The sequence below is a fragment of the Phaeobacter sp. CECT 5382 genome (genome assembly GCF_001457775.1).
In the GTDB taxonomy this organism is placed as follows: domain Bacteria; phylum Pseudomonadota; class Alphaproteobacteria; order Rhodobacterales; family Rhodobacteraceae; genus Pseudophaeobacter.
Genome location: NZ_CYSG01000008.1, coordinates 55,747 through 112,941 on the forward strand (window position 1 = coordinate 55,747; position 57,195 = coordinate 112,941).

General features: G+C 58.2%; 53 protein-coding genes and 1 tRNA gene (1 of these 54 only partly in view). 28 read left to right on the forward strand and 26 right to left on the reverse strand.

Annotation, left to right across the window (positions count from 1 at the left end; genetic code table 11):
* Window positions 1–126: 126 nt before the first annotated feature.
* Window positions 127–756, reverse strand: coding sequence for a hypothetical protein (locus PH5382_RS10330; protein ID WP_058334303.1), 630 nt, complete (start codon window positions 754–756; stop codon window positions 127–129).
* Window positions 757–891: 135 nt separating this feature from the next.
* Window positions 892–1,965: a phenylalanine--tRNA ligase subunit alpha gene (pheS, locus tag PH5382_RS10335; RefSeq protein ID WP_058334304.1), complete on the reverse strand. Its 1,074-nt coding sequence runs from the start codon at window positions 1,963–1,965 to the stop codon at window positions 892–894.
* A 250-nt stretch (window positions 1,966–2,215) separates the two neighbouring features.
* On the opposite strand from pheS, the gene PH5382_RS10340 reads away from it, so the two are divergent.
* Both PH5382_RS10340 and PH5382_RS10345 read left to right on the forward strand, forming a co-directional pair.
* Window positions 2,216–3,313 carry a hypothetical protein gene (locus PH5382_RS10340; RefSeq protein WP_058334305.1) on the forward strand — a complete coding sequence of 366 codons (1,098 nt, stop codon included), beginning with the start codon at window positions 2,216–2,218 and terminating at the stop codon, window positions 3,311–3,313.
* A 1-nt stretch (window position 3,314) separates the two neighbouring features.
* A complete protein-coding gene (locus tag PH5382_RS10345; RefSeq protein ID WP_156414885.1) occupies window positions 3,315–3,824 on the forward strand; it encodes a hypothetical protein in 510 nt (169 codons plus the stop codon).
* 1,344 nt (window positions 3,825–5,168) lie between these two features.
* On the opposite strand, the gene rplT is transcribed toward PH5382_RS10345, so the two are convergent.
* From rplT to pyk, 4 genes are all read right to left on the reverse strand, one after another.
* The gene (rplT, locus tag PH5382_RS10355; RefSeq protein ID WP_058334308.1) at window positions 5,169–5,534 is read right to left on the reverse strand and encodes a 50S ribosomal protein L20; all 366 of its coding nucleotides are present in this window, start codon (window positions 5,532–5,534) and stop codon (window positions 5,169–5,171) included.
* A gap of 14 nt (window positions 5,535–5,548) precedes the next feature.
* Complete coding sequence (gene rpmI / locus PH5382_RS10360; RefSeq protein WP_009809912.1) at window positions 5,549–5,749, reverse strand: 50S ribosomal protein L35; 201 nt, start codon at window positions 5,747–5,749, stop codon at window positions 5,549–5,551.
* A 115-nt stretch (window positions 5,750–5,864) separates the two neighbouring features.
* A complete protein-coding gene (locus PH5382_RS10365; RefSeq protein ID WP_058334309.1) occupies window positions 5,865–6,086 on the reverse strand; it encodes a hypothetical protein in 222 nt (73 codons plus the stop codon).
* A 51-nt stretch (window positions 6,087–6,137) separates the two neighbouring features.
* On the reverse strand, window positions 6,138–7,583 hold the full coding sequence (gene pyk / locus PH5382_RS10370) for a pyruvate kinase (RefSeq protein ID WP_058334310.1): 1,446 nt from the start codon (window positions 7,581–7,583) through the stop codon (window positions 6,138–6,140).
* A gap of 195 nt (window positions 7,584–7,778) precedes the next feature.
* On the opposite strand from pyk, the gene PH5382_RS10380 reads away from it, so the two are divergent.
* From PH5382_RS10380 to PH5382_RS10395, 4 genes are all read left to right on the forward strand, one after another.
* Window positions 7,779–8,516 carry an N-formylglutamate amidohydrolase gene (locus PH5382_RS10380; protein ID WP_058334312.1) on the forward strand — a complete coding sequence of 246 codons (738 nt, stop codon included), beginning with the start codon at window positions 7,779–7,781 and terminating at the stop codon, window positions 8,514–8,516.
* A 121-nt stretch (window positions 8,517–8,637) separates the two neighbouring features.
* Window positions 8,638–8,877: a DUF6868 family protein gene (locus PH5382_RS10385; RefSeq protein WP_058334313.1), complete on the forward strand. Its 240-nt coding sequence runs from the start codon at window positions 8,638–8,640 to the stop codon at window positions 8,875–8,877.
* 92 nt (window positions 8,878–8,969) lie between these two features.
* Window positions 8,970–9,284, forward strand: a complete 315-nt coding sequence (locus PH5382_RS10390; RefSeq protein ID WP_058334314.1) for a DUF1244 domain-containing protein — start codon at window positions 8,970–8,972, stop codon at window positions 9,282–9,284.
* Between the two features lie 313 nt (window positions 9,285–9,597).
* Window positions 9,598–10,569, forward strand: coding sequence for a hypothetical protein (locus tag PH5382_RS10395; RefSeq protein WP_058334315.1), 972 nt, complete (start codon window positions 9,598–9,600; stop codon window positions 10,567–10,569).
* Between the two features lie 128 nt (window positions 10,570–10,697).
* On the opposite strand, the gene PH5382_RS10400 is transcribed toward PH5382_RS10395, so the two are convergent.
* Window positions 10,698–11,561 (reverse strand): D-amino-acid transaminase, encoded by an 864-nt coding sequence (locus tag PH5382_RS10400; RefSeq protein WP_058334316.1) that lies wholly within the window; start codon window positions 11,559–11,561, stop codon window positions 10,698–10,700.
* Between PH5382_RS10400 and PH5382_RS10405 the strand changes: the two genes are divergently transcribed.
* The gene (locus tag PH5382_RS10405; protein WP_231751844.1) at window positions 11,560–12,762 is read left to right on the forward strand and encodes a DUF5671 domain-containing protein; all 1,203 of its coding nucleotides are present in this window, start codon (window positions 11,560–11,562) and stop codon (window positions 12,760–12,762) included. The genes PH5382_RS10400 and PH5382_RS10405 overlap by 2 nt on opposite strands.
* A gap of 29 nt (window positions 12,763–12,791) precedes the next feature.
* On the opposite strand, the gene dgcA is transcribed toward PH5382_RS10405, so the two are convergent.
* The 3 genes from dgcA to PH5382_RS10420 all read right to left on the reverse strand — a co-directional run bounded on the left by dgcA (window position 12,792) and on the right by PH5382_RS10420 (window position 16,240).
* Window positions 12,792–13,757 carry an N-acetyl-D-Glu racemase DgcA gene (gene dgcA / locus PH5382_RS10410; protein ID WP_058334317.1) on the reverse strand — a complete coding sequence of 322 codons (966 nt, stop codon included), beginning with the start codon at window positions 13,755–13,757 and terminating at the stop codon, window positions 12,792–12,794.
* 99 nt (window positions 13,758–13,856) lie between these two features.
* Window positions 13,857–14,858 carry an N-acetyltransferase DgcN gene (gene dgcN, locus PH5382_RS10415; protein ID WP_058334318.1) on the reverse strand — a complete coding sequence of 334 codons (1,002 nt, stop codon included), beginning with the start codon at window positions 14,856–14,858 and terminating at the stop codon, window positions 13,857–13,859.
* 104 nt (window positions 14,859–14,962) lie between these two features.
* Entirely contained in the window at window positions 14,963–16,240 is a 1,278-nt protein-coding gene (locus tag PH5382_RS10420) for an MFS transporter (protein WP_058334319.1), read from the reverse strand.
* A gap of 179 nt (window positions 16,241–16,419) precedes the next feature.
* On the opposite strand from PH5382_RS10420, the gene PH5382_RS10425 reads away from it, so the two are divergent.
* The 3 genes from PH5382_RS10425 (at window position 16,420) to PH5382_RS10435 (ending at window position 18,767) form a co-directional block, all read left to right on the forward strand.
* Window positions 16,420–17,379, forward strand: a complete 960-nt coding sequence (locus PH5382_RS10425; protein WP_058334320.1) for an L-malyl-CoA/beta-methylmalyl-CoA lyase — start codon at window positions 16,420–16,422, stop codon at window positions 17,377–17,379.
* A 199-nt stretch (window positions 17,380–17,578) separates the two neighbouring features.
* The gene (locus PH5382_RS10430; RefSeq protein WP_058334321.1) at window positions 17,579–18,010 is read left to right on the forward strand and encodes a Spy/CpxP family protein refolding chaperone; all 432 of its coding nucleotides are present in this window, start codon (window positions 17,579–17,581) and stop codon (window positions 18,008–18,010) included.
* Between the two features lie 133 nt (window positions 18,011–18,143).
* Entirely contained in the window at window positions 18,144–18,767 is a 624-nt protein-coding gene (locus tag PH5382_RS10435; RefSeq protein WP_058334322.1) for a hypothetical protein, read from the forward strand.
* Here the strand turns inward: PH5382_RS10435 and PH5382_RS10440 are convergent.
* Complete coding sequence (locus tag PH5382_RS10440; RefSeq protein WP_058334323.1) at window positions 18,744–19,196, reverse strand: Lrp/AsnC family transcriptional regulator; 453 nt, start codon at window positions 19,194–19,196, stop codon at window positions 18,744–18,746. The genes PH5382_RS10435 and PH5382_RS10440 overlap by 24 nt on opposite strands.
* Window positions 19,197–19,268: 72 nt before the next feature.
* Here PH5382_RS10440 and PH5382_RS10445 point away from each other — a divergent pair, with 72 nt between their 5' ends.
* A complete protein-coding gene (locus PH5382_RS10445) occupies window positions 19,269–19,865 on the forward strand; it encodes a LysE family translocator (RefSeq protein ID WP_058334324.1) in 597 nt (198 codons plus the stop codon).
* A gap of 13 nt (window positions 19,866–19,878) precedes the next feature.
* Here PH5382_RS10445 and PH5382_RS10450 read toward each other — a convergent pair whose 3' ends face one another.
* Window positions 19,879–20,712, reverse strand: a complete 834-nt coding sequence (locus PH5382_RS10450; RefSeq protein ID WP_058334325.1) for an AraC family transcriptional regulator — start codon at window positions 20,710–20,712, stop codon at window positions 19,879–19,881.
* A 234-nt stretch (window positions 20,713–20,946) separates the two neighbouring features.
* Here PH5382_RS10450 and PH5382_RS10455 point away from each other — a divergent pair, with 234 nt between their 5' ends.
* Window positions 20,947–21,909, forward strand: coding sequence for an acetyl-CoA carboxylase carboxyltransferase subunit alpha (locus PH5382_RS10455; protein WP_058334326.1), 963 nt, complete (start codon window positions 20,947–20,949; stop codon window positions 21,907–21,909).
* A gap of 121 nt (window positions 21,910–22,030) precedes the next feature.
* On the opposite strand, the gene PH5382_RS10460 is transcribed toward PH5382_RS10455, so the two are convergent.
* Window positions 22,031–22,696, reverse strand: coding sequence for a GntR family transcriptional regulator (locus PH5382_RS10460; protein WP_058334327.1), 666 nt, complete (start codon window positions 22,694–22,696; stop codon window positions 22,031–22,033).
* Between the two features lie 80 nt (window positions 22,697–22,776).
* Window positions 22,777–23,457, reverse strand: a complete 681-nt coding sequence (locus tag PH5382_RS10465) for a M48 family metallopeptidase (protein WP_058334328.1) — start codon at window positions 23,455–23,457, stop codon at window positions 22,777–22,779.
* A gap of 100 nt (window positions 23,458–23,557) precedes the next feature.
* Here PH5382_RS10465 and PH5382_RS10470 point away from each other — a divergent pair, with 100 nt between their 5' ends.
* A complete protein-coding gene (locus PH5382_RS10470) occupies window positions 23,558–23,884 on the forward strand; it encodes a TIGR02300 family protein (RefSeq protein ID WP_058334329.1) in 327 nt (108 codons plus the stop codon).
* A gap of 213 nt (window positions 23,885–24,097) precedes the next feature.
* Window positions 24,098–24,173 (forward strand) — tRNA-Ala (locus tag PH5382_RS10475).
* Between the two features lie 259 nt (window positions 24,174–24,432).
* Here PH5382_RS10475 and PH5382_RS10480 read toward each other — a convergent pair.
* The 7 genes from PH5382_RS10480 to PH5382_RS10510 all read right to left on the reverse strand — a co-directional run bounded on the left by PH5382_RS10480 (window position 24,433) and on the right by PH5382_RS10510 (window position 31,023).
* Entirely contained in the window at window positions 24,433–25,962 is a 1,530-nt protein-coding gene (locus PH5382_RS10480; RefSeq protein WP_058334330.1) for a GumC domain-containing protein, read from the reverse strand.
* Window positions 25,959–26,720, reverse strand: a complete 762-nt coding sequence (locus PH5382_RS10485; protein ID WP_058334331.1) for a class I SAM-dependent methyltransferase — start codon at window positions 26,718–26,720, stop codon at window positions 25,959–25,961. Before PH5382_RS10485 ends, PH5382_RS10480 begins: the two co-directional genes overlap by 4 nt.
* Window positions 26,707–27,405: a glycosyltransferase gene (locus PH5382_RS10490; RefSeq protein WP_058334332.1), complete on the reverse strand. Its 699-nt coding sequence runs from the start codon at window positions 27,403–27,405 to the stop codon at window positions 26,707–26,709. Before PH5382_RS10490 ends, PH5382_RS10485 begins: the two co-directional genes overlap by 14 nt.
* On the reverse strand, window positions 27,395–28,318 hold the full coding sequence (locus PH5382_RS10495; protein ID WP_058334333.1) for an NAD-dependent epimerase/dehydratase family protein: 924 nt from the start codon (window positions 28,316–28,318) through the stop codon (window positions 27,395–27,397). Before PH5382_RS10495 ends, PH5382_RS10490 begins: the two co-directional genes overlap by 11 nt.
* On the reverse strand, window positions 28,308–29,117 hold the full coding sequence (locus PH5382_RS10500; RefSeq protein ID WP_197410035.1) for a hypothetical protein: 810 nt from the start codon (window positions 29,115–29,117) through the stop codon (window positions 28,308–28,310). Before PH5382_RS10500 ends, PH5382_RS10495 begins: the two co-directional genes overlap by 11 nt.
* Window positions 29,114–29,848 carry a class I SAM-dependent methyltransferase gene (locus PH5382_RS10505; RefSeq protein ID WP_197410036.1) on the reverse strand — a complete coding sequence of 245 codons (735 nt, stop codon included), beginning with the start codon at window positions 29,846–29,848 and terminating at the stop codon, window positions 29,114–29,116. The genes PH5382_RS10500 and PH5382_RS10505 overlap by 4 nt, the downstream gene beginning before the upstream one ends.
* Window positions 29,849–30,093: 245 nt before the next feature.
* The gene (locus PH5382_RS10510; protein ID WP_058334336.1) at window positions 30,094–31,023 is read right to left on the reverse strand and encodes a hypothetical protein; all 930 of its coding nucleotides are present in this window, start codon (window positions 31,021–31,023) and stop codon (window positions 30,094–30,096) included.
* Window positions 31,024–31,276: 253 nt separating this feature from the next.
* On the opposite strand from PH5382_RS10510, the gene PH5382_RS10515 reads away from it, so the two are divergent.
* The 3 genes from PH5382_RS10515 to PH5382_RS10525 all read left to right on the forward strand — a co-directional run bounded on the left by PH5382_RS10515 (window position 31,277) and on the right by PH5382_RS10525 (window position 37,933).
* A complete protein-coding gene (locus PH5382_RS10515) occupies window positions 31,277–32,887 on the forward strand; it encodes a hypothetical protein (RefSeq protein WP_058334337.1) in 1,611 nt (536 codons plus the stop codon).
* Between the two features lie 313 nt (window positions 32,888–33,200).
* Window positions 33,201–35,417, forward strand: a complete 2,217-nt coding sequence (gene katG / locus PH5382_RS10520; RefSeq protein ID WP_058334338.1) for a catalase/peroxidase HPI — start codon at window positions 33,201–33,203, stop codon at window positions 35,415–35,417.
* Window positions 35,418–35,776: 359 nt separating this feature from the next.
* Window positions 35,777–37,933: a methyl-accepting chemotaxis protein gene (locus tag PH5382_RS10525; RefSeq protein ID WP_058334339.1), complete on the forward strand. Its 2,157-nt coding sequence runs from the start codon at window positions 35,777–35,779 to the stop codon at window positions 37,931–37,933.
* Between the two features lie 148 nt (window positions 37,934–38,081).
* On the opposite strand, the gene PH5382_RS10530 is transcribed toward PH5382_RS10525, so the two are convergent.
* A complete protein-coding gene (locus PH5382_RS10530) occupies window positions 38,082–39,410 on the reverse strand; it encodes an aspartate aminotransferase family protein (RefSeq protein WP_058334340.1) in 1,329 nt (442 codons plus the stop codon).
* Window positions 39,411–39,413: 3 nt separating this feature from the next.
* Entirely contained in the window at window positions 39,414–40,190 is a 777-nt protein-coding gene (locus tag PH5382_RS10535; protein ID WP_231751845.1) for a beta-keto acid cleavage family enzyme, read from the reverse strand.
* Window positions 40,191–40,542: 352 nt separating this feature from the next.
* Here PH5382_RS10535 and PH5382_RS10540 point away from each other — a divergent pair, with 352 nt between their 5' ends.
* Both PH5382_RS10540 and PH5382_RS10545 read left to right on the forward strand, forming a co-directional pair.
* Window positions 40,543–41,940, forward strand: coding sequence for an aminotransferase family protein (locus PH5382_RS10540; RefSeq protein WP_058334341.1), 1,398 nt, complete (start codon window positions 40,543–40,545; stop codon window positions 41,938–41,940).
* Window positions 41,941–42,066: 126 nt separating this feature from the next.
* Window positions 42,067–42,657 carry a GNAT family N-acetyltransferase gene (locus PH5382_RS10545; RefSeq protein WP_058334342.1) on the forward strand — a complete coding sequence of 197 codons (591 nt, stop codon included), beginning with the start codon at window positions 42,067–42,069 and terminating at the stop codon, window positions 42,655–42,657.
* 134 nt (window positions 42,658–42,791) lie between these two features.
* Here PH5382_RS10545 and PH5382_RS10550 read toward each other — a convergent pair whose 3' ends face one another.
* Window positions 42,792–43,850, reverse strand: a complete 1,059-nt coding sequence (locus PH5382_RS10550; RefSeq protein WP_058334437.1) for a permease — start codon at window positions 43,848–43,850, stop codon at window positions 42,792–42,794.
* Window positions 43,843–44,169: an ArsR/SmtB family transcription factor gene (locus PH5382_RS10555; RefSeq protein WP_058334343.1), complete on the reverse strand. Its 327-nt coding sequence runs from the start codon at window positions 44,167–44,169 to the stop codon at window positions 43,843–43,845. Before PH5382_RS10555 ends, PH5382_RS10550 begins: the two co-directional genes overlap by 8 nt.
* Window positions 44,170–44,345: 176 nt before the next feature.
* Between PH5382_RS10555 and PH5382_RS10560 the strand changes: the two genes are divergently transcribed.
* From PH5382_RS10560 to PH5382_RS10600, 8 genes are all read left to right on the forward strand, one after another.
* Complete coding sequence (locus tag PH5382_RS10560) at window positions 44,346–45,806, forward strand: MocR-like pyridoxine biosynthesis transcription factor PdxR (protein ID WP_058334344.1); 1,461 nt, start codon at window positions 44,346–44,348, stop codon at window positions 45,804–45,806.
* Window positions 45,807–46,071: 265 nt separating this feature from the next.
* Complete coding sequence (gene xsc / locus PH5382_RS10565) at window positions 46,072–47,844, forward strand: sulfoacetaldehyde acetyltransferase (protein WP_058334345.1); 1,773 nt, start codon at window positions 46,072–46,074, stop codon at window positions 47,842–47,844.
* A 5-nt stretch (window positions 47,845–47,849) separates the two neighbouring features.
* Window positions 47,850–48,596 carry a TSUP family transporter gene (locus PH5382_RS10570; RefSeq protein ID WP_058334346.1) on the forward strand — a complete coding sequence of 249 codons (747 nt, stop codon included), beginning with the start codon at window positions 47,850–47,852 and terminating at the stop codon, window positions 48,594–48,596.
* Window positions 48,593–49,747, forward strand: coding sequence for an acetate/propionate family kinase (locus PH5382_RS10575; RefSeq protein ID WP_058334347.1), 1,155 nt, complete (start codon window positions 48,593–48,595; stop codon window positions 49,745–49,747). Before PH5382_RS10570 ends, PH5382_RS10575 begins: the two co-directional genes overlap by 4 nt.
* A 241-nt stretch (window positions 49,748–49,988) precedes the next feature.
* A complete protein-coding gene (locus tag PH5382_RS10585; protein WP_058334438.1) occupies window positions 49,989–50,966 on the forward strand; it encodes a YeiH family protein in 978 nt (325 codons plus the stop codon).
* 41 nt (window positions 50,967–51,007) lie between these two features.
* The gene (locus PH5382_RS10590; RefSeq protein WP_058334349.1) at window positions 51,008–53,848 is read left to right on the forward strand and encodes a molybdopterin oxidoreductase family protein; all 2,841 of its coding nucleotides are present in this window, start codon (window positions 51,008–51,010) and stop codon (window positions 53,846–53,848) included.
* Window positions 53,845–54,639 (forward strand): 4Fe-4S dicluster domain-containing protein, encoded by a 795-nt coding sequence (locus PH5382_RS10595; RefSeq protein ID WP_058334350.1) that lies wholly within the window; start codon window positions 53,845–53,847, stop codon window positions 54,637–54,639. The genes PH5382_RS10590 and PH5382_RS10595 overlap by 4 nt, the downstream gene beginning before the upstream one ends.
* A complete protein-coding gene (locus tag PH5382_RS10600) occupies window positions 54,639–55,526 on the forward strand; it encodes a dimethyl sulfoxide reductase anchor subunit family protein (protein ID WP_058334351.1) in 888 nt (295 codons plus the stop codon). Before PH5382_RS10595 ends, PH5382_RS10600 begins: the two co-directional genes overlap by 1 nt.
* Window positions 55,527–55,606: 80 nt before the next feature.
* On the opposite strand, the gene dapA is transcribed toward PH5382_RS10600, so the two are convergent.
* Complete coding sequence (dapA, locus tag PH5382_RS10605) at window positions 55,607–56,479, reverse strand: 4-hydroxy-tetrahydrodipicolinate synthase (protein ID WP_058334352.1); 873 nt, start codon at window positions 56,477–56,479, stop codon at window positions 55,607–55,609.
* A gap of 139 nt (window positions 56,480–56,618) precedes the next feature.
* On the opposite strand from dapA, the gene PH5382_RS10610 reads away from it, so the two are divergent.
* Window positions 56,619–57,195 carry the start of a lytic transglycosylase domain-containing protein gene (locus PH5382_RS10610; protein WP_058334353.1) on the forward strand. Its footprint extends 1,391 nt past the window's final position, so only the first 577 of its 1,968 coding nucleotides appear in the window; it begins with the start codon at window positions 56,619–56,621; its stop codon lies off the right edge, out of view.

Here is a 57,195-nt window from a genome sequence, read left to right on the forward strand (position 1 = left end):
GGGCGCATAGTGGAACTGTAGCGCAGATGCCCAACCCGAGGCACGCGCCTGCCCGGGTGGGCGCAACGCGCCCGCCGTGGGGCGGGCAGGCGCGTGCCGAGCCGCAAGCGGCCCGGCTTATTCAATTTATTGTTCTGGCTTCCTATTCTTTCTGCTTTGAAGCCGAATTTCTCCCTGAAGTCCGAAGGCACTTTCCCTTATACGATTAATGACACCCTCAGTGGCTGCGTCCAATTTCCTAATTCCACAGTCCAAAACGTCCTTGAAGACCCCTTTCACATCTTTCACTGGAGGCTCGGGAACCAAGCTGTCCTGGGTTGCCCGCAGTTGTTGTAGCTCATCTCCAATGTCAGACATGACCGAACGTGCCTCGCTGAAGTAGCGTTGGAATTCATTAGCAATCTTGGGGTCAATTAGTACCGTTGAGGCCAAAAATTGTCTTTCTCCGGCATTCAACCTCTCAAATACAGACGAAATACGTTTTTGCAGATCAGCGAAGTCTGAGAAACTTCCAAGATTTTCCAAAGCAAATCGAACGTCGTGTAGTGGGAATATCAAATCACGATATACACCGCGTTGTTCCAATTGAATTTGCAGTTTGCGGTCTCGTTCTTTTTGCCATGGGTACGCATAAAATGCGATGATCAGGGCGACAGAGCTTGCCAATAGTGCAGGCCCCCAATCGGAGAATTTACCTAGCCAAGAAAAATCTCGACAAACATTCTCGCAGGCCCTCATCACTTCAACAGAAGCCATTCGCTCAAATCCTCAGATCAATGCATTGCAATTTTGAGGAGAGCATAGCGCCCGAACCGGGGTGGGCGCAATCGCGCCCGCCCATGGGGCGGGTCGGGCGCGACGCGGGGCTGGCGCCCCACGGAACAGATAAACCTAGCGGCTCAAACCACCATGCAGCGTCGGTACATCCAGACACTGGAAGCCATAGTGGCGCAGCCAACGCAGGTCGGAGTCAAAGAAAGCGCGCAAATCGGGGATGCCGTATTTCAGCATTGCCAGACGGTCGATGCCGATACCAAAGGCAAAGCCCTGATAGATATCTGGGTCGATGCCACCGGCAGCGATCACCTTGGGGTGCACCATGCCAGAGCCGAGGATCTCCATCCAGTCGTCGCCTTCGCCAATCTTCAGCTGGCCATTGTCCCAGCTGCAGCGAATGTCGACTTCGGCAGATGGCTCGGTGAAAGGGAAGTGTGAAGCGCGGAAGCGCAGCTCAACATCGTCCACCTCGAAGAAGGATTTCACAAACTCTTCCAGCACCCACTTGAGGTTCGCCATGGAAATGTCTTTGTCCAGCGCCAGGCCTTCGACCTGGTGGAACATCGGCGTGTGGGTCTGGTCATAGTCGGCGCGGTAAACACCACCGGGACAGATGACCCGCAGTGGCGCGCCCATTTTTTCCATCGACTGGATCTGCACGGGCGAGGTATGGGTGCGCAGCACATGCGGCGGGCGCTCGTCGCCTTCGGCGCGGTGCATGTAGAACGTGTCCATCTCGGCCCGCGCGGGGTGGTGTCCGGGGATGTTCAGCGCGTCAAAATTATACCAGTCGGTCTCGATCCGCGCGCCTTCGGCGACAGAGAAACCCAGTTCGGCAAAGATCGCCGTCAGCTCTTCGCTGGCCTGGCTGATCGGATGCAGGCTGCCCTGCCGCCCGGGGCGCGTGGGGAGGGTTACATCCAGCCATTCGGTGCGCAGACGCTCATTCAGAGCCGCATCGGCCAGGCCCACTTTCTTAGCGGCAAGGGCAGAGTTGATCTCATCCTTGAGCGCATTTAGCGCCGGGCCTGCAACTTGGCGCTCTTCGGGCGTCATCTTGCCCAGCTCGCGCATCTTCAGCGCAACCTCGCCTTTTTTACCAACCGCGGCGACCCGGATAGTCTCCAGCGCGTTTTCATCCGAAGCATCGGCAATCTGCCCGAGATATTTTGCTTTAAGATCGTCCATGACGGTCCCCTGAGTTTGAGCTTAGGCTCTGCTATCATAAGAGCGGGCGAAAGCAAGGGGGCGGAGCCCCAGCAGGTACTTGAATACCAGGACTGGCAGCAAGGCCACAAAGCCCCCCAACAAGACAGGACCCCCTGTCGACCGTCGCACTCCCCCCCTACCCAAAGCGCTTGACTCAATCACCAGCGGAGGGGCAAAATTCAACTTCTCCAATTTAGATCATCAATTTTCCAATATTTAGGAAAGCGATATGAGTAATAATCTGGACGTTCAAATACTCTCCGCCTTTCGCGCAAGTCGTGAAGGCGTTCCAATCAACAAGACTGAATTCATACGCGCGGCCTTCTTTTTCGAAGACATGCAAGACGGTCTGACCCAGGCCTATACCCATGGATATGAGGCCGAAACTGCAGGGCCAAACCTGCCGGACTGGATCAACCCTTTAGCCTTTGACACAAATCTGGCCGGAGCGGTGGCTGCTTTGACCGAACTGGACGTGCTGTTGGCGGACTACAGCGATATCACCCACCTCCAGCAGCGCACCGCGTTTTACAAAAAGACGATACCCAGCGAGCAATGGGACGAATTCGAAAAAATCACTGAAACAATTGACTATGGCGGCCAGCGCGACGCGCTGGTGCTCAGGACCTCCAAAAAGATAGAGGAATTGCTGCACTACACCAAGGCGGCAAAACTCGGCGCCCACCTGCTCTATGGGTTTTCGCCCGCCAGCATGGAGTTCGACGACAACTCGGTTGGACTGGAGCGGATCAGGGAATCGCTCCGCATACTCAGCAACCGCTATCGCCGCGCCCTGACCAAGTATTCCCGCACAACCATCCGGGTCAGCCTGAAATACATGCGCAATTCGGATGGAACCCGTATTTCAGAGGCCTTCACAAGCGAGGGCGCCACCACGTTCATCGACCAGCTCACCCCGGTCTTTGACCTTAGCCACTGCCGGGATTTTTCTGGCTATTCCAAGATCTTCATAAACGACATCGCTGTACAGGTGGTGGACAAAGCCGCTTCCGAGGCCGGCAACCCCAGAACGCTTCCCGCCGCAGGCTGGCATCTTCGGCTGGAAAGTGAGGCCAACACGATCAGACTGGGCGAGGCCGACGATGCGCCGGAATATACGCTGCCCAAGCTCCTGTTTTCCTCAGTCCCTGGCGACTATGACGGCGATACCACAGTCGCCGCCCGCAATCCGCGCATCATCGGCATCGATCCGCGCCGCAAATGGCAACTGGAGGTGGCCAAACAGTCAAACCGGGACAATGCCGCCGATAGCGAAAACGGCATCTACGATATCATCCTGCACTTTGACGCATTGGTGAGGGTCTGAGATGGGTAAGAGTAGCCGTGGGCAACGACGCCAGGAAAGATTGCGGCGCGCGCATGACCTGCGCACGGGTGGCACTGTTGTTGCCGGAACCCTCAGCGGCATATCAGGCCTGGCCAGCGCGTTGTTTTATTTTAGCGGAACCGCCGCAGCTGTCAGCACACCGGCGGGCTGGATCCTGGGTGGGCTGGCTGCGCTTGGCGGTGGCGTCAAATTGCTGGCGAACCGCAAAGCCGATGAGATTGCGCTGTCCCGAGAAACCTACGCCACCCCGACGGCAGAGCCCGCATCCCAGAAACCACCAGCAGCCTCCGGCGGATCTGGAAACGAGTATCCGGGGTCACGCTCGCGCCCCAACCCTGGACAGGGTGGCTGGATTGATTTTGGCGGCATCCCGGCGCAAATTGACACCCGCCCGGTCCCGCGTCCAGGGCCAGTCAATTGGGACAATCCCGGCGGCGGAGCGGGCGGGGGCGGAAGCATTTTCGACCATAGTCCGACTGCCATCTGCTGAACGATTTCTGAACGCATCCGAGCCACGAACCAACGTGCGGCGCGCCACCTTCAGCCCGGCTGCCCCAGAGGACAGGAATACCGGCCTTAAGCGAGGCGTTGTTTGGATACAAAAAGGCCGCCCCCAATAGGTGGCGCATTTTGAACTTTGGGACACGCAGGGCTCCTCCAAGAAAAAGTTGGAGCCCTGCATTCCCGCCAGCAGTGATCCACGCAGATTGATCTCTTTGAAATACAATCGCAGTTCCGCAATGTGGGACATTGATCGGGCAAACCCCTGATAGTTTCTGGCCTATTCACAGCGTTCTATGGAAAATACCCGGTGTTTTGAGTTCGCCAGCACAGCCTCTTCATCCGGCATTTCACCGATGATGCCGATGACAGCTTCCCCGTCTCCCTGCACCTCTTGAAGCGAGACCAGATCACTTGAAGTGAAAACTGTTTCCCACCCAGCCGAGTTAAGGATGAAGGTCTCAAGCTTGGGGCTGTATGACAATTCTACGCATCTGTCGGCCGGTTACGGTAGCGGGATCGGGCGAACATCCAGACTATCGGTGATTTCGGCCAGCCAGTCCCAGGACCTCATGAAATAGCGTCCTGCCAACTTGCGCAAGAATGGCCTTCGACCACTTTCGGGCGCAAATTCTGCAAGATCTCGCAAAGTTCCCCGTCGAATGCTGTAAATTCGTTGGCTTGGCTAACGATTGTCGTTTGAGACGGAGCATTAAAGCTGGAGCTTTGAAGTGGTACAGTGCCAGAAAGACGAGGACGAGCCTAAAAGCTTGGAACACGCGTGGGTGCGCCTGCAGACATTTCCCAGAGGCCCACGCTACCGGCAATTTGGCTTGATGTATCGTTCCCTTAATCGGTGAGTGCCTCGCCCGACCACATCAGTATCCTTCCAGATGGCGGATGGGTGTTTCTGCCCACGAAAGAGTGGTTGAAAAGGTCGGGCGCTACGCCGTAGTTCCCGAATTCGGGGTTACCTTAGCAGTTGAGGTTGAGAATGCCCCGAATCTCGGGGTGAACTTGCGCAACAGAAATTTCTGCCGCGAACTTCACAGCGACACAGCCTTTCGTTCCGTTTCGTTGGTCAGATCGCCCTCCCTCAGACAATGCTCATGCTGGCCAAATCGTCCCAATCCGAAGACTTAACCGAATTTATTGAAAGGTGTGGCCCCGTGGCTTTTCTCCTAGGCAATAGTCAATCCACGACCGAAAGAGGGTGTTCAATGAAAAACGCCTGCCGAGTATTAACTCGGCAGGCGTTGCATTTGTTTCCTGAAGTCCGAAAGGCGCCAAGCCACTAGGGCAAGGCCTTCAATCTAGTCAGATCTGTGTCAGATCAGGCTGCCAGAGCGGACTGGGCCTGGCGCACGATGGCACCAAAAGCTTCGGGCTCGTGCACGGCCAGGTCGGCCAGAACTTTACGGTCAACTTCGATGCCGGCCAGGTTCAGGCCATTGATGAAGCGGCTGTATGTCAGGGCTTCGTCGTGGCTACGGACAGCGGCGTTGATACGCTGGATCCACAGAGCGCGGAAATTGCGCTTGCGCTGCTTCCGGTCACGGGTTGCGTATTGATTTGCCTTGTCGACGGCCTGGCGGGCGACCTTGAAGGTATTCTTACGGCGACCGTAATAACCTTTCGCTGCCTTGATGACCTTCTTGTGACGGGCGTGAGTTGTGGTACCACCTTTAACGCGGGACATATCTCTAACTCCTCTTAGCGGTCGTAGGGCATATAGCCCTTGACGATTTTAGCGTCGGGAGCCGACAGCTCCGAGGTGCCGCGGGCGTTGCGGATGAATTTCTTGGTGCGTTTGATCATGCCGTGCTGTTTGCCGGCCTGAGCAGCCAGGACCTTACCGGTCGCTGTCACCTTAAAGCGCTTTTTAGCGCTCGATTTGGTCTTCATTTTGGGCATTTCCGTCTCCTTCAATGCGGGTTCGGTCTATGCGCGACTCGGCATGCCACTTCCGGCCGGCCACGCGAACAGGTGCGCCGTGTACGAAAGCTACCCCCAAAGGGCAAGAGCTTTCTCAGATTATTCGCGCCAGAACCGAGAAAAACACATCCGGTATCTGTTCCAGGCGATACCCACCCGGCTGCGACAGCATCGCATAAGCGATGAGCCCGCTGCCGAGCAAGAGCATGACTGCAGAAATCCGGGGCGGTCTGTTCTCGCTGAAGGCGGACAGAATCGAAGGAACCGAAAGGCCGGCAAACAAAAGACCCAAAATCAGCGCCAGATCGCTATCCATCCACCCCTCACAAAAACACCCGTTACAAAAACACCCGTTACAAAGGTTAGTTTACTCGGGATCGAGGCTGTAAATCAAACGCTCATCGCAGGGCGCCACGCGTAGGATATTGGTGCTGCCCGGAACATTGAACGGAACCCCTGCGGTAACGACAATCTGGTCCGTCTCGCTGGCAAAGCCACCGGCGCGGGCCGCGCGGGCCGCACCAACGACAGCACCTTTGAAACGGCCCTGTTCGGGAGTCAGCACACAGTAGCACCCCCAGCTGAGGGCCAGTCTCCGGGCCGTGCGGGCCAAGGGCGTCAGCGCAATGATCGGCACACCAGGACGTTCGCGCGCCGTCAGCAGTGCGGTGGTGCCGCTGTGGGTGAAACAGCAGATCGCTTTGATTTCGGTCTTTTCAGCAATCTCACGCGCCGCCGCAACAATCGCATCGGCCACCGTATCACCCTTGGCAGAGCGCGAGGCGGCGATGATCTGCGCATAGGTCGGGTCGGCTTCGACCTCGATCGCCACCCGATCCATGGTCTGCACCGCCTCGATCGGGTAGCTGCCGGCAGCGGATTCCGCGCTCAGCATGATCGCATCGGTGCCTTCATAGATGGCTGTGGCCACATCCGAAACTTCGGCGCGGGTTGGCATCGGGCTTTCGATCATGCTTTCCAGCATCTGCGTCGCCACGATCACCGGCTTGGCAGCCGCGCGACACTTGCGCACCAGACGTTTCTGGATCGGTGGCACCGCCGCCACCGGCAACTCCACGCCAAGGTCGCCGCGCGCCACCATAATACCATCCGAAGCATCAAGAATTTCGTCAAACCGCTCTACTGCCGAAGGCTTTTCGATCTTGGACAGCACAGCCGCGCGCCCGTCGGCCAGCCCTTTGGCCTCAAAAACATCCTTGGCGCGCTGCACAAAGGACAGCGCCAGCCAGTCCACCCCCAGGCCACAGGCAAATTCCAGATCGGCCCGGTCTTTTTCCGACAAAGCCGCCAGCGGAAGTTCTACATCTGGGACATTCACGCCCTTGCGGTTGGAGATTGTGCCCCCGGTGACAACTTCGCAATCCGCAAAATCGGCGCCACAGGCGCTCACCTTGAGGCGTATTTTGCCGTCATTGACCAGAAGATGCGCGCCAGGCTCCAGCGCGGCAAAGATCTCGGGATGTGGCAGGCAGACACGCGTCAGGTTGCCTTCGGCTTCATCAAGATCCATCCGAAAAGACGCCCCTGCAACCAGCTCTTCGGCCCCATTGGCAAAGACACCGACCCGCAGCTTTGGCCCCTGAAGGTCAGCCAATATCCCGATCGAGCGGTCCAGATCCTGCTCAACCTGGCGAATAATCTGGTGCTTTTCGGCAATCTCGGCATGGGTCCCGTGGGACATGTTCAGGCGGAACACATCCGCCCCGGCCTCGAACAGCGCCCGGATGGTGTCGTATGTTTCCGATGCGGGCCCCAGAGTGGCGACAATCTTTACATTGCGCGAGCGTTTCATCAGGGGATCTCCTCAGGATCAAATATGTGGTCGCGGACTGGCACGGGCACCCTTTGTTTCGGGGCTGTCCGCACCATTAGGCGGATCGGGTCAAAAGCGGATATGTTACCGCAAACAATGCTTGAGCGCTTATCGCCCAATTCCCATTCTGCCGCAACTCCCCTAAAGGTATTCTCAACAACAAGCGACAGGTCCATGACATACACGCCTTTTTTTGTACACGGGGCCGACCGCCCTGCCCGCTGGCTGATCACCTGCGACCATGCCAGCAATCTGGTGCCGCCCTTTGTCGGCGGTGGCGACCTTGGCCTGCCAAGCGCGGACATGGAGCGCCACATCGCCTACGATCCGGGCGCCTATGCAGTCTCTCAGATGCTTGGCGAACGGCTTGATGCGCCAGTCATCGCCTCAAATTTCTCGCGGCTGGTGATTGACCCCAATCGCGGCGAGGATGACCCGACGCTGGTCATGCAACTCTATGATGGCACCATCATTCCCGCCAACCGCGCGGCAACTGCCGCTGATCGCGAAGCCCGGCTAGACGCCTGCTACCGTCCCTATCATGCGGCCCTGGCTGATCTGGCTGCACGCCCTGATACAGTGATCGTGTCGGTACATTCCTTCACACCACAACTGCGTGGCCGCCCCCGTCGCCCCTGGGAGATCGGCATCCTTCACCCCGACGGTGAGACGTTTTCTCCGCACCTGATTTCGGCACTGCTGTCCCCTGGCGATCTATGTGTTGGCGTGAACGAGCCCTATACCGGTTACCTGCCCGGCGATGCGATTGACACCCACGGAACCAAACCCGGTCGTCCCAATAGTTTGATCGAGTTGCGAAATGACCTGATTTCCGACACCGCCGGACAAGAGATCTGGGCGGAGCGCCTTGCCGAAGCTCTACCGCTGGCCCTGATGGCTTCCGGCCTTTGATGTCACCGCGGTGCACCTCGCCACTTTTGGCGGATTGCGGTCTCTCGATCTTCTGACACCCGCTGCCTGTGGCCATATTGGTGGGGAGATACCGAACACATTTTCGGGAAAGGAGCGTCCCATGTCTGTGGAACAACTCACCACTTTTTTTGGCTGGCTCACAGTGCTGCATTTTGGGTTTCTGGGCATAACCACCCTGCTGTTGCTGGGCTTTCGCGATATCTTCGCTGCCCTGCATGCAAAAATGCTGGGACTGGATCAGGCCGCAGTCAAGCAGGGATATTTCACCTATCTCGCCAACTATAAAATACTGATCTTTATCACAGCCCTGATGCCCTATCTGGCGCTCAAACTGATCTGATCGTGGTGTAGGTTGCAGCCTGGCCTGCATTGTGCGGCCCCTGCACGCTTGCTAGGACTAGTGCCGGACGCAATCAAAACAAGGGGCCCAACATGGATCCGCAAACCGAGATCGAGCTTCAGGCCGCCGCCTTTCGTCGCCTGCAAAAACACCTGATGGAAGATCGCACCGATGTGCAGAACATCGACATGATGAACCTGGCCGGGTTTTGCCGCAACTGTCTCAGCCGCTGGTATCAGGAGGCCGCCAATGAGCGCGGCATCGAGATGACCAAGACCGAAGCGCGCGAAAGCTACTACGGCATGACAATGGACGACTGGAAAGCCAACTACCAGACCGAGGCCCCCGCCGAAAAGCAGGCCCAGTTTGAAGTCGCTTTCAAAGAGAACGTCACAGACAAGCCGTAAAGGTAGCTCACTTCTGAGCCTACACATTTTCCTTCCGCGATAGTGGCGCCTTTCCTCTTGAGGCGCCACGCGCCTTTATTCACAGACAGGCTTCTTTTTCACCGGCCTGTTCCGGCACAACAGCCGTCAACGGTCTGGCCAATTCGTTCAGTCACTCACGCCAGCCACAGCCCTCCATCCCCCTAGCGTCAGTGAGCCGCAACTTCCTCGGTGAAACGAGGATCCACCCCATCAGCCCCAAATGGCGCTTGCCTTTTTGATTGAACACTTGATGATTACTCAATCATGAGTTGCTCAATGGAGAGGACGTACGATGGATAGATATTTTTCAGTACCATTTTATAAAGAGCTGACAACCCCAGAAAACTGGGAAAACACTTGTGGGAAAAATAGACGTTTTCAAGCAGTTAGAGCCATTTTTAAGATTGTCACATCTCAGCTACCAGGGCCCGGAAGAATTGGACGAAAGTTCTCAGTATTTGGAGCACCAGAAGGAATCAGCCAGGAAGTGTTTAAATCCGTAGAACTAGAAACAGAGGTCTTTCAAGAAGCCAGAACTATTGAGAAGTCCATTATCGACTCCAATTCCATGGCAAAAATCCTTTCGTCCCTATCAGCCTCCTATGGTGATGGGGCGTTTTTCAATATAGGTGCGAAGGTCGATCTGGAGGCCTCCGAAAATATAAAGAAAAGTTTCCAAAGCGAGTTTCACGTCACCAATGCGGAAAGAGAAAAAAGAAAGATCACCTACCACTTTAAAAACACTGTAGAAAAAGACAGTTCTGATCCGCTGTGCGGTGTTGCAGTCTATCAAGAGTGTCGCGCTGACCTGTACTTGCTGCAGGTCGATTTTTTGAAGGTAGAATACAAAAAGTCCTGGCTAGGTTTGCGCAAGAAGTTGACCAAGACCCCGTTTCCGGCTTCAAACAAAAGGTCAAAACACCCCAATATCATTCATATTGGAGCACCGGTTGCCGAACTTCGGTACTGGGAGTTGATGCCCGACAGTTCTCTCATAATTAGAGACTCCGACTACAAGCAAGAGGTAGAAAGTGACTCCGATGTCAGGGTCCTGCCACCCAGAGAAAATTTGCTGGATCGCCCTTACTGGCAGCCAAAAGGTTTCCCCAGCCTGTATCAGTTGTCGCGTGTTGCCTTCCCCTATAGATGGGTAGACATGCCCACTAATGAACTGAGCAAAAAGCAACTGATGGAGATAGAGCTGGGGGAAGCAGAAACGACTGGGTGGTGGTTCCATCACGGCCCGGGAAGAACAACGACTTAGGCTGAGCCAAGCAATGAGAAAATCCGCCGCGCGCAATTTTCTCAATAGTGCCGTCAGGCATTGCTGACAGAGTAAACAAGCAAGCCATCAAAAATGGCTTACTGTTTTTCAGTTGCTCTTCAGGCTGATCAGACTGCGGCCTTCAGGCTCTCGTCCAGATAGATCTCGCGCAGACGTGTGGCGATGGGGCCCGGCGTGCCATCGCCCAAGGCCACACCGTCGATCTCCACCACCGGCATCACAAAGGCGCTGGCAGAGGTAGTAAAGGCCTCATCCGCCTCTTTCGCCTCGTCGATTGTGAACAGGCGCTCTTCGACTTCCATCTGTGCCTCAGCCGCCATGCGCAGAACCGCCTTGCGGGTGATGCCATGAAGGATATCGCTGGACAGTGGCCGGGTGACGATCTTGCCGTTCTTAACGAAATAGGCGTTGTTCGACGTGCCCTCGGTGACATAGCCGTCCTCGATCAGCCAGGCATCATCAGCCCCGGCCTTTTTGGCCATCATCTTACCCATGGACGGGTAGAGCAGTTGCACGGTCTTGATGTCGCGGCGCCCCCAGCGGATATCCTCGATCGAGATGATCTTGGCGCCCTTCTTGGCCGCCGGATTGTCGGCCAGACCGGGCTTTTTCTGAGTGAACAGCACGATGGTCGGCTTGGTGGTCTCGGGGTCCGGGAAGACAAAATCACGATCGCCATCAGAGCCACGGGTGATCTGCAGATAGACCAGGCCTTCGGTGATATCGTTGCGCTTCACCAGCTCGCGGTGGATCTCCAGCAACTCTTCCTTGGAACAGGCGGCAGGCATATCCAGCTCGTTGAGGGACCGCTCCAGACGCACGGCATGGCCTTCAAAATCGATCAGCTTACCATCCAGAACCGATGTGACCTCATAGACGCCATCCGCCATCAGAAAGCCGCGGTCAAAAATCGAGACTGTGGCTTCGGTCTCGGGCAGGTATTCGCCATTTACATAAACGGTACGGGTCATGAGACAGGTCTTTCTTGGCAATGTGTTTCAATGGGTCGGCTTCATTCTTTGTCTTTTGAAACCGGGATATTCAAGTGGTTTCACCAACGGCGGGTCCGGCCACCGCCTGCTACGGCAAGGATCGGGGTTGACTTTGGCCACGGGCTACGTGAACATGAACGTCGTTCAAAAAGGATGTGTGATGCAGCTTCCACCCGAGCTTTCCGATTTTGTACGCGGCGCTCTGAACAAGGGTATGACCCGCGCGCAGATTTCCTCCTGCCTGGCCAGCTCTGACTGGACACCGCTGGAAATTGAAACCGCGCTTGAGGCCTGGGACTACAGTGCTACCGCCGGTGCGGTGCCGCGACCTCAGCGAGCAACCTCCGCTTGGGAAGCGCTTTTTTACGCCCTGCTCTTTGCTGCCCTGGGCATGGTGGTTGCCAACAGCCTGACCCTGCAGCACGGGTTGATCACCCTGTGGGTCCCGGAACACGGTGACAGCTACTCCAGCTATGGGCTGGGTCAATTGCGCTGGTCGATGGCCGCCCTGATCATTTTCGCACCCGTGTTTCACTGGCTGCACCACAAGGACGCCCGAGCCACCGGAACGAACCCGGCGCAAAAGCATGGCACCATCCGGCGCTGGCTTTCGGCACTGGCCGTCTTTGCCGCCGCCATGACACTTCTCTGCACCGCGATCTATGTAATCTACCGGTTTCTGGATGGTGACATGACCGCACGTTTCATCGCCAAATCCGGCAGCGTGACCCTGATGGCCTGTGTGGTGCTGCTGTATTTCCGTCAAGACCGCCTGACCGCGGGACATTGGGATACTCTTGCACCAAACTGGCTGGTCACGGGGATCGCAGCACTGACCCTGGCGCTGTCTTTCTGGTCTGTTGGTGGCCCTGCGCAGGGGCGCATGGAGCACCGCGACAGCCTGCGCCTTTCGGATTTGCAGCAGTTGCAGCGTGACGTCGCCGCCTGCATGGAACGTACAGATACGGCCCCCTCCGAACTGGATCTTCCAGAAGCGCTCGACCCGATGACCTGCGCCCGCAACCCACATCAATTGACCGGCTATGCCGCCGAAATCACCTACGAGCGCCTTGGGCCACGGCGTTTCCAGCTTTGCACCAAAGTCGAAGATCCGCAAAAACTGCGGCTCTACAATGGCACCTTGCAGGGCGACCGGCTTTGCATTGAGCGCAAGCTCTAGCGCTGCCTCTCGCGCCGCCTGCAGCACTGTCACCCCCAAAGCGCGGGCGCAGGCGGATGCACTCCGGCGGCGTCGAATTTCAATGGATCCTCCCGGTCTTCGGCCAGCAGCAGCGGCCCGTCGAGATCGGTCACCAGAACACCCTGCGCCAACAGTGTCGCGGGGGCCATCGCCAGGGATGATCCCACCATGCAGCCCACCATGACATCATAGCCCAGCGCCAGCGCTTCTTCGCGCAGTTTCAGCGCTTCGGTCAGCCCGCCTGTTTTGTCCAGCTTGATGTTGACCACGTCATATTTGCCTTTCAGCTTTGGCAGACTGGCGCGATCATGACAGCTTTCGTCGGCGCAGACCGGCACCGGGCGCTCCATGCCGATCAGGGCCTCATCCTCGCCTGCGGGCAGCGGCTGTTCGACCAGTTCGACGCCAAGGCGCACCAGATGCGGAGCCAGCTCTGCGTAGACCTCAGCCGACCAGCCCTCGTTGGCGTCGATGATGATCTTGGCATCCGGCGCCCCGGCGCGCACGGCCTCGAGCCGGGGCATGTCGTCCGGGGTGCCCAGTTTGATTTTCAGCAAAGGGCGGTGGGCATTTTCTGCCGCCTGTTTCTGCATCTCTTCGGGGCTGGCCAGCGACAGCGTATAAGCGGTGATTTCCGGGCCGGGGGCCGGTAGACCTGCCAGCTCCCAGACGCGCTTTCCGGCCTGTTTGGCCTCCAAATCCCAAAGCGCGCAATCCACCGCGTTGCGCGCGGCCCCGGCGGGCAGCAGATCCTGCAGCTCATCGCGGGTGAATTCCGCAGGCAGGCCTTCGATCTCGGCTGTGACGCTCTCCAGGGTCTCGTTGTAACGCGCATAGGGCACGCATTCGCCCCAGCCGGTGATACCATTCTTCTCCACCTTAACCGTTAGCACCTTGGCTTCGGTGCGCGAGCCGCGCGAGATGGTAAAGACCTGCGCCAGTTTAAAAACATCAGGCGTCACGGTGATTTGCATGTCGCATCCTTTCGACGGGTTGGGCGTGCCGGAGCAGGGCGTTGACCCCAAGCGGCGGGCAGAAAAAGGGCGCCTGTTTCCAGACGCCCTTCCTTAAAATCAGATCGCGGCGAGCGCGTCCACCAGACGACCGGCACCGTGGCGATAGGGGTCTACAGCGGGCAGACCCATACGCTCTTCAGTTTCGGCCAGGTACTTGACCGCTTCTTCTTCGGTCAGGTGCTGGGTGTTGACTGAAATGCCAACGATCTTGCAATCGGCATTGGCGCGCTGCGCCAGCGGCAGCGCCACATCGCGCAGCTCTTCCAGCGAGGGCACCGAATAGCCGGGCAGACCCCGCATATGCGAGCGCGTCGGCTCGTGGCACAGGATCAATGCGTCCGCCTGACCGCCATGCACCAGCGCCATGGTCACACCGGAATAGGAGACGTGGAACAGGGAGCCCTGCCCCTCGATCAGGTCCCAATGATCCTCTTCGTTATCGGGAGTGAGATATTCCACCGAACCCGCCATGAAATCAGCAATCACAGCGTCCAGTGGCACACCATGGCCGGTGATCAGGATGCCGGTTTGGCCGGTGGCGCGGAAGGTCGACTTCATGCCGCGCTCTTGCATTTCGGCATCCATCGCCAGGGCAGTGTACATCTTGCCAACAGAACAGTCGGTCCCCACGGCCAGACAGCGCTTGCCGGTACGGTTCACACCATTGGCAATTGGGTAGCCATCGGTTGGCACACGCACGTCATGCAGGGTGCCACCGTGGGTCTGCGCAGCCGCGACCAGATCGCCTTCGTCGCGCAGCAGGTTATGCAGACCGGAGGCCAGATCGTAGCCCATCTCAAGCGCCTCGATCAGCACTTCTTTCCAGGCAGCCGAGATCACCCCGCCCCGATTGGCAACGCCGATCACCAGGGTTTTTGCGCCCGCCGCCTTGGCCTCGGCCAGGGTCATTTCGGTCAGGCCGAGATCCGCGCCGCAACCGGGCAGGCGGATTTGTCCAACAGCATGGTCCGGACGCCAGTCGCGGATACCAATGGCAACCTTGGCGGCCAGCATGTCGGGCGCATCGCCCAGGAACAACAGATATGGTGTCTCGATCATGACGGGATTCCTCGTTTTTCTTAACGACGATTTTCTGAGTAATCCCATGCAAGTTCATACTCTTTTCGCCGACCGCCACCAGCGTGACGCAAGATTCTTCGCAATTACTCCCGTTCTGTCGCAGAATTCACCGGAACGTCAGAATTGCTGTCACTTTCTTCCTCTGCAATCCAGGATTCGGCCTGCAACACCCCGGATTGGGGAGCTCCAAGCACCGCAATGGCCTGTAAACTGCCGGTTTCTTCTGGCGCTTCCTCTTGCCCGCGACGCAGGACAGCCACCATTGCGACCAGTAAACACAGGGCTGCGAGCACGATGAGGAACCCCTTTCCGTCAGCAATGCTGACCGTATTTGGCGCCACCAGCGTGCCCACGAACTGACCAAGGTTCAAAAGGAACAGCATGGTGCCGCTGGCTGGAACGATCTGCGAAGGTTTCAACTGGTCATTGGCATGGGCCGTGCAGACCGCATACATCGGCAAACTTGCGCCGGCGAGCACCCCAAACCCAACCACCAAGGTCAGATGGGACGGGTACAGCAACATCCAGAAACTGGCGGCCGCCCCTAGTAGCGCAAGGCCAAGCAGCACCAGTCGCCGGTCCGTTTTATCACTTATCCAGCCAATCGGGTATTGCACCACCGCCCCCACGATCATCGCCACGACCAGCACCCCGGAAGCCTGCGCCGCACTCATCCCTAGCGACAGTGCATAAAGTGGTAGAGTGATGAACCAGCCGGCCACCGCTGTGGCGCTCAGCAGATTTCCCAGAACCGCCATCGGCGACACCCGGTACAGCTTTTTCACCGACATCCGATCCGGCACCTCATAGTCAGGCGCCTTGTTGCCGGACAGCAGCAGCGGCACGATCGAGAGCGAAATCAGGATCGAAACAACTCCGAACAACAGGTTCCCCGAGGGGTCCGGCAGCGCGACAAGGGCTGTACCAATCGCCGGGCCGGCCATCCAGATCATGAAGTAGATCGACAGGATCTGCGCCCGGTTGCGGTTTTCGGCCTTGGCCTGCAGCCAGCTTTCGGTGATCACATACATACCGGGATAACAGAACCCTGCGAGAAACCGCATCATCGACCAGGACACCGGATCCGACGTGAGCAGATGCAGGATCGCCGCGATCGACACCAGGGACGCCAGCGCCGAAAAGGCCCGGATATGGCCCACCTTTTCGACCATGCGGGGGGCGGCCGCAGTGCCAATCAAGGCCCCCGCAGGATAGGCCGCCTGCATGATCGAAATCGTAAAATCCGAAAACCCAAGGCCCGCGCCCCGGATTGTCAGCAGGGTCACCAAAAGACCATTGGCCACCATCAAAAGCATCATGCCCAGAAACAGGGCCCAGTTTTCTATAAATGCGCGTTTCATGCCCCTGAACTGACAAGCCCGGCCCCTTGATGCGCGTCTGTTTGCGGCATTGCGACCTGCGCCGCATCGCAGCGTCGCCTTTCTGCATCTGCAAAATTCCCTTGCAGGCGCCAGCGCAACTTAATAACACTCCAGTCAAGAGTGACGCAATTTCCTTTCCCTCAGGAGGATAGATCCAGATGAGCTTTCGCATCCAGCCCGCCGCCCCGGCCCGCCCCAACCGTTGTCAGTTGTTCGGCCCCGGCTCCAACACCAAACTGTTCCCCAAAATGGCCGCTTCTGCTGCGGATGTGATCAATCTCGACCTCGAAGATTCGGTTGCCCCCTCAGACAAGGATATCGCCCGCGCCAATGTCATCGAAGCCCTGAACACAGTGGATTGGGGCAACAAATACATGTCGGTGCGGATCAATGGTCTGGACACACCCTATTGGTATCGTGACGTAGTTGATCTGCTGGAACAGGCAGGCGACCGTCTGGATCAAATCATGATCCCCAAAGTGGGCTGCGCCGAAGACGTCTATGCTGTGGATGCGCTGGTTACAGCGATTGAACGCGCCAAGGGCCGCACCAAACCTGTATCCTTTGAAGTGATCATCGAATCGGCTGCGGGCATCGCCCATGTCGAAGAAATCGCCGCCTCATCGCCACGCATGCAGGCGATGTCGCTGGGCGCTGCGGATTTCGCCGCCTCGATGGGGATGCAGACCACTGGCATCGGCGGCACGCAGGAAAACTACTACATGCTGCGCGACGGCGAAAAGCACTGGTCCGATCCCTGGCACTGGGCCCAGACCGCCATCGTCGCCGCCTGCCGCACCCATGGCGTACTGCCTGTCGATGGTCCCTTTGGCGACTTCTCTGACGACGACGGCTATATCGCCCAGGCGAAGCGCTCAGCGACGTTGGGCATGGTCGGAAAATGGGCGATCCATCCCAAACAGATCGGCCTGGCGAATGAAGTCTTCACCCCCTCCGAAGAAGCCGTCTCCGAGGCGCGCGAAATCCTTGCGGCAATGGAAACAGCCAAGGCCAACGGCGAGGGCGCCACTGTCTACAAGGGCCGTCTGGTCGATATCGCCTCGATCAAACAGGCAGAGGTCATCGTGGCTCAGTCAGAACTGATCGCAAAGGGCTAAGCCTATCACTAAGGGCTGAACTGTCTCTGAATGTTTCACCAAAAGACTGGGCGCTCCTATTGGAGCGCCCTTCTTTGTTTTGGGAAGCGAAACTGCCCAAGGCTGCAGACCTGCATTCTGGATGTTGATTTGCATCAAGGAATGAATTCCAATTGCAGAATATTTGAGAGCAAAACCCACTCAAAGGAATACCCTGCACATGAAACGCTTCTTGCTTCTCGCCCTACTTGCCCTTGCGACTGCCACCTCTGTGCAGGCTGGTAGCCATGGCAAAAACCGCCAGCAGCCACGCGAGTTGTCGGCGCCTATCGTCCGCCTCACCCCCGTGATCAAGAAAAACGCTGATGCCTTGGAACTGACGACGGAACAGCGCGCCGACCTGCAGGCTTGGTTGTCCACCATGCCTGCCAAACGCAAAGCACTCGAAGCCGAAGCCCTGCAGGCCCGCGCCGCGCTGCGCAGCGCCATTCTGACAGGTGCCCCAGAAGCCGAACGTGCGGCCCTGGCCCAGCGCGTTGGCGACTATGAGGTCAAACTGGTGACAATGCGCGGCAAATGTGTGGACCACTGGCGCGCGGTGCTGAATGCCGATCAATTTGCCCAGGCCCTGTCGATCCTGCAGGGAAAATAACGCCGGTCAGACCAGCCTCAAGCCTCATTGGGGCTGGTTCTTTTTGCTGCTGTCCTATCTGTTGGTTTCAGAGCCGATCACCAGCGCTCCCTGTTGAAGGCGCCGGTTTGGCATAGCTACCTGGAGCACATAAATGGCAGATTTGACGCTGATACATACGGCAGAGGTCCATGTCGCCACATTCGCGGCCTTGGCCCCGGAGGCGGATCTTTGCCATGTTGTGCGCCCGGATTGGCTGGCCCGTGCGCAGACCGGCATAGGTGCCGACCTCACGGCGGAAATCTCCGCAGAATTCAAAGCCGTGACTGGCCCGGTGCTCTGTACCTGCACCACTCTGGGCCCCACCGTCGAAGCGATGGGCGCAACCCGCGTGGACTGGCCGATGATGCAGATTGCCGCGCAGCACGCAATTACCGCGCAAAAGCCCGTGTTGATGGCCTATTGCCTGGCCAGCACAGCTGAGCCTTCGTCCGCGCTTTTGCGGCGGGCCTTTGGCGAGCGACACGCGGATATCACAGAACTGGCGCTGCCACAGCACTGGCCCCTGTTCGAAGCCGGGAATTCCACCGCGTTCTGCGCCGCACTGGCCGAAAGTATCGCGATCGAGTTGGCGCAGAATGACTATGCCTGCGTGGTTCTGGCACAGGCCTCTATGGCGGGCACCGCGGCTATTCTGGCCCAGCAGGTCGCACTTCCGGTGCTAGCTTCGCCGCAGATTGCGATGCAGGCGCTGCTAGCTCCGCAGATCCTTGGGTGAACCCATGACCACATAGGTGGTGATCGCCGTGACATAGGGCGAGGTACCCAGAATATCTGTGTGAAACCTCTTGTAGCTGGGAAGGTCAGCGCATTCGACCCGCAGCAGGTATTCAATGGTGCCAGTGATATTATGACATTCGACCACCTCTGGGGCATCATTCATCGCCCGTTCAAAGGCCCGCTGCGCGTCCTTGGTATGCTCCCCCAGGCCAACCCCGATATAGGTGACAAATCCGGCGCCCATGGCATCGCGGTCCAGCACTGCCCGATAGCCGCTGATAACACCGGCTCGTTCAAGATCCTGCACCCGACGCAGGCAGGCCGAAGGCGACAGGCCGACCCGCTCGGCCAGCTCCAGATTGCTGATGCGCCCATCACGGGTCAGCTCCTGCAATATCTGTTGGTTTATACGATCACTTTTCACCATTGATTGCAGAAATAGACACGATCCGCACAAAAACGCAATTTCATTCGGGGTCTGACGCGCCAAATTCGCGTCATGACCTATGAACTCTTCCTCGCGCTTGCGCTTTTCGCCTTTGTCTCCTCGATCACGCCGGGGCCAAACAATCTGATGCTGATGGCCTCTGGGGCCAATTTCGGCTTTCGTCGCACCATCCCGCATATGTTAGGGGTGGCGCTTGGCTTTGTCTTTATGGTGGTGCTGGTGGGCGCAGGTCTGGTGCAGATCTTTGACGCCTTCCCGATCAGCTACACGGTGCTGAAGGTCGCGTCTGTCACCTATCTGCTGTATCTCGCCTGGAAGATTGCCCATGCAGGCCCCGTCGAGTCCTCCGACAGCACAGGCACGCCGATGACCTTTTTACAGGCCGCGGCCTTTCAATGGGTCAATCCAAAGGCCTGGGCCATGGCCCTGACTGCGATCAGCGCCTATGCTCCAAATCAGACCCTTTGGGCAATTTTTCTAGTAGCTGCCGTCTTTGGCCTCATCAACCTGCCTTCGGTCGGCTCCTGGACCATTCTCGGCCAGCAAATGGCGCGGTTTTTGACAAATCCGCGCCGCCTGACCCAATTCAACTGGCTCATGGCTGTCCTGCTGGTTGCCTCGCTCTATCCGGTGATCTGGCCGAACTGAGGAGGCACCCGGATCAGCGCAGAGGCAGGCAGATTTCAGTGATCAACTCCTCTGCGGGGACCTCACGAGGATTGTTGAGATAGATCTCATAGCAAGGCGCATCGGCTGGATCCTCTCCTGAATCCGGCAACCAGTTGCCAAACAGGCTGTGATAGGCCGCCGAGATGCCCGAATAGGGCCCCTTGTAGGTCAGCACGGCCGTTTTGCCCCCGGCAATCTGTCTTTCCTCCATGCCATTAGGCACCGCAGCGCCGTGAAACAGACCACCGGCAAAACTGCGCAGATCCCCCTCTGGCGTGTCATCAGGATTGTCATAGTATATGGCCGCCATGCCCGCCATCTGGGACCATAGGTTACGAGTTTGGCACAGGGCGCCAAAGGCTTCGAACTTTTTCCCGATGCTGTGGTAGCTGCCTGCATGGGACAGGCCAACAAGCCGAAGCGCGGGGTCTTGGCGCAGGGTTACAGGGTACATAGGATAGTCTCCGGTTCTGAAGTCAGGACGCGAGGGCAGATGGCGCCCGGCTTTGCGAAAAGCCGTTGGACTAGCGCCATAGCCCTCTGTGAAGGCCCGAGAAAAGGAGCCTGCGTTTGGATAGCCCACAGCCTGCGCGATACGGTCCACCGGTGTCTGCGTCATCACCAGCGCGCTGGCGGCACGATGCAGGCGAATACGACGCACTGCCTGGGCACAGGTTTCGCCGGTTATGGCCCGAAACACCCGATGCCAGTGGAACCGCGACATCGCCGCCACATCCGCCAGCTGGTCCAACGACAGATCCCCGTCAGGGTTGTCGTGGATGTAATCCAGAACGCGCAGAATACGGTCTTCGTAGGCGATGGACATTTTGCAGGCTTCCTTCTCTCTTGCATGATCAGAAGTGCCACATCGCAGGATCACAAATCTTGCTGAACCTTGATTGATGCGCAGAGCGCTGCCCAAAGCGGATGGCGATTACCTCGCTCCGGCACGAAAGAACCCTGAAGATTGAGCGGTTTTCTGTTGACCCAAGGCAAGGCGCACAGTTGCATCTGCGCGCGCAGAAGGCCATATACGGCAAAACCGCGTGAGCGAGGCGAGATGACACAGTATCTGGAATTTGAAAAACCGCTGGCCGAAATCGAAGGCAAAGCAGAAGAGCTGCGCGCCCTGGCCCGCGCCAACGAAGAAATGGATGTGGCCGATGAGGCTGCTGCGCTGGATGCCAAGGCAGAACAGCTGCTGAAAGATCTCTACAGTGATCTGACCCCCTGGCGCAAATGTCAGGTGGCGCGTCACCCGGACCGCCCCCATTGCAGCGACTATATCGACGCGCTTTTTACCGAATACACCCCACTTGCGGGTGATCGGAACTTTGCGGATGACCTTGCGGTTATGGGCGGGTTAGCCCGGTTTAATGACCAGCCGGTTATGGTGATCGGCCATGAAAAGGGCTCTGACACCAAGAGCCGTATTTTGCACAACTTTGGGATGGCACGCCCCGAAGGCTATCGCAAAGCCGTGCGTCTGATGGAAATGGCCGGCCGCTTTGGCCTGCCCGTGGTGACCATCGTTGACACCACCGGGGCCTATCCCGGCAAAGGTGCCGAAGAACGCGGTCAATCTGAGGCGATTGCGCGCTCCACGGAGATGAGCCTGAAAATCGGCGTGCCGGTAATTTCAGTGATCATTGGCGAAGGTGGCTCTGGTGGCGCCGTGGCCTTTGCCACCGCCAATCGCGTCGCCATGCTGGAGCATTCGGTTTATTCGGTTATCTCCCCTGAAGGCTGCGCCTCGATCCTGTGGAAAGACGCCGAGAAAATGCGCGAAGCCGCCGAAGCGCTGCGCCTGACCGCACAGAACCTACGCGAACTGGCCGTGATTGATCGCATCATCCCCGAGCCGATGGGCGGTGCCCATCGCGATGCCACATCCGCCATCACCTCTGTCGGCGGCGCCATTCAGGAAATGCTGGATGAGCTGAAGGGCAAGAACGGCGCTGACCTGATCAAGGATCGCCGCCAGAAATTCCTCGACATTGGCTCCAAGGGGCTCGCGGCCTGAGTAAGGTCTTTCCCGCCCTTTGGTAAGGGCTGTCACTGTTATGATAATCTGTACAAACGGCCTCCTATTAGGAGGTCGTTTTATTTGAGGCGAGTGCTGATTGTTGGCCCAAGGCCGACTGTCACACCACCAGCAACCGCAACCCCTGCGTCACGTCAGAGCGCACCGCAAGGCGCAATCCCGGCTCATCTCCCGCCTTCAGCGCCGCGATGATCAGCTTGTGGTTCTGTGGTGGCTCTGTCCGGCGCAGACGTCCATATAGGGCGCGCATGGTCGGCCCAAGCTGGAGCCAGACGGTTTCTGCCATGGCCAGCATCGCAGGCGCCTGTGCGCGCAGATAAAGCGTGCGGTGAAATTCAAGATTGGCCCGGATATAGCCCACCGCATCGCGCTTCGACACCATTTCAGCCACGGTGGCATTGATGCTTTGCAGCCGGTCAATCAGCGCCATGTGGGCCCGTGGCAGGGCACGGCTGGACAGTTCCACCTCCAAAAGGGCGCGCAGGGCCGCCAGCTCTTCGATCCGCTCATTGCTGAGCTCCGGCGTCGAGACCCGCCCGGAAGAAGACAGCGACAACGCCCCTTCGGCCACCAGCCGCCGCACAGATTCACGCGCGGGGGTCATCGAGACATTAAATTCACGCCCGATGCCTCGCAGGGTCAGCGCCTCCCCCGGGGCGATATCCCCATACATGATCCGCGCCCTGAGGGCACGATAGACGCGATCATGGGCAGAAGCAGAAGTATCAGCGGGGCTGGATGAGGCTGGTTTGGCAGAATTCGACATGCCCTAGTCTGTGATCACAAATCCACTTAGGGTCAACCACAGAATGCAGCCAGCGCGACCAAACCCGCACTGGTCTGATCTTAGAACCGGTAGCGGTGCAGCTGCCCTCCTTCGCGGCGCAGCCAATCGCGTTGCACCCTGCTATCACCATATAACCGGGCCACCACTGCCCAAAAATCAGCCGAGTGGTTCATCTCCTGCAGATGCGCAACCTCATGGGCGGCCACATAGCCAAGCACCTCGGGTGGGGCCAGGATCAGACGCCAAGAATACATCAGAACGCCCGCCGACGAACACGACCCCCAGCGAGACCGGGTGTCGCGCAGGCTCAGCTTGGCATAGGGGAGCCCCAACTCTGCCGCATAGTGATCCGAGGCCGCCGCCAGCCGATCTCGCGCCAGTTCTTTCAGGTAGCGTTCCAGTGATCGGGCCGGGCTGCTGCCTCCCACTGCGATCTGCTGTTTCGAGATTTGCACACCGCGTTTCTGCCCCGCCACGATCAGGCGCGGCTGCCCTTCGACCGGGATCTCGGCCCCGAAATCCACCTCGACCGTTTGCGGATGTCGTGCCAAATGGGTGCGGATCCAATCTTCCTTCTCAGCGGCAAATTCCAGCGCCTCGCGTTCGTGCAGGCGGGCAGGTAGGGTCAGGGTCACCCGGCCATCCAGCGCCGAAATCCGCAGGCTGATCCGCTTGGCCCGCGCTGACCGGCGCAGGGTCAGCGGGACAGGCGGGTCTCCGGGCAGATGATATGCGCTCATGGCGGCGCCCCTTTGCGGCAAAGGCTTTGACAGTGCCCCCCTCATATGGCAAGGCAGCTGAATCGTCGATACGACTCACCAGTAAATCAAGGGGATCCACATGCCCAACGAAGAATGGGGCGTAAAGCGCGTCTGCCCAACCACCGGTAAACGGTTTTATGACCTGAACAAGGACCCGATCGTCAGCCCCTACACGGGCGAGGTCGTCGCATTGAACACCGGCAAAAGCCGGATGATCGAAGCCGATGCCGAAGACGCGGCCAGCGCAAAGGCCAAGGAAAACACTGACGGCGAGTCGGATGTTCTCGAAGATGACGCCGACGTCGATCTAGATCTGGGCGATGACGTCCTGGATGACGACGACGAGGAGGATACAGTGCCTCTGGAAGAGATCGCCGATGTGGCCTCGGAAGACGACGATTCCTAAAGGATATCGTGCCAGCTTCACCCTTTCCCGGGCGGTCGGAAGACCGTCTTGGGACGGCGGTGAGACCCACGTGAGATAGCTTTGGGACCTCTGGCAAAAAAACTCTGAGCGATGATGCACTTTCCTCTTGCGGCCCGCGTCATCGTCCCTTAAATCACCCTCACACCGCGAGACGGCCACCCCAAACGGCCTGACCTAAAAGCGGAGTGATTTGGGGCCTTAGCTCAGCTGGGAGAGCGCCTGCATGGCATGCAGGAGGTCAGCGGTTCGATCCCGCTAGGCTCCACCAATCACTTTTACCTCCACGACAATCGTAGAACACTACAACCAAGCCTTTTGACTTCGTGGTCAATGGCTTGAATTTCCTGAACATGTTGTCCGCCGTTGGAGCTGCCCGTTGTGGCATTGCTCACTGTGGTTTCATTCCCTCGGGACTTTTCTAACACGACCACTACCCTCTGCGCGGGTGCGTACATAGCCCGATGGCGCAGTGTGCTTCGGTCGCCCTCCCGATCCTAAACTGAAATGGATCAAGCAACACCTAGTGTTTACCGCGCAGGGTCACGGCGTCTAAAAATGTATTCACCTGGGGTCTCGCTGAGGCATTCGTACTGCTCTGCGAGATAGTCAAATACTAGCGAGTAGTTGTTCTCAAACCGCAAATCCTCACGCTGATCAATCATCCCCTTTGAAATGATGGCAAGTGGCGGCGCGGAGCACTCAAGCTCCCTGATCATACGTAACTGGGCCGAGACTGATGCCGGATAGACCGGAAATGTATCGTAGACTGCGGATTTCCTGTGAAACAGAGCCAGCAGCGCAGGCAAAGCAGGCGCAACAAAGAGGGCATCCTGCGGCCCGCTGCGTGCATGAACAACCTCTCGCTGCAAGATCAGTTTCCTTTGCAGGTCTTGGCGAATGAGGAACCGATCCCTGCCGTTGACGAACGGCGCCGCGCCTTCCGTATGGATCGCCCAGGTTCGGGAGAATTCCGAAGTTCTCCAGAGCAGCGCCCCACTGGCTATGCCAAACAAAAGCAATACCACCACTGCCAGAGGTGCAGGCAGCGTAGCTGCCATCCCGGCGGCAAGGGTGACGATAAAGGGCTGCATGACCTGATGGATATGGTTCAGGTCGGCCCGCGACGCCGCATGGTGGAAATAGACGAGTCCACAAAGACTCGCCGCGGAGGCTAGCAGCGTCGCCTGATCTTTGCCAAGCGACTCTTTGCCAAGCGTCTGCGCCGCTAGGACAAGTATTGCCAAGTAGAACACAGGCATCAGGGTGAACAGGGCCTGCACAGCCAGACGGCGCAGCCGAGGGAAACCGGCAATCTGCCGAGGCGGAGCTCGCCAGATCCAGGGTTTTGGCAGGGCCAGATTTGTCGTGCCACGCCGAAGCAGCGCAAGAACCTTGCGATCCAGATAGCTGCGCAGAAACCCAGGGACCAACGCGGCGATTAGGATAAGCACAGCCACTCCGACAAGCAGGCCCAGCACAAACCCTGGCAGCGCCTCCAGCCCCGCAGCCCCCCGCACAAGCCAAAGCAGTGCAAAACTCAGAACTGCGGATCCGATAAAATAGGTCAGAATATTGAGGCCGAATGCTGCGCCGACCGCGCCGATGACCCCCAGCCAGAATGGTTGACCAAGACCGCACAGCACCGCAAAGACCACCGAACAACACACAAGGCTGAAGAAATGCTCGATCTGTTTGTGGCGGGGATGCATCCAGAGCAGTGAAGCGAGCCCGGCCAAAGATCCCAGCACAGGGTTGCCGGTGGCCCACAGAACCAGCAGGGAGATCAGACAGACCGACAAAGCCGAAAAGACGGCCATGGCAATCCGGATTGCAATGAACTCTGATCCAATTAGCCGACACCACAGGGCGCACCAGTAATACCGCGCCGGATCATAGGCCCTGAAATCCCTGACTGGGACTTCGCCCCGCAGCACAGCCTGTGTACCGTAGACCAGATAGCCTTCATCGCCCAGATTTATGCCTTTGTGCAGGCTGAACCAGGTGGATCCAAGCAACACCAAAAGCGGCAGTGCCAGGCTGATCACGACATCCGTCATGCTGATCCAGCTGCGCCCCCAGGCAGCTCAGCACTGATCAGCTGAAAGGCCGCTACGCTGTTGAAGGGCGTGATGCGGTCAAAACCGCGTTCCAGTGTGGCCGCCCCAGGTCGGTTGCGCAGACCCGGGGGCAGAATGCCGAACCTGTGCAGCTGCGGGTTCACAAAGCCGACGCTTTGCAACCGTTGCGCCGTTTTTCGGGGCGTGAGATCCAGAATACCGCGCTCGGCCTTCCACGACATGGTTGGCGACAGGGTAATCTGCATATAAAACAAAGGGCAGAACGGGTTCGGCTCCAGAAAGATGACCCGCCCCTTTGGCTTCAGCAGCCGGGCACAGCTGGCAAAGGCCTGCTCCAGGTCGAACAGGTGATGCAGAACAAAGAACCCGATCACGTGATCATATTGACCGATCATCTCAGGCGGCGGCGCCAATAGGTCGGCCTGATGCGTGGTGACATCAGCCCGACCCTGCGCCTGGGCCTGCATCTCCTCCAGCAATTTGCCCGACAACTCCAGCCCTTCGACATCATAGCCACGTTCGGCCAGCGGGATGGTGTATTTGCCCATGCCACACCCCACATCCAAGATGCGATCGGTCGGGGTGATGCCACTGACCTGCAGCAGCTTTTCCAGCTGATTGGTGACATAGGGCGTCGAACGGACCATAATCCGGTGATTGGCCTTGCGTTCGCGGGTTTCATAGTATTGCCGCTGAAGATCATTGTGAGTGTCGCGAGCGGTCTCAGGATGCGCCATGGCGGAACCTTTCTTCCAGAATGCAGGCAAAATTCGACAGTGCAGTGGCCAGCCGCATACGCCCGGTATAGGCGGATTGCCCCACCGTGCGATAGTTCCGACGAACCTCGATAGCTTCGATCCGGGTGGCATGACAACCAATCAATCCGGCCAGATGAAACCGGGAATTGCCCGAGGCCACCAGACGCGCGGCAAGCTCTGCGCGCAGGACAACAAAGCCGCCGGCTCCGCGCGGCAAAGATGCAAGCCGAGACAGGCAGACCCGATATAGACGCGAGGCCACCATGCGAGCGCGCGACTGATAGGCCCCAACCCGAGTGGCAAAAACGGCATCCGCGCCGCTCTGCCAGAGCCTTTCAAGCAACATCGGGATGACTTCAGGAGGGTCCTGAAGGTCTGCATCCATCACAATTACGTCTTGCCCGCCAACATGGGCAAGGCCTCTTCGGATCGTTTCTTGCTGACCCAGGTTGCGCGGATTGACCACCAGCAGCACATCCGGATCCGACTGGGCCAATCCCCTGAGAATAAAAAGAGATTCATCGCCACCGGCATCCTCGACGAATACAAACTGCGCCGAGCCATCGACCTTGGCCACGGCCTCGCGAACCTGATGGTAAAGCGCCTGAAGCGTCTCGGCGTTGCGATACACCGGGACGAGGATCGTGATCTGCCTAGGGGACATGGGGTGCTCCTTCGCTGGCAACCAGATCACGCAACCCTTCGCGCAGGCAAATCCGGGACTCCCAGCCCAACAGCTCGCGGGCCCGTTTCAGATCTGTGTCCCAGCACTCCTTGTCCCAGGCGCGTATCATAGCTGTGTCCGGATGGGTCAAGATCGGCTTGCCTGTCAGCTGTTCCAGCAGGCAAACGACATCGCGGGCTGACCACTGCTGCCCGGTGGCAATATCCGCAACAGTGTAGTCTGGGCTATCCGTCAAAACAGCTGCTATACAGGCGCGAACAATATCGCGGACATGTACGAAATCCTTGCTCAGATTATCCGGGGCCAGCGGCAAAGAGGTTGCGGTTCCTGCGATCCGCAGCGCCTGCGGGATCAACTTGCCCGTCTGCTGTAGCGGTCCATAGACATAGTAGGTACGCAAATGAGTCAAAGGCACACCCAGCGTGTTGGCCTGCTGCTCTATTAGCTTGGCAGCACGGGCCCGGCTGTGCGCATAGGGCGTTGCAGACTTAGGATGTTTGAGCCCCAACGCCAGTTTTTCAAGCGAACTGCCAATGGTCACAAACCGGCGAAAGCTTGAATAGGTGCAGGCCTCCAGCAGGGAGAGCACGGCCGTAATATTTGTTTGCTCCAGCACATCCGGCGCATCATTCGCGCGACATACCGCAAGGTTGAAAACGCACTCCGGCCGCAGCTTGGCAACAAGCGCGGAAACAGCGCCCCCCTCTGTAACGTCGGCAAAGTGCATGACCGGATCCAGACCCAGCGTTGACAGGCGGGGAGCAGTTGACCCTGGCCGCAGAACAGCGTGCACCGTCGCGCCCTGTGCCAATAGGGCTGCGATGAGGTGACTTCCGATAAACCCGTCCGCCCCGGTCACCAGTACGGAAGATCTGCTCAGATCAGACAGCACATTTGTATCCTTCAAGCGCCTCTACTGCTCGAACGGTATCTGCTGCGTCACGCTGGCATTCGGCCTCGGAGCGGCTACGATACTTGCAAATTTGAGCCTGAATCGCGCCCAGCGCTTCAGCAAGTCCCAGATGCTGCGCATCGCGATAGAAAGACCGGCGCAAAAACGTAAAGCTGCAGCCAAGCCGCGCCATTTCAGCATAGAGATGGCGCCCGGGCAGAGGATCACCGTAGCCCGGCAAAGTCAGACCGCCAAAGCCAAAGGCGATATCTGTGCAGCTGTTGCGCAGCTCCTCCAGCAGCCCGTCAGCCAGCGGCTCAAAGATAGTGGGGCTGCCACGATCAATTTGCAAATCGTTCAGCCCGACATAGATGCGGTCCGCAGGCAAGGCGGCGATCTTCTGAATATCGGCAACTGCGCCGCAGGTCTCGACCATCAGCGTTACTTTGCAAGCCCCGTCAACCCGGCGCAAAATTCGCTCGGCCTGCCCCACGTTGGCCATCATAGGTACGATGATCTCATTTGCCCCCTCGCCGATCACGGTGGAAAGCTCCCGATCTTCCGGGTCCGGCTGGCTGATGCGGCACAGTATGGCCGCGTCGGTTTTGCCGCGTAAAGCCGTAAGATCGTGGATTCCGTGTGCGTTGATTTCGGTGTCGTAGCCCGCTTGGCGTTGCCGTTTGCCCCAGTTTTCCAAATCCACGATAATACCGGCAGCGCCCGCCTCCAGATGAGCGACCGAAGCGTCTAGCTCGCGGTGAAACACCAGAAGGTCAAAGGTCTCATTAGTTTTGGTCACGGGCGGCACAGTCCGTTTTTTGGGCAGTCATCCGGTTTTCTGGCAGTGACCAGGATAGAAGAGCCGAAAGGCATGCCAATGCCAAGGCTTGCCAGCCTCACCTCAAAAAGATTGATTCCCAGAAGCAACCTGTTGAACAAGCGCGGCGGATTGTCTTCCAGATCCCGTACACGTGGACCGCGCCTGCCCAGAAGCCGCGCCACTATCACCATGGGAAACAGCAGACATTGATACCACCGGATGCGCTCCACGGTCAGCCCGGCACTTTCGATCAGCTGACGCAAACCACGCTTGGAATACCTGCGCAGATGCCCGGCGTCCTCATCCCGGTAACTCCAGAGCCACTGATACGCCGGAACCGCGACCAGCAAGGTGCCTCCGGGGGAGAGGATCCGACAGGCTTCTTGCAGGGCCTGCCTGTCGGGAACATGTTCCAGCACATCGAGGGCCAGAACCAGATCAGCTGACTCATCGGCCAAAGGCAGGTCCGCAACATCCGCCGTCATGACCGATACTGTCGGATCCTCAAAATCGGCAGCGATCAGATCAGCATGCCCGTCGATCCCGATGACCTGCCAGGCATGTTTTTTCCATCCAGACAGAGACTCACCCGCGCCACAGCCCAGATCAACCGCGACATCTGCCTTTTCCTCAAGATCACGGGACAAAATAAGGTCAACCAGCCTGCGCCGCCCTTCGAACCAGAAATGAACGGGCGCAATTTGCTGCATCACCTCGAATCGCTCAACAGTAAAATCTTGCACGGCTTCCCCCGGAACTGGATGGCAATGTAATCTCATTAGAAGAAGCGGCCCAACACTCCAAGAGAAAGAGACAAAATCCGCCCCCCCATAAATAATGGTGACACACTATGCGAATGCAGCACTAATCGCCAGCCTCTCGCAAGATGTCCGGCAGGATTGAAACCGCCCTGTGCGAATGCGCCGGACCGGTTTCAAATACCCGTCAAAAGAGGTCAGGGAACGGCCGCGCGCGCCAGGATATCATGGGCCAGATCCTGCTCTTCCGCCGAAGGCGCCAGACTGGTCATCACCGCCCCCCGCATCTCGGGCGCGGACACGCCGCCATTGCCATAGCGTTCGAGAATACGAACCCTGCCCTGTCCGAATCGTGTCTCACAAAGACGAATTTCTTCGCCACTCAAAAGCAGAGGTGCTGGGTGAAAACGCGTGTCAATCATCCGGTCGCTCAAGACTTTATGACAGATTTCGACAACACGGACATGTGTTGCATCGTCGGTTTCGGAAATGCGTTTCTTGACCTCCAGCATCACGCGGATACCAAAGGCATCCAACGCCTTGTTGGGGCTTTGGTGCGATCCACTTTCCGTCTCTGGAAGTGAAGTCGCGACCCCCAGCCAGGTGGCGAACTCAGGAATGACGTCGGTCTGGGGATTAAAAGAGACTGCGCGGATCGCGGTGCGGCCCAGTAATTTTTCCCATCTTTCCAGATGTGCTTCAACTGTCAGGCCAACGGCAAGCCGCCCGTTTGCAGGCGTCAGGGCATGCCAATCGGAAATCCGCGTCCGATGCGCTTTCAACACCTGATTTTTGAGCGAATTTGCCCAAGCGACAGGCTCGCGGCAAAAAAGCAGGGCCTGTGCTGATCGACTATGAGACAGCAATCGTTCGATCGTCCGGTTCGGCGAGGCATAGGCCCGTTCGAAACTCAGCACCGCCCTTGGGCTGCGGCGCGCCAGCGCACTGATTTTCGTGTCGGTCACATCATCATAGCTGGTAAAAACCTTCTCGTGCCAGACTCCCGCACGCAGGTCCAGTGCACAATCCAGCCCCTGATTGGCCAGAGCTCCCGAACGCCTTGCGAGAAAACTCTGGATCGCCTTGGACCCGGTTTTCTGCATTCCGATATGAAAGAACAACTCCATGAAAGCCGACTTACCTCAGCCTGACCTCAAAGGGGAGCAATTTTGTGAGTGGTCATTTGTGAGTGGTCAGAGGGGCAGGAAATCAAGTCAATTTAAATCGGGCCAATGTCCAGACACCCACCGGCGCCCATACCGCATTTCCAGCCAAACTGCGTTGCCCCCCTGCCTTGCGAGCAAAATCACGCAGCACTCACAGTCCCCTTCTAACATGAGGCAGAACCACCAAGACGGTGGCAGAATACCGGAGGGAAAAATGCCTGTCAGGAACACCAAAACCATTCCACGTGCCGATCTTGAACGCGCCATGCGCAAGGCCCATCGCGCCTATGGCAATCGCGCAAATTTCCGCGGCATCGATATTGGCTATCGCTGGACCAATGGGGCCCAGAGCGATGAAATCTGCCTTCGCATCCATGTCGAGCAGAAACTGGGTCCAGAGCGAATTCCAGACAGTCAGATCCTACCCTCTGAAATCGACGGGGTGACGCTGGATGTCATTTCAGGTCCCTATGGGCCGACTTTGGGCAAAAGACCCGGAGCCTCTCAGAACGACAACAGCTCCGCCCGACCGCCCTATGCAATGGCTGGCTTGGCCTGCGGGCGAAGTGGCGAAAGTATCGGAAGCGTTGGCCTGATGGTCATCGACGAAACGACCGGAAAGCCGGGGCTGCTTTCGAACTGGCACGTTCTTGCGGGACCACGGGCACATTGCAATGACCCCGTTATGTTGCCCTGCGAGCAGGATGAGGGACACGACCCACGAGACCACGTCGCGCGGCTGAAACGCTGGGTTCTGGGACGGAGTGGTGATGCTGCTTTTGCCGAACTGTTGCCGGATCAGCCCTGGCTGCCGCTACAGTTTGGCAGTTTCAAATCAATCGACAGAGCCCGCCCGGTTCAGCTGGGTGAAATCCTGACCAAAACCAGCCAAACTGCGGGGACATCCCGGGCCCGCGTCGATGGTGAGGGCCTATACCGGCTGCGTTATGAGATACGCCCCGGCGTGTTCGAGTTTCGCGACATTGAAGGCTTCAAACTGGTCGCTCTCGACGCGGACACGGTTGACACGCCTACTGTTTCTTTGGCCGGGGAGAGCGGCGCGGCCTGGATTTCCGAAATTACAGGCGAAGCTATCGGCCTGCATTTTGGCGGTGACACCGGGCCAGACGCGGCATCAGATCACGCCATTGCCTGCAATGTCACCAGTGTTCTGGACCGGTTGCAATTACGACTGGCGACCTTTGAGGATTTGCTGGCACAGAACAGTCAGGGGGCTGTTCTTACCCAACAGCAAAAGATCAGCGCCAATCTGTCTGCAGGACAGCCGCCCGAAAGCACGCTGAAAGACTGGCCACATCCGGTCCATTGGGCGCAGGATTGGTCTGGTGAACCCTCGGTGACAGAGTTGCGCGCAGCACCGCAACCCGAGGCAGCGCCAGTGTTTCGCCGACATCGGCCGGACCATCGGCAAGATCGGGCCGGGCATCAGCAATACCCAGCTGATGTTCTGCCCCTGATCCGCATTCAGCCGCGCGGGCTCTTTCACTCCCCGCCGCAGGAATTTCACCAGTCGTCCTCTGCGCGGCATCAGATCATCTCGCAAGAGATTTGGCCGCTACACCTTTATCCGGCGTTGCTGGACTGCAACCCGAATTTCCAGGGCGTTTTGCTTGAAGAACGGCTGACGCACCGAATTCAGGCTATAAGCCCGGCAGGCATCGCTGCCTTTCTGGCGCAGCTCATCAACGGGTCGCTGCATTTTGACGGCATCGGCTTGCAGCGCCTGCGATCCGAGGATTTCATCGGCGTCGCGACCTATCGACAGGCCTGCGAGCGCATTCTGGCGGCCCTACAGCACCAATAGATCAGGCAGAGATGCTCCAAAAGGGGCACCGGTGGTGAAGCCAAACGGCAAGGCCCCGATCTCTTAGTTGAAGCCTGCACATCCACCGGGGAAGAGCCTTGTCTCTTCCCCGGTGGATCGGCGCAAAGCATTGCCAAGCCGACTGTTACCAACATCAAAAAATCCATAACTCAAAGCTATTACTTTCATACAAAAGTACAATTTAACTTATCAAAAAAGCCTTGCTAGTCTGATCCTGTCAGCGCCGAACCCGCCTGTGACAGGCTGTTTCAGTGCGCCAAGCCAACAAAAACATGCAAGCTCGGAGATTAAAATGGAAGGTAATGACGCCCCAAAAACAGGTGGTTGCCCTGTCATGCACAGCGGCGCGCAAAGTGCTTCTACCGGTGTGCGGTCGAACAAAGATTGGTGGCCAAATCAGCTGAACCTTAAAATTCTGCACCAGCATTCTGCAAAGTCTGACCCGATGGGAGCAGAGTTCAGCTATGCCGAGGCTTTCAAGTCCCTGGACCTGGACGCGCTGAAGCAGGACCTCTACGCCCTGATGACGGACAGTCAGGATTGGTGGCCAGCCGATTATGGCCACTACGGTGGCTTGTTCATTCGCATGGCCTGGCACAGTGCCGGCACCTATCGCACATCAGATGGTCGCGGCGGCGGCGGCACCGGCAACCAGCGCTTTGCGCCGCTGAACTCCTGGCCAGATAATGGCAATCTCGACAAGGCGCGGCGTCTGCTCTGGCCGATCAAACAGAAATACGGCAACAAGATCTCTTGGGCCGACCTGATGATCCTGGCCGGCAATTGCGCCATTGAATCCATGGGTGGCAAGACCTTTGGCTTTGCAGGCGGGCGTGCCGACATCTGGGAGCCCGAAGAAGACATCTACTGGGGCCGTGAGGACGAATGGCTGGCCGACAGCTCTGCGCAAAACAGCCGCTACTCGGGCGAGCGTGATTTGGAAAACCCGCTGGCTGCCGTGCAGATGGGTCTGATCTATGTAAATCCGGAAGGCCCGGATGGCGAACCCAATGTGCTGGCCTCTGGCCTTGATATTCGTGACACCTTTGCCCGCATGGCAATGAACGACGAAGAAACCGTGGCGCTGATTGCCGGCGGCCACACCTTTGGCAAGGCGCATGGCGCCGGCGACGCTGCCCTTGTTGGCCCCGAACCCGAAGCAGCCCCCGTTGAGGCGATGGGCCTGGGCTGGCTGTCTTCTTATGGCAGCGGCAAAGGCGGCGACACGATCACCTCTGGGATTGAGGGCGCCTGGACGGCCAATCCGATCCAAGGGGACAATGGCTTTTTCGCCCTGCTGTTTGGCTATGACTGGAACCTGACAAAAAGCCCGGCAGGCGCCTGGATCTGGGAGCCTGTGAACGTCACCGAAGAAGATATGGCTCCGGCGGCGCATGACGCAACCAAGAAGGTCAAGACCATGATGACCACCGCCGATATGGCGATGCGGATGGATCCGATTTACGGGCCGATCTCCAAACGGTTCCACGAGAACCCGGAAGAGTTCGCCGATGCCTTTGCGCGCGCCTGGTTCAAACTGACCCACCGCGATATGGGGCCCCGTGCTCTCTATCTCGGCGCCGAAATCCCCGCCGAAGAGCTGATCTGGCAGGACAATGTCCCCGCCGTCGACCATGCGCTGGTGGACGAGGCCGATATTGCTGGGCTCAAGGCCAAGATCCTCGCCTCAGACCTTTCGATCGCCGAACTGGTGTCAACCGCCTGGGCCTCGGCCTCCACCTTTAGAGGATCGGACAAGCGCGGTGGCGCCAACGGTGCGCGCATTCGTCTGGCACCGCAAAAAGACTGGCCTGCCAACCAACCTGATCAGCTGGCCAAAGTTCTGGCCGTGCTTGAAGGTATTCAGTCTGACTTCAATGCCGCTGCCAGAGGCAAACAAATATCTCTGGCCGATATGATTGTTCTGGCCGGTTCTGCTGCGGTGGAACAGGCCGCGCAGAACGCGGGCCAAACGGTCACGGTTCCCTTTGCGCCGGGGCGGACAGACGCCAGCCAGGATCAAACCGATATCGACAGTTTTGCGGTTCTGGAACCCGAGGCGGATGGATTCCGAAACTACCAGAAGAAGCAGTATAGTGTCTCGCCCGAAGAGATGCTGCTGGACAAGGCCCAGTTGCTGACCCTGACGGCTCCGGAAATGACGGCCCTTGTCGGTGGTCTGCGGGTTCTTGGTGCCAATCATCAGGGCTCCAAGCAGGGGGTATTTACGAAAACACCCGGCAACCTGACCACAGATTTCTTTGTCAATCTGCTGGACATGAGCACCAAATGGACTGTGGCAGAAGACGGGTCATATCAGGGACATGACCGTTCAAGCGGCGATCTGAAATGGGTTGCAAGCCGGGTCGATCTGGTATTCGGCTCCAATTCGCAATTGCGCGCCATTGCCGAAACCTATGCGCAGGATGATGCGCAGGCGCGGTTTGCCCAAGACTTCGCCGCTGCTTGGGGCAAGGTAATGAACGCGGATCGTTTTGACCTAACCTGAGGGCAGACATCATAAAAAGAACTGTGGGGTGCGGCACAGACTGTGCTGCACCCCTTTTTCCTCTTTCACAATTTCAATATTTTCCATTCCGAAAAGCTTCAAATCACAAGTCAGGATTTCACCAGACTGATTTGAAACAGGCCGGATACCACTTGATCTGATCCGATTCACCTCAGATTGAAAAGATCAAAAAATGCACGCGCTGTGATTTATTTTTGTTTTATTTCAACAGACTAAGTAAAATTCAAAAAGCGAAAAACCGGACACCGAGCATGGTTTAGAGCGCTCCATTCCACGGTTTATTAAACACTGTGCGCTATGCGTTTAATCCAATGTCTTTGTTATACGAGTTCCGCACCATGAAAACATCGGTCAATTTTGCTATCCTATCCATCATCTTCCTTGCAGGGCTCGTTATGTTTGGCCTGGCTGGAATTTCCTACTTCACCCACAATATGCGCGACACACAGCAAAACGACGTACAACGCGTCGAGCACCTGTATGAATCACTGGACCGGATGGAAATCGGGTTCCTGATGGCCCGTCGTTCGGAAAAGGACTTCCTGCTGCGCCACGATGAGAAATACGTTGAGCGCCATGCCGCAACCATGCAAGAGCTGAACACGCTTTCATCCGCGGTTGAGGCAAGCCTCTCGAGTGTCGATGGCATGCAGGGTCAACAGGCACCCTTTGCCGCGCTGCAAACTGCAATTCGCGCCTATGACAAAGGGTTTCAAGCCCTCGTTGAAAGCCATCGCACCCTGGGTCTCGATGAGAAATCTGGCCTGCAGGGTGCACTGCGCGGTGCGGTTCACAACGTCGAAGAAAGCCTGTCCGAGATCGCCCGCCCGGAAATGCAGGTCAAAATGCTGATGATGCGGCGGCATGAAAAAGATTTCATCATGCGCCAGGCCAGCAAGTATCTGGATCGTCTCAATGCCCGCGTCGAAGAATTTCGTGCTTTCCCGACCGAGTATTACAACAGTGCGGCGCAACGGGCCGAGATCGAGGCCCTGCTGAGCAGCTACCAGCAGTCCTTCACCTCTTACGTTGCTGAAACCCTCACCGAAAAAGAACTGCGCAAAGAGCTTTCCGCTCGCTTTTCAGAAGCCGAACCTATCCTGGCGGAGATTCATACCGCTGCCCGCAAGCAACTTGATCTCATTTTGCTCGAATCAGATACCACCAGCGCCGCAGCCAAACAAAACTCGATCATAGCCAGCCTTGTGGGCTCCGGTCTGTTTCTTGTTCTGGCGCTCTATCTTGCCCGCAGCATTGCCCGCCCTCTGGGCCAACTCAACCGGGTTCTCCAGGGTATCATGCAGGGAGATTTCTCGCGTCCGGTCCCCAAATCCGGCCTGAGCGAGATCTCTTCTATCTGTACTGCGGTCGAAACATTCCGCGATGACGAGATGAAGAAAGACCAGCTCACTCAGGATATTTCCGAAGTGATCACCGCCTGCGCGGAAGGTGACTTTTCGCTTCGGATCACAACCGAAGAAAATGGCGGAACCTTTGCCGAATTGGGCCAGGGCGTAAATGCCATCGGGACAGCGGCGCAAAAAGGACTTGGTGATGTGCTGACCGCCCTCGCGGCCCTGAGCGAAGGTGATTTGACCAAACGGATGCCGGATGGGCAGAAGGGCGTTTTCAAAGAGATCTCCAATGCCATCGACAATCTCAACGACAGTCTGGGTGGCATGGTCCGACAGCTGGCCAGCAGCAGCGATCTGTTGAAAAACACCTCGAGCGAGATCGCCGCCGCCGCTGATGATGCCTCCCGCCGCAGCGAGCGCACGGCTGCATCTATCGTCGAAACCGCCGCCGCCCTACAGACTCTGGGCGGGTCGGTGACCGGCACTGCCGAAAACTCGCAGCAGGCCCGCGGCATCGTCGGCAGTGCACAGGATCGTGCCCGCGCCACTCAGGAAATCGCCGATCAAACCAATCAGGCAATGAAACGTATCGAGGAATCCTCAGGCGCCATTGCTAAGATTATCGGGTTGATTGAAGACGTTGCCTTTCAGACCAGCTTGCTGGCCCTGAACGCCGGTGTCGAAGCTGCGCGTGCAGGCGAAGCCGGACGGGGGTTTGCGGTTGTTGCCTCCGAAGTACGTGCCTTGGCGCATCGCTCGGCCGCTGCGGCTCAGGAAATCAATGACCTGATTTCGACAAGCGAGCGCGAAGTGGCGGATGGCGTCAAACTGGTCAATGAAACCGGCGCGTCGTTGGAGCAGATTCTGGAGATGGTTGAAGAGGTCGTCGAGAAGGTTAACGAAATCGCGGAAAACACCGTCGAACAATCCAACGGCATTTCCGAGGTCAACGCCACGGTAGAAGCACTGGACCGCGACGCTCAGCAAAACGCTGCAATGTTGGAAGAAACAGCTGCATCCGGCCAAATGCTGCGCGATGAAGCCCAGAACCTGGTTCAGATTGTATCGGAGTTTGAGCTTCCTGCCGGCACTGTTAAACAGCCCTCCCAGCAGCACGACAGCAAGGATTGGGCGGCATGACGGCATGCCTGTGACCCATAGGATCACCGGATCATCCCATAGAGGATGATCCAGAACAACGCGATTCAGAAGAATGCAAAAAGCCGCGCAAGTGATTGCGCAGCTTTTTGTTCGGCCTGCTGATCAGGCAGCCTTTGCCAGGTCCGGATCACTTGGCAGGCAGGCTGGCCTCCAGTGCATGATCCAGTTTATCCACCAGCTCTGTGATCTGGTCCTCTGACAGGATGAAGGGGGGCGCCAGCAGAATATGATCGCCGAGGCGCCCATCCCGGGTGCCAGACATCGGATAGCAGATCAGCCCCGCCTCAAAGGCCGCCTTTTTCACTTTGGCGGCCAGTCCCAGGCTCGGATCAAAAGGCGTCTTTTTTTCCCTGTCAGTCACCAGTTCAAGACCGCGAAACAACCCGCGACCCCGAATATCACCCACAAACGGATGATCACCAAAGCGTTCCACCAGCGCAAATTGCAACATCTCTCCCATGGTTTGACAGCGTCTAATGAGGTCGCGATCCAGCATCTGCTGCACTACCGCAAGCCCTGCTGCGGTGGCCACGGGATGCCCGATATAGGTATGGCCGTGCTGGAAGAACCCGGAGCCATCAGCCACTGCCGCATAAATGTCTGCGCTGCACAGCATTGCGCCGATGGGCTGGTAGCCAGCCCCAAGACCTTTGGCGATGCACAGGATGTCGGGCGCGACCCCATCTGCTTCGCAGGCAAACAGATGCCCGGTCCGCCCCATGCCGCACATAACTTCGTCCAGAATCAACAGCACGCCGTATTGATCGCAAATCTCGCGGATGCGTTTGAAATAGCCCTGAACTGCAGGCACCGCCCCAGAGGTGGCGCCCACGACGGGTTCAGCCATGAAAGCCATCACGGTTTCGGGGCCAAGCCGCAGGATTTCCGTCTCAAGCTCGTTGGCGACACGCTGGCCATAGTCATAGCTGCTTTCACCGCCGTCTCGGTCTGCATATTCATAACAGGGGGCGATATGCGACACGCCAATCAGCAGCGGGTCAAACTGCTGCCGCCGCCAGGCATTGCCGCCCGCCGCCAGCGCCCCCAGAGTATTGCCATGGTAGCTTTGCCGACGTGCAATCAGATGACGGCGTTCCGGTGCCCCACGTTCCAGGTGATACTGGCGCGCCAGTTTGATCGCGGCCTCTGTCGCTTCTGAGCCGCCAGAGACAAAGTAGACCCGATCCAATGTACCGGGCGCCTTTGAGATCAACAGATCCGCCAGCGCCTCGGCCGGCTCAGACGTTAGAAAACCTGTGTGCGCAAAGGCCAGTTTGGCGACCTGATCCTGAACGGCCTTGATCACCGCCGCATCGGAATGGCCAAGACAAGACACTGCGGCGCCGCCGGATCCGTCCAGATAGCGTTTGCCATCTGCGTCGATCAGGTAGCAGCCGTCGCCAGCCACGGCTGTGGGCAGCTTGGCTTTGGTGTGGCGTGGAAACACATGGTTCATCGTTCAACCCTTTCTCAGGATGTGACCAGCAGCACTTGCCGCCGTGACCAGCGCCGCAACGGAGGCCGCATTGGTTGCAAGCGGGTCGCCTTCCGGCGTTTCAACATTGTTTTCAAAGCCGATGCGCGGATTGCCCCCAGCGGCAATCCCGGCCAGCAGGCATGCGCGTTCCTGTCTGCCAAAAGCGCACAGGCTCCAATTCAGATCCATGGTACGGGTCGCCGACAAAAAACCGCTCAGATCCTGTGGTTGCGCCAAAACCGGTGGCGCATATTTCCCCAGTACAAAGATCACATCGCGCATCGCGTCCGGTATCACGCCCGCCCGGTACCAGGTCTGCAACTGCGCCACGCAGCTGTCACCATAAAGGATATGCTGAACCTGAGTGCCCGTTTCAGCACAGAGCGCATAGGCGCGCGTGGCTATCTCTGGCGCCTGCGCCATCTCGCGGACCGAGACCGAAGCCGCAGCAGGACGTAGAGCCTGTAGACAGGCGAACTGTTGATCCGGAGTATAAATTCCGGCGCTCTCAGTGGTGATCTGGATCGCCATCTCTGGGGCGGCTTCGGCCACAGCTGCCATTGCCTCGCGGTAGCGCCCTGCATCCAGTGAATGACGCCCCTGCGCATCGCGGACGTGCAGATGCAAGGCGGCAGCGCCAGCCCGGTGGCAATCTGCGGCTTCCTGCGCCAGCTCCGCTGGTGACAATGGCAATGCTGGGTGATCGCGCCTTTGACGACGTGCGCCATTCGGCGCCACCATGATCTGGTATTCAGCCACGCGTGTTCTCCTGATCTCTGGCTTCAGGACTCCAAGGTGCGCCCCGGCCGACGTGATCTCAAGTCAGGCTAGACAGCACATATGTTCTTTTTCACACCTAAGCCCGACGCAGATATTTGCGACAAAAAAGAATGCTGCGCTTGCGCATGTTTCTGGCCTCAAAACTTATTTTTACCATATGGTTAAATATTTTACGTCAACACCATCGCCGCAAAACCCACAACTGGATGCAAAGTACGCCACCAACTGGACCTAGAGTATCTAGCGAATTTGGCGTTTCGTCAGATGACAACGACTCCGGCTGACAGGCAGCTGGCAGACACCCCACTCTTTACATATGGAAGGACATGTCATGGACGGCACGTTCAACGAAAACGATCTCAGCCGGGTAGTCGCGGCTGACAAGGCCCATGTCTGGCACCACCTGATTCAGCATAAACCTTTCGAGGAAAATGATCCCCGCATCATCGTCGAAGGCAAAGGCATGCGCGTTTGGGATCAAAACGGCAAGGAATTCCTCGATGGGGTGTCCGGCGGCGTCTGGACCGTCAACGTCGGCTATGGCCGCGAAGACATCTGCAAAGCCGTCTACAATCAGATGATGAAGCTGTGCTATTTCGCCCAGTCCGCAGGCTCGATTCCCGGTGCGTTGTTTGCCGAAAAGCTGATCGAGAAGATGCCCGGCATGAGCCGCGTCTATTACAACAACTCCGGCTCCGAGGCGAACGAGAAAGCCTTTAAGATGGTGCGCCAGATCGCCCATAAAAAATACGGCGGCAAAAAGACCAAGATCCTGTACCGTGACCGTGACTACCATGGCTCCACCCTGGCGGCGATGTCCGCCGGCGGCCAGGATGAGCGCAACGCGCAGTATGGGCCCTTCGCGCCTGATTTTGTCCGCGTGCCGCACTGCATGGAATACCGCAAGCACGAGCTGGGTCTTGAGCACCTGTCGGGCCGTGAATTCGGCATCGCTGCCGCCAATGCCATCGAAGAGGTGATCCTACGCGAAGGTCCGGAAACCGTTGGCGCACTCTGCCTTGAGCCAGTGACAGCCGGTGGCGGCGTCATCGAGGCCCCCGAGGGCTATTGGGAGCGCGTGCAGGAAATCTGCACCCAGTACGACATCTTGCTGCACATCGACGAAGTCGTCTGTGGCGTTGGCCGCACCGGCACCTGGTTTGGCTACCAACACTACGGCATCAAGCCCGATTTTGTGACCATGGCCAAAGGCGTTGCCTCCGGCTATGCCGCAATCGCGGTGCTGGTCACCACCGAAGAGGTCTTTGACATGTTCAAGGACGACGCCTCTGATCCACTGAACTACTTCCGCGACATCTCCACCTTTGGCGGCTGCACAGCCGGCCCGGCGGCGGCGCTGGCAAACATGCAGATCATCGAGGACGAAGGTCTGTTGGAAAACTGCACTGCCATGGGCGAGCGGATGATGAATAACCTGCTGGCGTTGAAAGAAAAGCACAGCGTGATCGGAGATGTGCGCGGCAAGGGCCTGTTCCTTGGTGCTGAACTGGTCACCGACCGTGAGACCAAAGAACCCGTGGACGAGAAGCTCGCCCAGCAGGTTGTTGGCGACTGCGGCGCTCAGGGCGTATTGATTGGTGTCACCAACCGCTCGATTCCCGGCAAGAACAACACGCTTTGCTTTAGCCCGGCACTGATTGCCACGGCGGATGATATCGATGCGATCACCGATGCGGTCGACAAGGCGTTGACCAAGGTCTTTGGCTAGGGGAAACACAGTAGTTCAAACACATCAACTCAATTGGACTGGTAAAACATACCAAAGGCGGCTCTTTTTTATGGGCCGCCTTTTTGGCATCCCGAGGGCAAAACACCGACCCAAAGGAGACATCGAATGTGGGCCAAACCCGTAACACTTTCCGGAACTCACGTAAGCCTGGCGCCACTGACGCAGGCACATGCGGGTGACCTGGCTGAGGCCAGCGCCGATGGCAACCTCTCGGCGCTTTGGTACACCACTATCCCGGCTCCCGCCGACGTGCCTGCAGAGATCGACCGGCGCCTCGCTCTTCAGGAGGCTGGCAGTATGGTGCCCTTTGCCATTCTAGACACATCCGGTCGCGCGGTCGGCATGACCACCTATATGAACATCGATCACGCCAATCAGCGGCTAGAGATCGGCTCCACATGGTATCGCAAATCGGTGCAGCGCTCCGGGCTCAACACAGAATGCAAGTTCCTGATGCTGCGCCACGCCTTTGAAGGCCTCGACGCCATTGCGGTGGAGTTCCGCACCCACGTGATCAACCATCAGAGCCGGCGCGCCATCGAACGGTTGGGGGCTAAGCCTGACGGCATCCTACGCGCCCATATGCGGATGGCCAATGGCACCATCCGCGATACCGCCGTCTATTCCATCACTGCCTCTGACTGGCCCACCGTACAGGCACATCTCACCTTTCAGATGCAAAAACACCAAGGTTAGAGCCGTTTTAGGGCCGCTACAAACGCAACGGCGCCGCGCGTCAGCGCGGCGCCCGGCCCAACGGGAGGAGACATTCTTTGAATGTCGCGCGACGGGCGGGAGCTCCCCCTGTGGCGACCTGCGGCAACCGGGCTTCAGATCAGTTGGAACAGAATGCCCGACACGATCGCGCCACTGACGCCAAGCCCCAGATAGGTGGCAAAGACCTGCGGCTTCACCAGAGACCAGACCGCCGCCATCGCCGGGATCGAACTCACGGCGCCAGCCACCATGAACGACATTGCAGCACCCGCACTCATGCCTTGCTCCATCAGCCCCGCCAGCAGCGGTGGTGCCACATAGGAGTTCAGATAGGCAGGCATGCCAACAAGGGCTGCAATGGCAATGGGCAGGACACCTTCGCCGCCAACGGCCTTGGCAATCAGATCTGCAGGCACATAGTTCACCAAAATCGCCTCCAGCACATAGGCCAGCGCCAACCATTTCAGCAGGAACACACCATTGCTGACAAATTCTTCCCGGAACTTCACCCGGCGCGCGGGCTCCTGCCAGAATTTCCAATGTGGCTTGTCGTCCAGTTTCGGTGCACTGCAGCCACAGGCAGAACAGCTTTGTGCCTGTTTCAACGGACTGGAAAAAGCGCCGCGCCCCATCAGCGTTTTGACAAAAAAGCCGCCAAACAGACCCAGAGTGACGGCGATCACTGCCTTTCCGATGGCAAAATTCCAGCCCAGCGCTCCGGCTGTGATCAGCAAGGTCGGCGGATCAATCAACGGTGAGGCGAGCCAAAAAGCCATGACAGCAGATAGCGGAGCTCCCAGCGCCAGCAGCCCGGCAATGAATGGGATCACCTCGCAGGAACAAAACGGTGCAAGGCCACCAAAGACTGCGGCCAAAAATATCATCCGCGTCTCGCGCCCTTCAAAAGCGCGCGCCACCATGACCTCGGCTCCTGTCGCCTTGAGATAGGCCAGCAGCAACACCGCAAAGAGAATATACTGTCCAGTATGTGCCAGCGCCGCACCGGCGAAAGTGATCACTGCCCAGAAATTACCGGGATCCAGCACCGCAACCGCGATCAGAATGGCAACACTCACCGTCCAAGGCGTTTTGAGCCACTGCAGTGATGTGCCAGCTGCTTTGGGAACAGGCGTTGGCGAAGCAAGGGATACGTTTTCGGAAAGATCAGCCATCATTTGCCGCCTTTTTGTCTGAAAGGTTTGCGGTCTCATCCGCACAGCATTCGCTGAGAATAAAACCCGCCAGCTGTTCCAGCTGGTCAAAATTTGCGCGATTGAGAGTACTACGCCCCACCCGCTCCTGTGCCACCACCTCGGCTCCAGTCAGAAACTTCAGATGATGCGCCAGGGTCGATGGCGCGATGCCGGTGCGCTCTTGAATGTCACTGACCGTCAACCCGTCGGGCCCCGCCCGGACCAGACAACGCAGCACCTGCAGGCGCGCCTCGGATCCCATTGCAGCAAAGCCCTGTGCTGCTTGTTCCCACTGCATGACATCACTCCAATTAATTCGATAAAACTAGTTTTATGGTTTTTTCGTGTGAGAGGCAAGCCAGATATTTCCACCATACTCAGCCAGAGAATTCGTCCAGGGTTTTCGGCAGGGTTTCTTCACAAATTCGTAAGTCCAGATTGCACCTGATTTATAGCCACCTTAAGGTGCCCCGCATGGCTATCTCTGTTGATACATTTTTCCTGAACCCTGACGCCCAGGGCACCCTGCAATCGCAGATCCAAGAGATGATCGCCGAAGGCATCCTGTCGGGACGCTTTCGAATCAGTGAGAAGCTTCCCTCGTCGCGCAAACTGGCGCTGCATTTGGGGATCAGCCGGATCACCGTGACCTTGGCCTATACCGAGCTTTTGGCCAATGACTACCTCACCTCGCGCGGGCGCTCTGGCTACTATGTGTCGGAAAACGCGCCCGTTCCACCCAGCTACACGCCGCCCGTTCAATCCGCAGATGCGGTGGACTGGAACCACATGCTGGTGCGCAGCTTTACCGGCGGCGACACCCCGCGCAAGGCGCGGGACTGGCGCAGCTATCGCTATCCCTTCATCTATGGCCAGGCAGACCCTTCTCTGTTTGACCACGCCAACTGGCGACTATGCGCATTGCGGGCTCTGGGGCAAAAGGATTTTGCCGCCCTCACCGATGACTACTTTGATCAGGATGACCCGCTACTGATCGAATATATCGCCCGGCACACGTTGCCGCGGCGCGGTGTGACGGCGCGGCCTGAACAGATCCTCATTACCCTTGGGGCGCAAAATGCCCTGTGGTTGGTCGGGCAGTTGTTGCTGAACCGGGGCCGCAAGGCCGCCATCGAAGATCCGACCTATTACACCCTTCGGGATCAGCTGCATCACGTGCGCTGCCCGGTGGACTACATCCCGGTGGACCGTGATGGCTTGCCACCACAGGATATCGCAGAGGACACTGACGTGATTTTCTGCACCCCCAGCCATCAAAGCCCGACCACCGCTACCATGCCAATGGCCCGCCGCAAGGAGCTCCTACAACGGGCTCGTGATATTGATGCAGTCATCGTCGAAGATGATTACGAGTTTGAGATGTCCTTTCTTGGAGCCCCCTCGCCTGCGCTGAAGTCACTCGATACTGATGGGCGGGTGGTCTATATTGGCAGTTTCTCCAAATCACTGTTTCCAGGGTTGCGCCTTGGCTACATCGTCGGCTCTGAAGCCTTTATTCGACAGGCAAGAGCCCTACGCGCCAATGTGCTGCGCCATCCGCCTGGACACATTCAGCGCACAGTGGCCTATTTCCTGTCGCTTGGACATTACGACGCCCAGATCCGGCGCACCGCCAAGGTGCTGCATGACCGGCGCAGCGTGATCGAGGATGCCGTCAATGAACATGGGCTGATGGTCTCAGGTGTTGGGGTCTACGGCGGCTCGTCCCTGTGGATGCGCGCCCCCGAGGGCATCGACATGGCCCAAGTGGCGGAAAACCTGAAATCCGACAGTGTTATCATCGAGCCCGGCGCACCATTTTTTGCCACTGCCAACCGGCAACACAATACCTACCGCCTCGGCTACTCATCAATCGCAGCAAACCGCATTGCCCCTGGGCTGGCCCTGTTAGCCAAAGCGCTCAAGCAGGGCTAAAATTTGCCCCCCAAAACATCAAACAGGCAAATTTGGGAGAAAAATGAGATTTTTCATCTCATTTATTGACATATGTCATTGTGTCAAGTGGGACCATGACCCGTTGAAGCTATTGAAAGAATCCAGTTTTCTGTTTCTGCACCCCAATTTTGGATCTATCCGCCTCTGAAACTGGCCCTAACTGAGCACGCAATGTCTGCCTAAACCGGTGTTAATCCCCGACACAAGATCGGGGCTCTATGCGTCTCACTTAGGAGCACCCGCCATGAAGATGACCACCGAGGAAGCCTTTGTAAAAACCCTGCAAATGCACGGCATTCAGCATGCATTTGGGATTATCGGGTCGGCCATGATGCCGATCTCCGACATCTTCCCCAAGGCAGGCATCACCTTCTGGGACTGCGCCCATGAGGGCTCTGGCGGCATGATGGCGGATGGCTACACCCGCGCTACCGGCAAGATGTCGATGATGATCGCCCAAAACGGCCCCGGCATCACCAATTTTGTGACCGCCGTGAAAACCGCCTATTGGAATCACACACCGCTGCTGCTGGTCACGCCGCAGGCAGCCAACAAGACCATCGGTCAGGGCGGGTTCCAGGAGATGGAGCAGATGCGCATGTTTGCCGACTGCGTCTGCTACCAGGAAGAAGTGCGCGATCCCAGCCGCGTCGCCGAGGTCCTCAGCCGGGTGATCATGCAGGCCAAGCGCTGCTCGGCCCCGGCACAGCTGAACATTCCCCGCGATATGTTCACCCAGATCGTCGACATTGAGCTGCCCCAGATCGTTGAATTTGAACGCCCCGGTGGCGGTGAAGCCTCGCTGCAGGAGGCCGCAGATCTGCTGTCTGGTGCCAAATTCCCGGTCATCCTGAACGGTGCCGGTGTGGTTCTGGCTGGCGGTATTGAGGCCTCCAAAGATCTGGCCGAGCGCCTGAGCGCCCCTGTCTGTGTTGGCTATCAGCACAACGATGCCTTCCCCGGTTCGCACCCGCTGTTTGCAGGCCCTCTGGGCTATAATGGCTCCAAGGCCGGCATGGAGCTGATCGCCAAGGCAGATGTTGTGTTGGCCCTGGGCTCGCGCCTGAACCCGTTTTCCACCCTGCCCGGCTATGGCATCGACTATTGGCCCACGGATGCCAAAATCATTCAGGTCGACATCAACCCGGACCGCATTGGCCTGACCAAGAAAGTCACCGTTGGCATCGTTGGCGACGCCAAAAAAGTAGCCACCTCGCTGCTGGAAAAACTGTCGGCCTCTGCCGGTGACGAAGGCCGCGACGACCGTATGGCGGTGATCTCCACTGCGAAATCTACCTGGGCGCAGCAGCTCTCGTCGATGGACCACGAGGACGACGATCCCGGCACCACCTGGAACGAACGCGCTCGTGGCGACAAACCCGACTGGATGAGCCCCCGCATGGCTTGGCGTGCTATTCAGTCCGCACTGCCAAAAGACGCCATTATCTCGTCCGACATTGGCAACAACTGCGCCATCGGCAACGCCTATCCGTCATTTGATGAAAGCCGCAAATATCTGGCCCCCGGTCTGTTCGGCCCCTGTGGCTATGGCTTGCCTGCGGTGGTCGGCGCCAAGATCGGCTGCCCTGATGTTCCGGTTGTTGGCTTCTCCGGCGATGGCGCCTTTGGCATCGCTGTGACCGAGCTCACTGCAATTGGCCGCGAAGAGTGGCCCGCCGTCACCCAGGTGGTGTTCCGAAACTACCAGTGGGGGGCGGAAAAGCGGAACTCGACCCTGTGGTTTGACGACAACTTTGTTGGCACCGAGTTGGACCAGCAGGTCTCTTATGCGGGCATCGCCAATGCCTGTGGCCTGAAAGGCGTCGTGGCCCGCACCATGGACGAGCTGACCGCTGCGCTGGCCCAATCGGTCGAAGACCAGAAGAACGGCATCACCACCCTGATTGAGGCAATGATCAACCAGGAGCTGGGCGAACCCTTCCGCCGGGACGCGATGAAGAAGCCGGTTGAAGTGGCCGGAATCGACGCTGCAGATATGCGCGAACAGCAGGTCTGATCACAATGGAGCTGCCCTTTGATCTGAGCACAGGCCAAGGGGCATATCTGGCCGCCGCACTATTTGCGGCGGCCTATATTCGTGGATACTCGGGCTTTGGGTTTTCCGCGATTTTTATCATTCTGGCCGCACTCACCACCAACCCGCTGCCACTGATCCCGGTGATTTTCTCCTGCGAAATCGCCATGACCCTGTTTCAGGCCCAAGGCATCCGTGCGCATGTGGACTGGTCCCGTGTCCGCCCCCTGTTGATCGGCGCGGCCATCGCCACCATTCCATCGGTTACCGTCATGGCCCGGCTCGGAGAGGATCAGGCACGTCTGGCCATTTCAGCTGTCATTCTGGTCCTGAGCCTTGTCCTGCTGAGCGGCTGGCAGCTGCGTCGCCCTATTGGCTTTCACGGCAACCTTTCCGTTGGAGTTCTATCCGGCATGGTCAACAGCGCCGGGGTCGGTGGCTTGCCCACGGCAGCGTTTCTGACAGCACAACCATTGGCGCCAACCGTGTTTCGGGCCACAATGATCGTGTTTCTCACCGGCATAGATGTGATGGCCCTGCCGGTCATGCATGCCAATGGGCTGACCGGCACCGGCACCCTGACTGGGGTCATGCTGGCCTTTCCTATTCTAGGGCTTGGGATCTGGGCCGGAGGTCTGCGATTTTCATCGGCGTCACAGGCACAGTTTCGCCGGATGATCGTCATCCTGCTGACGCTGTTTTCCGCTCTCAACATCCTGAAGGTTGCGCTATGACCGAATCCGCCGACATCCTTGTGCTGAATACCGGGTCGTCTTCTGTGAAATTCGCAGTCTTCGACGCTCATCTGCAAGAACGGCTAAGCGGCGTGGCCGAGGGCATTGGCGGCATCGGCCAGCTGTGCATCGGCAAAGAAAGTGAAGCCCTGGAGCTACCCGATCACGGCCAAGCCCTGTCTGCGGTACTGAAACGGCTTACCGATGCGGGCTGTGGCCCGGACAACCTGTGCGCGGTGGCGCATCGCGTGGTTCATGGTGGTATTGAGCTGACAACGCCCACACGCATCACACCCGATGTACGCGCCAAGATCGAAAGCTGCGTGCCGCTGGCCCCACTGCACAACCCGCATGCGCTTGCGGCCATTGATGCCCTGGACCAGCTTGCGCCGGATCTTGCGCAATACGCCAGTTTCGACACTGCCTTTCACGCGACAGCGCCCGAAGTCGCCAGCCGCTACGCCCTGCCGCCCGAGGCCGAAGCACTGGGCCTGCGCCGCTACGGCTTTCACGGATTGTCCTACGCCGCATTGTGCCGCCGCCTGCCCGAGATCTCCGCCCGCGCCTTGCCGCAGCGACTGCTGGCCTTCCACCTCGGCAACGGGGCGTCTATCTGCGCCATCAAGGACGGCCAGTCCGTGGCGACGACCATGGGATATTCTCCGCTTGAGGGGCTGACCATGGGCACCCGTGTCGGCACTCTGGACCCCAATGCCACACTCAGGCTGGTAGAAGAGATCGGCCTAGCCGAGACCAAAACCCTACTAAACAACCGATCCGGCCTCGCAGGCCTGTCTGGCGGCCTGTCCGACATGCGTGCGCTGGAAGAGGCCGGTACAGCAGCGGCGCAATTTGCTATCGACCATTTTTGCTACTGGGCGATCCGCCATGGGCACAGCCTGATCGGCGCCATGGGGGGCTGCAACGCCATCGCCTTTACCGGCGGCATTGGCGAGAACGCCCGCAGCATTCGTGCCCGCATCCTTGATGGCTTTGCCTGGCTCGGCTGCACTATCGACGCGGATCTAAACGCCGAAAATACCGCCTGCCTGACCCGCCCGCAAAGCACCCCGATGGCGTGGATCGTTCCGGCAGAAGAGGAACGCCAGATCGCCATGGATGCCCGCGCCCTGATTGAGGCCTGCCCATGATCTGGTCCATGAATTACCCCATGAGAGACAAAACATATTATCTGCCTTTCTTGAAAAACCGGAACAGGCCTACGGCTTTTGGCAGGCAGAACAGAAAATTGCTTCCCTTTTGGGCGCTCGTACAAATTAATAGACAAATTCCACACCTGCGCCTGTGCAGGTCCTTGCTGAAAGCCCTGCCTTGACTGACACGATCCTGCCCGACCGTTTAACGCTGACTGTCCTGGCGCTGCGCGCCCGCATGAAGGAGCTGTTTCCCGGCATCGCAGTGGCGATAATTGTTGCGGTCACGGCACAATTTCTGGCCGAGCACTACGCAACCCCCGCCATGCTGCTGGCCCTTTTGCTGGGCATCGCCGTCAGCTTTCTTGGCGAAGAAGGCAAGACCGTGCCCGGCATCGCCTTTTCGGCACGCACGCTGCTGCGGCTGGGGATTGCCTTTCTTGGGGTGCGTGTCTCGATGGTGCTGATGATGGGGCTCGGGTGGGATCTGATCGCCCTGGTGGTTGGCGGCGTCATTGCCACCATCGGCTTTGGTCTGCTGGTGGCGCGGTTCTTTGGCCATAAATGGCGCTTTGCGCTGTTGACGGCGGGTTCCGTTGCGATCTGCGGGGCCTCAGCCGCCATGGCTATCAGCGCCATCCTACCCCGTGATGAACGATCCGAAGAACGACTGATCTTTACCGTCATGGGCGTTACCGTGCTGTCGACCATCGCGATGATCGCCTATCCCATTCTGGTGAATTTCCTTGAACTGAATTCAAATCAGGCCGGCGTCTTCCTTGGCGGCACCATCCATGATGTGGCGCAGGTCGTCGGGGCTGGCTTTTCGATATCGGAACAAACCGGCGACACCGCCACGCTGGTAAAATTGATCCGGGTCGCGATGCTGGCACCGATCGTTTTGGTCGCCTCGCTCACGATCCGCTCCTTTGCGGAGCTACCGCAGGATGGCACCCGTCCGCCGCTGCTGCCGGGCTTTGTCGTGGCCTTTCTGGTGCTGGCCGCGCTCAGCTCCTTTGGGCTGGTTCCGGCCGTCATAAGTGATTTTCTCAGCCAGGCTTCGCGCTGGCTGCTGCTGACCGCCATCGCGGCTGTGGGCATGAAGACCAATCTGAAACAGGTGTTGGCCGTTGGAGGCGCGGCCATCGCCCTGATCATCATAGAAACACTGTTCATAGCCGGGCTCATCCTGGCAGGGATCACGGTCCTGACCTGAGACCCGATAAGGACAGATAGAACAAAGACAAGGGAGGCCAGATGACGTTCCAGCAACCCCGGGTGGAGACATCCCCCAAGGTATCCGACGAGATCCGTCAGACCACATGCTACATGTGCGCATGCCGCTGCGGCATCAATGTACATATGAAAACCAATGAGGACGGCAAGAAAGAGGTCGCCTATATCGAAGGCAACCGTGACCACCCCGTCAACAAAGGCGTGCTCTGCGCCAAGGGCTCTGCCGGGATCATGCAGGTCAACGCGCCGTCTCGTCTCAAGGCTCCTTTGAAACGGGTGGGGCCGCGTGGGTCTGGCGAGTTTGAGGAAATCTCCTGGGACGAAGCACTGGAAATTGCCGCAGGCTGGCTGGAACCAATCCGCAAAGATGATCCATCCAAGCTGGCGTTTTTCACCGGCCGGGATCAATCACAAAGCTTCACCAGTTTCTGGGCGCAGAATTTTGGCACGCCGAACTACGCAGCCCACGGCGGCTTTTGCTCGGTCAATATGGCCGCAGCTGGCATCTACACCATGGGCGGTGCCTTCTGGGAGTTTGGCCAACCCGACTGGGATTACACCAAATTGTTCCTGCTGTTTGGCGTCGCCGAAGATCACGACAGTAACCCGATCAAGATGGGCCTGGGCAAAATCAAGGCGCGCGGTGCGCGGGTGATTGGCGTCAATCCGATCCGATCCGGCTATAACGCCATCGCAGACGATTGGGTCGGCATCACGCCAGGCACTGACGGGCTGTTCATCCTGTCGCTGGTGCATGTGCTGATGAAGGCCGGCAAGATCGATCTGGACTACCTCAGCCGTTTTACCAATGCGCCGGTGCTGGTGAACCAGGATCCGAACTCCCCCGACAAGGGGCTGTTTTTGCGCGACGACCACGGTGCGCCACTGGTGATCAACCGCAAGACCGGTAAGCTGGCGCCCTTTGATATGGCAGGTGTGCGGCCCGACCTTGGCGGCTCTTTCCAGATGGGCGACGTCACCCATGTGTCGGTCTTTCAGCTGATGGCCGAACGCTACCTCAAGGATGAATACGCTCCCGAAGCCGTGGCCGAGCGCTGCGGCATCCCTGCCAAACGCATCCGCGCCATCGCCAGTGAAATCGCCCGCGTCGCCTTTGATGAGGCCTTTGAGCTCGACCAGGAATGGACGGATTTTCGCGGCGAAAAGCACGACAAGATGATTGGCCGCCCGGTCTCGTTCCATTCCATGCGGGGTGTGTCCGCCCATGCCAATGGCTTTCAGACCTGTCGGGCGCTGCATGTGCTGCAGATCCTGCTCGGCACGGTCGAGGCCCCCGGTGGTTTTCGCTTCAAGCCGCCCTACCCCAAACCGGTTGAGGCCCATCCCGCGCCGCATTCCCGTGTCACCCCCAACAAACCGCTGGATGGCCCCCACCTGGGGTTTGTGCACGGGCCAGAACATCTGGCGCTGAAAAGCGATGGCAGTGCAGCGCGCATCGACAAGGCCTTTACCTGGGAAAACCCGATGTCCAGTCACGGGCTGATGCATATGGTGATTTCCAACGCCCATGCGGGCGACCCCTACAAGATCGACACATTGTTCATGTATATGGCCAATATGTCGTGGAACTCTTCTATGAACACCACGGGTGTGATGGAGATGCTCACCGACAAAGGCGAGGACGGCGAATACAAGATCCCCCGGATCATCTATTCCGATGCCTATTCATCGGAAATGGTGGCCTATGCCGATCTGGTGCTGCCCGACACCACCTATCTGGAACGCCACGACTGCATCTCGATGCTGGACCGCCCCATCTGCGAGGCCGATGGCGCCGCTGATGCCATCCGCTGGCCGGTGATCGAACCCGACCGGGATGTGCGCGGTTTCCAAACCGTATTGGTGCAGCTGGCCAACAAGATGAAACTGCCGGGTTTCACCGCTGAGGACGGCAGTGCCAAATGGCAGGACTACGCCGACTATATCGTCAACCACGAGCGCAAACCTGGTATCGGCCCGCTGGCCGGTTTCCGCGGCCCCAATGGCGACAAGGCCGGGCGTGGTGAAGTAAACCCGGAGCAGCTCGATCGCTATATCAAGAACGGCGGCTTCTTTGTTGAACATATCCCAACCGAGGCGAGTTATTTCAAACCCTGGAACATGGCCTATCAGGACTGGGCAGTGAACTTGGGTCTATTCGACAGCCCACAGCCCTATCTGTTCCAGCTTTATGTCGAGCCCATGCGCAAGTTCCAGCTGGCCGCTGAAGGCCACGGAGAACGCCAGCCCCCGGACCATCTGCGCGACCGCATCAAGGACACCATGGATCCGCTACCGATCTGGTACGAGACAGATCAGCAGGGCAACGAGGGCTTTACCGTCAATGCTCTGACCCAGCGACCTATGGCGATGTATCACTCCTGGGGCACCCAGAACGCCTGGCTACGCCAGCTGCACGGGCACAACCCACTGTATGTGCCGACAAAACTCATGCGCGAAAACGATCTACAGGATGGCGACTGGGCCAAGGTAACATCGCCTCATGGCAGCATCACCGTGCCCGTGATGGAAATGGCCGCACTGAACAACAATACAGTCTGGACCTGGAACGCCATCGGCAAACGCAAAGGCACCTGGGCATTGGAAGAAAACGCCCCCGAGGCCACCAAGGGCTTTTTGCTCAACCATCTGATCCACGAACTGCTGCCGCCCAAAGGCGACGGCATGCGGTGGGCCAACTCGGACCCGATCACCGGGCAGGCCGCCTGGTTCGACCTCAAGGTGAAAATCGAAAAGGCTGGTGCGCCGGATGATTTCAACGAAAGTCAGCCCGTGCTGGAGCCGATCAAATCTCCCGTGGGCACCGGCCCCAAGGACCTCAAGTGGAAGGTAGGCAAATGACCGAACTCCCCACCACAACCGACCGCAAGATGGGTCTGGTCATTGATCTCGATACCTGTGTGGGCTGCCATGCCTGTGTGATCTCCTGCAAAGGCTGGAACACCGAAAACTATGGTGCCCCCCTGTCGGATGAGGATGCCTATGGCGCCGACCCTTCCGGCACCTTCCTGAACAGGGTCCATAGTTTCGAGGTGCAGCCCGCCGCAACACCAGCGCAACCAGATCCGGCCGCGCAGCTGATCCATTTCCCCAAATCCTGCCTGCACTGCGAAGACGCGCCCTGCGTCACCGTCTGCCCAACAGGCGCCAGCTACAAACGGGTCGAAGATGGCATCGTGCTGGTCAATGAAAGCGACTGCATCGGCTGCGGGCTATGTGCCTGGTCCTGCCCCTACGGGGCGCGTGAATTGGATCTGGCCGCAGGCGTGATGAAGAAATGCACCCTCTGCGTGGATCGGATCTACAATGAAAACCTGCCGGAAGTGGACCGGGTGCCGTCCTGTGTGCGGACCTGCCCGGCGGGTGCGCGCCACTTTGGCGATCTCGGCGATCCAAACAGCGAGGTCAGCCAGCTGGTGGCAGAGCGCGGCGGCATGGATCTGATGCCCGAGATGGGCACCAAACCCGTGAACAAATACCTGCCACCGCGCCCAAAGGATCAGATCGAGGATCAGGTTGATATCCTCGCGCCCCTGCTGGCCCCTGTTACCGAAGACGCGGGCGGCTTTTTGGGCTGGCTCGACAAAGCACTGGATAAACTTCCCGGTCAATCTTCAGGAGGGACTGCCTGATGCATCCGGCGCCATCCGTCATTCTTTTCACTACCCTCTCTGGTCTCGGCTTTGGCCTGCTGGCCTTTCTGGGGCTTGGCTATCCCGGCGTCACTGGCTGGGTCGCCTTTGTGTTTTACGCCATTGCCTATGGGCTGGCCGTCGGAGGCCTGCTGGCCTCGACCTTTCATCTGGGGCGTCCAGAACGTGCGCTGAAAGCGTTTAGCCAGTGGAAAACCAGCTGGCTGTCGCGCGAAGGTATATGCTCCGTCGCAGCCCTTCTGGTCATGGCTCTTTATGCCACCGGCGCGGTGTTCATGGATTCACACTGGCGCGTTTTGGGCATAATCGGTGCCGCCTTAAGCTTGGGTACCGTTTTCACCACCTCGATGATTTATACCCAACTCAAAACCATCCCGCGCTGGAACATGTCGCTGACGCCATTGATGTTTCTCAGCTTCTCGCTTGCGGGCGGGGCCTTGCTGGCCGGGCAGGAAAGCCTCGCGCCCTGGTTTTTGCTCATCGCAGGCGCGGTGCAGCTGGCCTATTGGGTACAGGGCGACAAAGCCTTTGCCGCATCAGGCACCACCATGGGCACTGCCACCGGGCTTGGTGATCGTGGCACGGTGCGGGCATTTGAGCCCCCCCATACCGGCACCAACTACCTGTTGCGCGAATTCGTGCATGTGGTGGGACGCAAACATGCGCAAAAACTGCGAGTGATCTCTCTCACCCTTGGTTTTGTGCTGCCAGTGCTCTGCCTCTGGCTGCCGACTGATTCGAGCATGGTCAAACACCTGATGGCTGCTGTCGCCGTGCTGTCTCATCTGGCAGGCATTGCCGTCTCACGCTGGCTGTTCTTTGCCCAGGCCGAACATGTTGTTGGGCTATATTACGGCAAACGCTGAACCATCAGAGCCAGCTGGCACTAAAAAAGGACGGCACTCCAACCGGAGGCCGCCCTTTTCAAATTGAAAGAACCTGATTGTTACAGCAGACCGGCATGCACCATGGCCGCGTCAATCGCTGCCTTGGTGCTGTCTTCCAGACCGGTCAGCGGTGAGCGCACTTCTTCGGAGCACAGCCCCAGTTTGCTGAGACCATATTTCGCACCAACCAGACCCGGCTCGATAAAGATCGCCTCGTGCAAGGGCATCAGTTTGTCCTGATATTCCAGCGCTTTTGCGTAGTCGCCTGCAAGTGTTGCGGCCTGGAATTCCGCACAAAGGCGCGGTGCCACATTGGCTGTGACCGAAATGCAGCCGATGCCGCCATGGGCATTGAACCCCAGTGCGGTGGCATCTTCGCCCGACAGCTGGACAAAATCAGGGCCACAAGAGGCGCGCTGCTGGCTGACACGGGCAATATCGCCAGTAGCATCTTTGACGCCAATGATACGCGGCAGTTTTGCCAGCTCACCCATGGTGGCTGGGCTCATGTCGACAATGGACCGGCCGGGAATATTGTAAATGATGATCGGCACATCCGCGCAATCATGCGCAGCCTGGAAATGTGCCAGCAAGCCACGCTGGGTTGGTTTGTTGTAATAAGGCGTTACCACCAGGGCTGCGTCGGCACCGACCTTTTGGGCAAACTCAACAAAGCGAATCGTCTCGACAGTGTTGTTCGACCCGGCACCGGCAATCACCGGCACCCGACCGGCAGCGGCTTTGACGACCTCGGCAATCACAGCTTCATGTTCGTCATGGGTGAGGGTGGGACTTTCACCAGTCGTGCCAACCGGCACCAGCGCGCTTGAGCCTTCGGCAATATGCCAATCAACCAAGCGTTTAAGCGCATCCAGGTCCAACGCGCCGTTTTGAAACGGGGTGACGAGGGCTGGCATAGAGCCTTTAAACATGGGTGCGCTCCCTTAGCTGTGGGTCTTGGCAGGCGGAGGCCCGCCGTCATGGTGGACATGACTGGAAATTGAGTTGATACCAGCCATTCTCGAATTATCGTCAATGCCTCTATCCCCGGTTCCTATATAAAAGCAAGACATGACACGCATTCTGCTCCTGATATCGCTGATCCTGACGCTTGGCAGTGCTGCAAAAGCCAACGCGCGCTCGTTAGAGCAAGCGCTGGAGCTTGCGCGCTCAGAGAACTGGCAAGAGGCTCTGGTGCAGGCCGGGGCCGAAACCACAGTGGCGCGGGATATCATCGAATGGCAACGCTTGCGCGCCAAACAGGGCACAGCGTCAGATGTGGAAATGTTTCTGGCGCGGCGTCCTGACTGGCCCGGCCTGCCCTATCTACGCCGTCGCAACGAAGAACTGATCGTAGAGAAATCGCACAAACGGGTTCTCGCTTTTTTTGCCAAGGAGCCGCCGCAGACCGCCGAAGGGGCCGCCAGCCTGGCACGGGCCCATATCAGCCGCGGAAAGCGCAGCGATGGTGAGGCCGAACTGGTGCGCGCCTGGCGCAGCATGCCAATGAGCGCCGAGACACAGGCCGCCTATTTGGCGGATCATGCCAAGCTGCTGCAGCCGCATCATGTTGCGCGTCTGGATCAATTGCTCTGGGACGGTCATGACGCGAGTGCCACGCGCATGTTGTCGCTGGTAGGCGCAGGCC

Coding starts and splice junctions, on each gene's coding strand:
- PH5382_RS10330 (WP_058334303.1), bottom strand. CDS start 756: ATGGCTTCTGTTGAAGTGATGAGGGCCTGCGAGAATGTTTGTCGAGAT.
- pheS (WP_058334304.1), bottom strand. CDS start 1,965: ATGGACGATCTTAAAGCAAAATATCTCGGGCAGATTGCCGATGCTTCG.
- PH5382_RS10340 (WP_058334305.1), top strand. CDS start 2,216: ATGAGTAATAATCTGGACGTTCAAATACTCTCCGCCTTTCGCGCAAGT.
- PH5382_RS10345 (WP_156414885.1), top strand. CDS start 3,315: ATGGGTAAGAGTAGCCGTGGGCAACGACGCCAGGAAAGATTGCGGCGC.
- rplT (WP_058334308.1), bottom strand. CDS start 5,534: ATGTCCCGCGTTAAAGGTGGTACCACAACTCACGCCCGTCACAAGAAG.
- rpmI (WP_009809912.1), bottom strand. CDS start 5,749: ATGCCCAAAATGAAGACCAAATCGAGCGCTAAAAAGCGCTTTAAGGTG.
- PH5382_RS10365 (WP_058334309.1), bottom strand. CDS start 6,086: ATGGATAGCGATCTGGCGCTGATTTTGGGTCTTTTGTTTGCCGGCCTT.
- pyk (WP_058334310.1), bottom strand. CDS start 7,583: ATGAAACGCTCGCGCAATGTAAAGATTGTCGCCACTCTGGGGCCCGCA.
- PH5382_RS10380 (WP_058334312.1), top strand. CDS start 7,779: ATGACATACACGCCTTTTTTTGTACACGGGGCCGACCGCCCTGCCCGC.
- PH5382_RS10385 (WP_058334313.1), top strand. CDS start 8,638: ATGTCTGTGGAACAACTCACCACTTTTTTTGGCTGGCTCACAGTGCTG.
- PH5382_RS10390 (WP_058334314.1), top strand. CDS start 8,970: ATGGATCCGCAAACCGAGATCGAGCTTCAGGCCGCCGCCTTTCGTCGC.
- PH5382_RS10395 (WP_058334315.1), top strand. CDS start 9,598: ATGGATAGATATTTTTCAGTACCATTTTATAAAGAGCTGACAACCCCA.
- PH5382_RS10405 (WP_231751844.1), top strand. CDS start 11,560: ATGAGACAGGTCTTTCTTGGCAATGTGTTTCAATGGGTCGGCTTCATT.
- PH5382_RS10400 (WP_058334316.1), bottom strand. CDS start 11,561: ATGACCCGTACCGTTTATGTAAATGGCGAATACCTGCCCGAGACCGAA.
- dgcA (WP_058334317.1), bottom strand. CDS start 13,757: ATGCAAATCACCGTGACGCCTGATGTTTTTAAACTGGCGCAGGTCTTT.
- dgcN (WP_058334318.1), bottom strand. CDS start 14,858: ATGATCGAGACACCATATCTGTTGTTCCTGGGCGATGCGCCCGACATG.
- PH5382_RS10420 (WP_058334319.1), bottom strand. CDS start 16,240: ATGAAACGCGCATTTATAGAAAACTGGGCCCTGTTTCTGGGCATGATG.
- PH5382_RS10425 (WP_058334320.1), top strand. CDS start 16,420: ATGAGCTTTCGCATCCAGCCCGCCGCCCCGGCCCGCCCCAACCGTTGT.
- PH5382_RS10430 (WP_058334321.1), top strand. CDS start 17,579: ATGAAACGCTTCTTGCTTCTCGCCCTACTTGCCCTTGCGACTGCCACC.
- PH5382_RS10435 (WP_058334322.1), top strand. CDS start 18,144: ATGGCAGATTTGACGCTGATACATACGGCAGAGGTCCATGTCGCCACA.
- PH5382_RS10440 (WP_058334323.1), bottom strand. CDS start 19,196: ATGGTGAAAAGTGATCGTATAAACCAACAGATATTGCAGGAGCTGACC.
- PH5382_RS10445 (WP_058334324.1), top strand. CDS start 19,269: ATGACCTATGAACTCTTCCTCGCGCTTGCGCTTTTCGCCTTTGTCTCC.
- PH5382_RS10450 (WP_058334325.1), bottom strand. CDS start 20,712: ATGTCCATCGCCTACGAAGACCGTATTCTGCGCGTTCTGGATTACATC.
- PH5382_RS10455 (WP_058334326.1), top strand. CDS start 20,947: ATGACACAGTATCTGGAATTTGAAAAACCGCTGGCCGAAATCGAAGGC.
- PH5382_RS10460 (WP_058334327.1), bottom strand. CDS start 22,696: ATGTCGAATTCTGCCAAACCAGCCTCATCCAGCCCCGCTGATACTTCT.
- PH5382_RS10465 (WP_058334328.1), bottom strand. CDS start 23,457: ATGAGCGCATATCATCTGCCCGGAGACCCGCCTGTCCCGCTGACCCTG.
- PH5382_RS10470 (WP_058334329.1), top strand. CDS start 23,558: ATGCCCAACGAAGAATGGGGCGTAAAGCGCGTCTGCCCAACCACCGGT.
- PH5382_RS10480 (WP_058334330.1), bottom strand. CDS start 25,962: ATGACGGATGTCGTGATCAGCCTGGCACTGCCGCTTTTGGTGTTGCTT.
- PH5382_RS10485 (WP_058334331.1), bottom strand. CDS start 26,720: ATGGCGCATCCTGAGACCGCTCGCGACACTCACAATGATCTTCAGCGG.
- PH5382_RS10490 (WP_058334332.1), bottom strand. CDS start 27,405: ATGTCCCCTAGGCAGATCACGATCCTCGTCCCGGTGTATCGCAACGCC.
- PH5382_RS10505 (WP_197410036.1), bottom strand. CDS start 29,848: ATGCAGCAAATTGCGCCCGTTCATTTCTGGTTCGAAGGGCGGCGCAGG.
- PH5382_RS10510 (WP_058334336.1), bottom strand. CDS start 31,023: ATGGAGTTGTTCTTTCATATCGGAATGCAGAAAACCGGGTCCAAGGCG.
- PH5382_RS10515 (WP_058334337.1), top strand. CDS start 31,277: ATGCCTGTCAGGAACACCAAAACCATTCCACGTGCCGATCTTGAACGC.
- katG (WP_058334338.1), top strand. CDS start 33,201: ATGGAAGGTAATGACGCCCCAAAAACAGGTGGTTGCCCTGTCATGCAC.
- PH5382_RS10525 (WP_058334339.1), top strand. CDS start 35,777: ATGAAAACATCGGTCAATTTTGCTATCCTATCCATCATCTTCCTTGCA.
- PH5382_RS10530 (WP_058334340.1), bottom strand. CDS start 39,410: ATGAACCATGTGTTTCCACGCCACACCAAAGCCAAGCTGCCCACAGCC.
- PH5382_RS10540 (WP_058334341.1), top strand. CDS start 40,543: ATGGACGGCACGTTCAACGAAAACGATCTCAGCCGGGTAGTCGCGGCT.
- PH5382_RS10545 (WP_058334342.1), top strand. CDS start 42,067: ATGTGGGCCAAACCCGTAACACTTTCCGGAACTCACGTAAGCCTGGCG.
- PH5382_RS10550 (WP_058334437.1), bottom strand. CDS start 43,850: ATGGCTGATCTTTCCGAAAACGTATCCCTTGCTTCGCCAACGCCTGTT.
- PH5382_RS10555 (WP_058334343.1), bottom strand. CDS start 44,169: ATGCAGTGGGAACAAGCAGCACAGGGCTTTGCTGCAATGGGATCCGAG.
- PH5382_RS10560 (WP_058334344.1), top strand. CDS start 44,346: ATGGCTATCTCTGTTGATACATTTTTCCTGAACCCTGACGCCCAGGGC.
- xsc (WP_058334345.1), top strand. CDS start 46,072: ATGAAGATGACCACCGAGGAAGCCTTTGTAAAAACCCTGCAAATGCAC.
- PH5382_RS10570 (WP_058334346.1), top strand. CDS start 47,850: ATGGAGCTGCCCTTTGATCTGAGCACAGGCCAAGGGGCATATCTGGCC.
- PH5382_RS10575 (WP_058334347.1), top strand. CDS start 48,593: ATGACCGAATCCGCCGACATCCTTGTGCTGAATACCGGGTCGTCTTCT.
- PH5382_RS10585 (WP_058334438.1), top strand. CDS start 49,989: ATGAAGGAGCTGTTTCCCGGCATCGCAGTGGCGATAATTGTTGCGGTC.
- PH5382_RS10590 (WP_058334349.1), top strand. CDS start 51,008: ATGACGTTCCAGCAACCCCGGGTGGAGACATCCCCCAAGGTATCCGAC.
- PH5382_RS10595 (WP_058334350.1), top strand. CDS start 53,845: ATGACCGAACTCCCCACCACAACCGACCGCAAGATGGGTCTGGTCATT.
- PH5382_RS10600 (WP_058334351.1), top strand. CDS start 54,639: ATGCATCCGGCGCCATCCGTCATTCTTTTCACTACCCTCTCTGGTCTC.
- dapA (WP_058334352.1), bottom strand. CDS start 56,479: ATGTTTAAAGGCTCTATGCCAGCCCTCGTCACCCCGTTTCAAAACGGC.